Source organism: Bradyrhizobium sp. B120, from assembly GCF_049075665.1.
Classification (GTDB): Bacteria; Pseudomonadota; Alphaproteobacteria; order Rhizobiales; family Xanthobacteraceae; genus Bradyrhizobium.
In genome coordinates, this window is sequence record NZ_CP185242.1 from 7,962,501 (window position 1) to 8,019,294 (window position 56,794).

The window sequence follows — 56,794 nt, forward strand, 5'->3', positions numbered from 1 at the left end:
ACCAGCTTGCTTCGTAAGATCGGCCCGATAGCGAGGCGGTCAAGCTTCGCTACAAAGATCGTTTTACAACTCGCTCATCTCACTCATCTTGCGATGAGCTGCGATGCGCGAGCGCCGAAAACGATCTGGAGATTAGGAATGGTACCCGCGAATTGCTTCGCAGATCCAAACTCGGATCGATCTCCTCTTTACGATGTCAGAAAACACGCACGTCACCGTCCATCCGGACCAATGAGTGCGAAGTGATGTTTCGCGGACGATTTGAACAAGGCTTCTCAAGCAAGGCGCATTGTCGAGCTTCAATTCCATCTGGTGGAGCCAGACGGGATCGAACCGACGACCTCATGCTTGCAAAGCACGCGCTCTCCCAGCTGAGCTATGGCCCCGTACCAGAAGACGAATGCTCCGCACTCGATCAAAATGGTGGGCCTGGGAAGACTTGAACTTCCGCCCTCACGCTTATCAAGCGCGCGCTCTAACCAACTGAGCTACAAGCCCCTAACACGAGAGGCATACCGGCGCGCTACCAACTTACGTCAGTGCGTCGCACAGCGCTCAGCCCCTGGCGCGTGTTCGTCCGCGAAGAAAGAGAAACGAAGACGGCGAAATCCCGCCAATGGAGCTCAACAATCCTGAAACTGTTGGCCCCTGAATGTTTCTAAAACGGTTCGATAGTGAGCGTGAGCTCGCTGAAGAACCATCCTTAGAAAGGAGGTGATCCAGCCGCAGGTTCCCCTACGGCTACCTTGTTACGACTTCACCCCAGTCGCTGACCCTACCGTGGCCGGCTGCCTCCCTTGCGGGTTAGCGCACCGTCTTCAGGTAAAACCAACTCCCATGGTGTGACGGGCGGTGTGTACAAGGCCCGGGAACGTATTCACCGTGGCGTGCTGATCCACGATTACTAGCGATTCCAACTTCATGGGCTCGAGTTGCAGAGCCCAATCCGAACTGAGACGGCTTTTTGAGATTTGCGAAGGGTCGCCCCTTAGCATCCCATTGTCACCGCCATTGTAGCACGTGTGTAGCCCAGCCCGTAAGGGCCATGAGGACTTGACGTCATCCCCACCTTCCTCGCGGCTTATCACCGGCAGTCTCCTTAGAGTGCTCAACTAAATGGTAGCAACTAAGGACGGGGGTTGCGCTCGTTGCGGGACTTAACCCAACATCTCACGACACGAGCTGACGACAGCCATGCAGCACCTGTCTCCGGTCCAGCCGAACTGAAGAACTCCGTCTCTGGAGTCCGCGACCGGGATGTCAAGGGCTGGTAAGGTTCTGCGCGTTGCGTCGAATTAAACCACATGCTCCACCGCTTGTGCGGGCCCCCGTCAATTCCTTTGAGTTTTAATCTTGCGACCGTACTCCCCAGGCGGAATGCTTAAAGCGTTAGCTGCGCCACTAGTGAGTAAACCCACTAACGGCTGGCATTCATCGTTTACGGCGTGGACTACCAGGGTATCTAATCCTGTTTGCTCCCCACGCTTTCGTGCCTCAGCGTCAGTGTCGGGCCAGTGAGCCGCCTTCGCCACTGGTGTTCTTGCGAATATCTACGAATTTCACCTCTACACTCGCAGTTCCACTCACCTCTCCCGAACTCAAGATCTTCAGTATCAAAGGCAGTTCTGGAGTTGAGCTCCAGGATTTCACCCCTGACTTAAAGACCCGCCTACGCACCCTTTACGCCCAGTGATTCCGAGCAACGCTAGCCCCCTTCGTATTACCGCGGCTGCTGGCACGAAGTTAGCCGGGGCTTATTCTTGCGGTACCGTCATTATCTTCCCGCACAAAAGAGCTTTACAACCCTAGGGCCTTCATCACTCACGCGGCATGGCTGGATCAGGCTTGCGCCCATTGTCCAATATTCCCCACTGCTGCCTCCCGTAGGAGTTTGGGCCGTGTCTCAGTCCCAATGTGGCTGATCATCCTCTCAGACCAGCTACTGATCGTCGCCTTGGTGAGCCATTACCTCACCAACTAGCTAATCAGACGCGGGCCGATCTTTCGGCGATAAATCTTTCCCCGTAAGGGCTTATCCGGTATTAGCACAAGTTTCCCTGTGTTGTTCCGAACCAAAAGGTACGTTCCCACGCGTTACTCACCCGTCTGCCGCTGACATATTGCTATGCCCGCTCGACTTGCATGTGTTAAGCCTGCCGCCAGCGTTCGCTCTGAGCCAGGATCAAACTCTCAAGTTGGACTTGAACTTTGAACCGGCTGATCACAACGTTTGACGAGGTCCCACCATTCTTCGCCGACCGAAGTCTGCGAGCTGCCTACGATTCACATCGCTGGCAACGATGGTGTAACCTTTAAACGTGTACCGCCGAAGTCTTTCGTCCACCCTCAGAAAGTCAAAAGCCGAAGCTTTCAAGTATTCCGAGAGACGCAAGGACTCCGCCGTCCACGTTTCTCTTTCTTCATCTTCACTTGTCAAACAGCCCGGGATCCGATGACCCCACACCCTTAGAGGGTGGTTCTACCCTTCAGCGACGAACAGTGAACCTCAACCGATTTATGTCGGCTGCTGTGTCACTCATCGAAGTGAGGAGCATCAGTGGCGCGTTCGCTCGCCTTGGTCAGTGACCCGGCGGCGCCGCGCTCAGTGGTTGGTTTATAGTCCCCACCCCTCGGGATTGTCAACGACCATTGTCAACAAATCGTCGCACGCCGAAATCGTGTGTGCAGTGCGAAAAAGTTCTCGTATTTTCCATGGCTTAGGTCGGAGGTAAAAATTCGCAACCCGGCGCGCGTCGCAAAAAACTTTAAAAAAAGTTTGTCGCCGACGGGCTCGTGAGGCCCTCCGGAACGGGTTCCCCAGCCCTCCGGAACGGGTCTCCCGGCGCTCCAGACCGGACGGCGGCATCGACCTGCTTCAGGAAACTTTTCCACCTTAAATGCCGCACTTGAGCCACAATCCTGCGACGTTCTGGCTATATGACATGCATTGGACCGCTCGAAACCTGTGGGGGCTCGGGTGGTTCTTCAGGGGGACCAGGCGATTTTCTCCAAGAACCCGTCGCCTCTTCCCTTCGCGGCCGAGCAACATCGAGAGATCTGCACACCATTGACGTTCGAGATCGCGGCTAGCTAATGGCCATCGGCTTCTCGATTTCGATGCGTGTGGCTCGCCACACTGCCGGGATTCCTCTTCAGGGGATCGAGGTGGGGACGAGGACGAGCAGAGGTCGATCGCAGTTGCTGGAATTTGGGGGGATATCGGGTTGAGCCAACGGGCGTCACGCGGAAGCGGCATTGGGCGCGAGACCGGGATGATCGATCTCGGTCACGAACCGCCGCTTTCAGTCGACGGCACCGAGGCTGCGGTGATCGATCGCCGCCGTGTCTCCGTACAATGGTTCAGCGGCACCATTCTGACTGGTCTATGTGGCGCGGCCCTGATCGGCGGCGCCGTTTTTGCGTCGCTCGATGGCGAGATGACGTTTGCCAAGGTGCCGGAGCGCGTCGAAGGCGCGCTGCGCGGCGCCTTCACCGGCAATGATCGCGTCGTCAGCCTGCACAAGGGCGACCGCCTGCCGCCGCCGAGCGAATCCTCCGCCTCCCGCAGCCTGGTGCGCGTGTCGACCGTGACCCGCGTCGGCAATCGCGACGTGATGCGGGTGCGGCCCTTCATCCGGATTTCCGGCAATCTCTCGATGACCACGAGCGATCTGTCGTCCAAGATACCGGCGTTCAACGCGCAGCGTCTGTTGACCGATGTCGGCTCCGACACACCCGCTGCGGCCGAGGATCCGAATGCGGCCGACGCCGCCGAGCCCGACGCCGAGGTCTCTTTCGTCACCAAGGATCTCGGATCCGTGCTGCCGAAAGCCAAGCTCGCCGCCGTTGTCGCACTCGACGACGTGCTGATGCGGGTCCGCGACGCCGCCAATTGGCGCGGCTCCGGCGGCTCGGTGCGCTACGCATCGCTCGCCAATGCCGCGGCCGATGCCACCGGCGCCGGCCCCGATATCAGGATGGCCTACGCCACCGAGGGCAACACCTCCGACCCCTATGCAGGCTTCGAGACCCGCGTGGTGCCGGAGAACGTCACCCTGCTGCCGAAGACCAAGGAGCAGGTCACCGGCGGCAATCCGGTCGGCGAACGGGTTCACCTCGTCAAGAAGGGCGACAGCATCACCTCGATCCTGCGCGATCAGGGCGCAACGCCCGACGAGGCGAAGGCGATCGCCGCAACGCTCGGCCCGCGCGGCCGCGACGGCGGGCTGAAGGAAGGCCAGAAGGTGCGAATCCTGATGGCGCCGTCGGCACCGGGCGCCCGGCTGCAACCCTATCGGGTGATCGTCGCCAACGACTCCGTCGTCGAAGCCGTCGCCGCACTGTCCGATATCGGCAAATACGTTGCCGTTGACGTGCAGAGCATGAACACCACGACCGATACCGCCGACAATTCCAGCGACGACGAAGAGGATGACGGCAGCGGCGTGCGGCTCTATCAGAGCATTTACGAGACCGCGCTGCGCAACAAGGTGCCGCCGACCGTCATCGACGATATGGTCAAGATCTACTCCTACGACGTCGATTTCCAGCGCAAGGTCCAGCCCGGCGACTCGTTCGACGTGTTCTATGCCGGCGAGGACGAGGGCGTCACCAGCACCGAAAAGACCGAAGTGCTGTACGCCGCGCTGACCGTCGGCGGCGAGACCAAGAAATACTACCGCTTCCAGAGCTCCGACGACGGCGTCGTCGACTACTACGACGAGACCGGCAAGAGCGCGAAGAAGTTCCTGGTCCGCAAGCCGGTCAACAACGCGATCATGCGTTCGGGCTTCGGCGGCCGCCGCCATCCGATCCTCGGCTATGTGAAGATGCACACCGGCGTCGACTGGGCCACCGCCTACGGCACGCCGATCTTTGCCTCCGGCAACGGCATGCTCGAGAAGGTCGGGTACGAGGGCGGTTACGGCAAATATATCCGCATCAAGCACTCCAACGGTTACGAGACGGCCTACGGCCATATGTCGGCCTTCGCCAAGGGCATGGAGATCGGCAAGAAGGTGCGGCAGGGCCAGGTGATCGGCTTCGTCGGCTCGACCGGCCAGTCGACCGGCCCGCACGTCCATTACGAAATCCTGGTCAACGGCCGATTCGTCGATCCGATGCGCGTGAAACTGCCGCGCGGCCGCTCACTCGAAGGCCCGATGCTGGCAGGCTTCGAGAAGGCGCGCGACGGGATCGAAGCCCAGATGTCCAGCCGCGGCAGCTCGCGCATCGTCTCGGATGCCACCGGCAGCGCGCCGATGACGCGGTCCATCAGCAACCGCTGATGATGCAAAAGGCCGGCCGGTCCGGCCGCGCAGATCCCATAAAACGCTGCAGGCGCAGATCAGATGCGATGGCGTTTGCAGGCGTCACGCCGCCAATTTCAATAAATTTCGCGCCCCAGGATGGGAACCCGAACGGCGATCATCCAGTTGATTCAGCAGTAAAACCTCCAATGGAGGGTGTCATGGAGAACTGGACGAACGCAAAACTGTGCGACGTCGCAAACCTGATCCTCGGCGCGATTCTCTTCCTGTCGCCGTGGCTGTTCAAGTTCGACGCCGGAACGGTTTCGACCAACGCCCACATCGTCGGCCTTGTGATGGCGGTCCTTGCGATCGCCGCGCTCGCGGCATTCGCGGTCTGGGAGGAGTGGCTGAACCTCATCGTCGGGCTTTGGGCAATGGTCTCGCCCTGGGTCCTCGGGTTCCAGGCAATGACCACCGCGACGACCGTGCACGTGGTGATCGGCATCGCCGTCGCGGCCCTTGCGGCGATCGAGCTCTGGGCGATGTCCCAGCATCCGCCCCGGCTCACAACGCACAGCTGAGGCCTTGAACTAAGGCATCCCTACCCGCTGGCGCGGATCGCCGGCGGGCGGGGATTTGGTCGTGCCCAACGAAGATATGCACAAGGATTTGCGCCATGACCCAGCTCACCCGCGACGATGTGCTGAAGGCCGTCGGCCACGCCGACGATGTCACCATCGCCAGGATCATCGCATCCGGCGCCACGATCACCGAGCTCGCCGAGGCCCAGGCCTGGCTTGCCAATGACGAGCCGCTGATGAACGCCGGCAGGCCGCTGGCCACAGGCCGCACCCGCGAGCTGGTCGATATTCTGTCCGAACTCGAACCCGCCGATGACGACGAGCCCGGTCAGCTCAGTCCACCGATCGTTCCGCAGGACTAGCCTGGACGACGAAGCCCTCCCCGCGACCGCGGGGAGGGCTTTTGCATGCGCGTGTCAGTTCAGCTTGCGCTTCGAGACCGGGGCATCGAACTGCACGATCTCGGCGGTGTTGGGCACCTGACCGTTGAAGGTCAGCACGTTGCCCTTCTCCGAGATCACCACGCGATCGCCGTCCTTGACCTCGCCGGCGAGGATCATCTCGGCCAGCGGGTCCTGCACGCTGCGCTGGATCACCCGCTTCAGCGGGCGGGCGCCGTACGCCGGATCCCAACCCTTCTCCGCGAGCCAATTCCGCGCCTTCGCGTCGAGCGTGAGCTCGATCTTGCGATCCTCGAGCAGCTTGGTCAGCCGCGCAAACTGGATCTCGACGATGCGGCCCATCTCGTTCCGCTGCAGCCGGTGGAACAGGATGATCTCGTCGATGCGGTTCAGGAATTCCGGCCTGAAATGCGCCCGCACGACGCCCATCACCTGATCGCGGACCGCCGCGGTGTCCTCGCCCTCCGGCTGATTCACCAGGAATTCCGAACCGAGGTTCGAGGTCATGATGATCAGCGTGTTGCGGAAGTCGACGGTGCGGCCCTGACCATCGGTCAGGCGGCCGTCATCGAGCACCTGCAGCAACACGTTGAAGACGTCGGGATGCGCCTTCTCGATCTCGTCGAACAGCACGACCTGGTAGGGCCGGCGCCGCACGGCTTCGGTCAGTGCACCACCCTCGTCGTAGCCGACATAGCCGGGCGGCGCGCCGATCAGCCGCGAGACCGAGTGCTTCTCCATGAACTCGGACATGTCGAGGCGAACCATCGCGGTCTCGTCGTTGAACAGGTCAGCGGCGAGCGCCTTGGTCAGCTCGGTCTTGCCGACGCCGGTGGGACCTAAGAACATGAACGAGCCGGTCGGCCGGTTCGGATCCTGCAGGCCCGCACGGGCGCGGCGCACGGCGGTTGCCACCGCACGCACGGCTTCGGCCTGGCCGACGACACGCTTGGCAAGTGCGTCCTCCATTTTCAGGAGCTTGTCCTTTTCGCCCTCGAGCATCTTGTCGACCGGCACGCCGGTCCAGCGCGAGACGACCTGCGCGATGTGGTTGGCGGTGACCGCCTCCTCCATCATCTCGCCGCCGTTTTGCTTGCTGCTTTCAGCTGCCTCGATGTCGGCGAGCTTCCTTTCCAGCTCGGGGATCCGGCCATAGGCCAGCTCGCCCGCCTTCTGGAATTCGCCGCGACGCTGCGCATTGGCAAGCTCGACACGGAGCGCATCGAGTTCGCTCTTCAGCTTCTGGGCGTTGGAGAGCTTGTTCTTCTCCGCGCTCCAGCGCGCCGTCAGCGCCGCCGATCTCTCCTCGAGCCCGGCGAGCTCCTTCTCCAGGGTCTGCAAGCGGCTCTTCGAGCCGGCGTCGTTCTCCTTCTTCAGCGCTTCCTGCTCGATCTTCAGCCGGATGATGTCGCGATCCAGCGAATCGAGCTCTTCAGGCTTGGAATCGACCTGCATCTTCAGCCGCGCCGCCGCCTCGTCCATCAGGTCGATGGCCTTGTCGGGCAGGAAGCGGTCGGTGATGTAGCGGTTCGACAGCGTGGTCGCGGCCACCAACGCGGAGTCGGTGATGCGCACGCCGTGGTGCTGCTCGTATTTGTCCTTCAGGCCGCGCAGAATCGAGATGGTGTCCTCGACCGTCGGCTCGCTGACATAGATCGGCTGGAACCGGCGGGCCAGCGCCGCATCCTTCTCGACATGCTTGCGGTACTCGTCGAGCGTGGTCGCACCGATACAGTGCAGCTCACCGCGCGCGAGCGCGGGCTTCAGAAGGTTGGACGCGTCCATCGCACCGTCGGTCTTGCCGGCGCCGATCAGGGTGTGCATCTCGTCGATGAAGAGGATGATGCCGCCCTCGGCGGACGAGACCTCCTGCAGGACGGACTTCAGCCGCTCCTCGAACTCGCCGCGATATTTCGCGCCGGCGATCAAGGCGCCCATGTCGAGCGACAGCAGCTTCTTGTCCTTCAGGCTCTCCGGCACGTCGCCGTTGAGGATGCGCAGCGCCAGGCCCTCGACGATCGCGGTCTTGCCGACGCCGGGCTCACCGATCAGGACGGGATTGTTCTTGGTTCGCCGCGACAGCACCTGGATGGTGCGGCGGATCTCCTCGTCGCGGCCGATCACCGGGTCGAGCTTGCCGTCGCGCGCAGCCTGGGTCAAGTCGCGGGCATATTTCTTCAGCGCGTCATAGGCGTTTTCGGCGGTCGCACTGTCAGCGGTGCGGCCCTTGCGCAGCGCTTCGATCGCGGCGTTCAGGTTCTGCGCCGTGACGCCGCCCTTGCTCAGGATGGAAGCCGCTTCGCTGCCCTTCTCGAGCGTGAGCCCGAGCAGCAGCCGCTCGACGGTGACGTAGCTGTCGCCGGTCTTGTCGGCGGCCTTTTCGGCCGCATCGAAGGCGCGCGCCAGCTCCGGCGACAGGTAGACCTGTCCGGCACCATTGCCCGAGACCTTCGGCAGCTTGTTCAGTGCCTCTTCGGTCGCTTTCAGGATTGCTCTGGAATTGCCGCCTGCACGGTCGATCAGACCGCCGGCGAGCCCCTCATTGTCGTCCAGCAGCACCTTCAACAGATGCAAGGGCGAGAACTGCTGGTGACCGTCGCGCATTGCGAGCGATTGGGCAGACTGGATGAATCCGCGCGAGCGCTCGGTGTACTTCTCAATGTTCATTCGTTTTCCCTCGGCCTGCCATCGTCACCCATTCAGGCATGACAACGGCATCTTCATTGGGTTTTCCGCGGGCCGCGTTGACGTTCCTCAACCAGCCTCTGGTCGTCGCCATCATTTTTCAGGCTTGCCGCAGATGTGGGCACTTGGTTCCGAAACGGAAGTGCCACGGTTTGCGATTTCACCCGATCGAGCTCAGCGCCGCACGATGGCGACAAGGTAGCGGCAGGGCTGAGCAGTTTCGTTACGGAAGACGATGTCCGACGGCGGCCCGAGCTCGACGCGGTCACCCGCGGCGAGCTCATGGCGCTCCGCCCCTTCCATCAAGGTGAGGCGGCCGCTGATGACCCAGACCACCTGGCGGACCAGGTGATAGGCGCTGGCGGGGAAGCCGGCTTCCTGGTTGGCAGGCAGCTCGACCTCGACCAGCTCCAGCGGATTGGCCGGATGCAGGAACACCTGCCGCCGCAGATAGGCCGCCTTGGGATCGCGCCACACCGGCTGATCCTTGGCCCGCTGCAGGCGGGAACTGTGTGAGGCAACCTCGAACAGCGCAGCCATGGTCAGGCCATAGGCCGTGGCAATCCGCGACAGCGTCGCCGCTGTCGGGCTGGCCTCCGCCCGCTCGATCTTGCTCAGCATGGCCTTGGACACACCTGCCCGCCCGGCGAGTTCCGCCAGCGACCAGCCGCGTCCCTCCCGTTCGGCGCGAACCCGCCGCCCGAGAGCCTCATCGGCATCGTCTTCTATAATTGACATGTTGTCTTATATAGTAGACGATGAGGTCCGTTCAAGAGGTTTATCGAGGAACGACCAATGATGATCCGCCCCGCCACCGAGCAGGACATTCCTGCGATTACCGCGATCTTCAACGAGGCGGTCGCCAACTCGAACGCGATCTGGACCGAGAAGCAGGATTCCGACGCCGAGCGGCTGACCTGGATGAAGGCCCGGCTGGCGCTGGGTTACCCGGTGCTGGTCGCGGCCGAAGGGCCGGTGGTGCTTGGGTACGGTACGTTCGGCGATTTCCGCGCCTTCCCGGGTTACCGATACAGCGTCGAGCACAGCGTCTATATCCACGCCGATCATCGCGGCCGCGGCCTTGGCCGCGTCATCGTCGACGCGCTGGTGGCCGCCGCGACGGCGCTCGGCAAGCACGTGATGATCGCCGGCATCGACGGCGGCAATCCCGCCTCGCTCCGGCTGCACGCACAGGCCGGCTTTGTCGAGGTCGCGCGGATGCCGGAGGTCGGGCGCAAGTTCGGCCGCTGGCTCGACCTCGTCTTCATGCAGCGCGTGCTGGATGCCGCCGGCGCGGCACGACCCGACTAGCTGCCTTCGCATCGGCGGCGGTTCTCCTTGCGCGCCAAACAGGCTAGAGCGGGAGCATGGACACCACGCACACCTCCTCCGCCCGGATCACCGGCATCTACCGCTATCCCGTCAAGGGTCTGACGCCCGAGCCGCTGCCCCGCGCCGAGCTCAAGGTCGGCGAGACGCTCCGCTCCGATCGCCGCTACGCGATCGAGAACGGCCCGAGCGGTTTCGATCCCTCGTCGCCGAAATGGCTGGCGAAGCCGCATTTCCTGATGCTGCAGCGGGACGAGTGGCTGGCGCCGCTGCGCGCCCATTTCGACGATGACAGCCACGTGCTGACCTTGCGCCGGGACGGCGCGATGGTGGCGCAGGGCGATCTCGAGACCGAAGCCGGGCGCGCGGCGATCGAGCGCTATTTCGCCGATCGTCATGCCGGCCAGATCAAGGGGCCGCCCAAGGTGCTGGTCAGCCCCGGGCACAGTTTTTCCGACGTGCCGCGCAAGGTGGTCTCGATCATCAACCTGGCCAGCCTGCGGGCGATCGAGGACATGGTGCAGGCGCCGGTCCATCCGCTGCGCTTCCGCGCCAATCTCTATGTCGAGGGCTGGCCGGCCTGGCATGAGGCCAGCCTGCTAGACCAGACCATTGCGATCGGCAGCGCACGGGCAAAAGTTGTGAAGCGGATCACACGTTGTGCTGCGGTCAATGTCGATCCCGACACCGGCGCGCGCGATCTCTCGGTCCCGAACACGCTGATGCAGCGCTTCGGCAACAACGAATGCGGCATCTACGCCGAGATCATCAGCGACGGCGGCGCGGCCGTGGGCGACACGATTGCGGCGGAACCGCACTAGGTCACGCCCCCAGGTTCCGTATTTCTTGAAGACGGCATGAACGTGCATCGCATTGCAATGTTCGGTTGCGTGCAATAGACTTCACTCGACATTTTGAATTGCAGCAAATTTGTCGAAATTGATTGCACGGGGTTGCCATGAGCATGATCATGGTTTCGTACCGGCGGGTCGATCAGGACACAGCGGGCCGCATCGCCGACCATTTGATCGAGAAGTACGGTGAGAAATCCGTCTTCTTCGACGTCAACAGCATTCGCACCGGCGCCAACTTCGTCGACCGGATCGCCAAGGCCATCGTCGCCTGCGACATCGTCATCGCGGTGATCGGTCCGCATTGGATCGGCAAGACCGACGATGGGAAACCTGCGCGTCTGGAGGATCCCGCAGATTCCGTGCGCTTCGAGATCGAAACGGCACTGAAGCACAACAAGACGCTGCTGCCGCTGCTGGTGAACGGCGCAACCATGCCGGAGGCCGCCGAGCTGCCGGAATCGCTTCGCTTCCTGCACTTCTGCAACGCCGCCCGGGTCGACTCGGGTCAGGATTTTCGCGTCCACATGACCCGCCTGATCGATACGATCAACGAGGTCCTGAGTGAGGCCGGGCGATCGCCGCTGCGTGAAGTTTCGCCGATCAAGCGCTACTGGAAGTACGGCGCAGGCCTCGCCGCCGCGGCATTGGCGCTGGCCGTCTGGACCGTCGGGCCCGCGTTCGAACATACCGTGGCGAAGTCAGGCGGACAGGACGATCAGACCACCGTCGGACGCACGACGCCGCCCGCCGTTCCGGCCTCCGTCACGCAGCGCGCCAAGGCGCATGACGGCTTTCTCTTTCCTGATTCCGATCGACGATTTCTGAGTGAGGCCGACCTCAAGGACATGTCGGCGATCGAGCTGCGCATCGCACGAAACGAGATTTTCGCGCGGCATGGCCGGTTCTTCAAGGATCAGGTGCTCGCGAACTACTTCTCACAATTCGCCTGGTATCAACCCGCTGCGGTCGAAGTCCCCCTGAGCAACCTCGAGACGACCAACGTCGACACGATCGAGGCGAAGGAGCACGAGAAGTGAGGCCAGCCAACAGTATCGGTTGATCTCGCACCGCGTATGACCACCTCCCCCATTCTCAGGGGAGAGGTGGCCAGTCCCTGATCAATTCGTCGGCATCACATAGGCGTAGATCCGGCCGCGCGAGACCGGTGTCTCGCGGACGCGGTGGCTGCTGTTGCCCGAGATCATGATCGGATTGCCCTTGGCATCGACGCCGGTGATGATGCCGACATGACCGCCGCCGCGGCGGCCCATCACGGCGATGGCGCCGACCTGCGGCCCCGAAACGCGCGTGCCGTATTTGGCGAACGAGCTCGCCATGTCGGAGCCGGTGCCGCGATGGCCGGTCTGCTGCAGCACCATGTTCATGAAGCGCGCGCACCACAGGCTGGAGCGGCCGGTCGGATTGCCGCCGAGATAGCGGCGCGCCGCGTCGACGATGCCGGATGAGCCGAACCCACCGGCCGCGTTCACGTCGGTGTTGGCCGCGGCCTCAGCGCTGGGCATCACGGCCGCATTGGCCTCGCCGAAGCCGCCCGCCTGCATCTGGGCGCGGCGCTCGGCGCGCGACAGCCGCGCTGTGTGCCGGTGGTGATGATGGGAATAATGCCGCGCGTGATGGCCGGCATGGGCCGAATGCGCGTGACGCGAATGATGCGGGCGGGCGGACGCCGGAGCGGCGGAGATCACGGCGAGCGTGAGCGAACACAGAGCCAGCGCCAAAACTCGAAGCGACCGGCGATACGCAAGCAACTGAACCATACTTCACGAGATCCTCTGAAACGCCCCCCAACTCCCCGTCGCGTTCCCAAGGGAATGCGGCGGTGGTTTTGAAGATCGGGATGTGGCGAGAGGAAGATTTCATGCGGCGTTGCGAAAACGATTTCGGGGTCATTCCGCGCAAATTCCGTGACGAAAATTGCCAGAACTGCCGCATTGCAGCCGCGGAAATTAATTGCAAATCTGGGGGCGGCCAACGAGAGGAGAATTTCAATGCCCCACGCCATCACGAAAGATAATGTCCGCCTGCATTTCGAAGAGGCAGGCAGTGGGACCCCGATCATCTTCCTGCACGAGTTCGCAGCGGATCACACCAACTGGGAACCGCAGCTGCGCTACTTCTCCCGCGGTCACCGCTGCATCGCCTATTCCGCGCGCGGCTACACCCCATCCGACGTGCCTGCGAATGCCGACGTCTACACCTACACGCATTTCTACACCGACGCGCTCGCGGTGCTCGACCATCTCGGCATCGCGAAGGCGCATTTCATCGGGCTCTCGATGGGCTCCTATTCGTCGCTGCAAGTCGCGCTCAACGCGCCGGAGCGCGCGCTGTCGATGACGCTGGCCGCGGTCGGCTCCGGCTCCAGCCTCGAGAATCTCGATGCCTTCCGCGCGCAGTGCCGCGCCAATGCCGAGCAATACGAGGCGATCGGCTCGGTGGAGGTCGCCAAGGTGACGCGCGAGGCGCCAAGCCGGATCCCATTCCTGGTCAAGGACCCGCGCGGCCATGCCGATTTCTACGCCGCGCTCGCCCGCCACGACGCCAAGGGCTCAGCCAACACGATGCGGAGCTTCCAGGGCGGCAGGCCCTCGATCTACACCATGACCGACGCGATCAAGCGCGCGGCGACGCCGGCGCTGATCCTGTGCGGCGACGAGGACGACAATTGCATCGCGCCGAGCATGTTCCTGAAGCAGCATCTGCCGGCCGCCGGCCTTTCCTTCTTCCCGAAGTCCGGCCACGTACTCAACCTAGAGGAGCCCGCGCTGTTCAACGAGATGGTCGAACGCTTCATCGCGCTGGTCGAGGCCGGCCGCTGGCCGGTGCGCGATCCGAGATCGCTGGTGGCGGCGCCGGTGTGAGCCGTCATTCCGGGGCTCGCGAAGCGAGAACCCGGAATCCATTTGGCCGCAGACTTCGTGGATAAATGGATTCCGGGTTCGATGCTGCGCATCGCCCCGGAATGACGAAAGTACATTATCGCGCAGCCGTCACTTCGCCTTCTCGCCCCGGCTGAGCAGGAACACGCCCTGCTCGCCGAACATGTTCCACACCCACCAGGGCAGGTTGAGCGGCACCGGGCGGCCGTAGAGATCGAGCGCCACCGCGCGCTCCATCTTGACGTTGATCTCCTCGCAGAGCTGCACGAAGTCCTTGATGGTGCAGAAATGGATGTTGGACGTGTCGTACCAGCTCGCCGGCAGATTCTCGGTGCGTGGCATGTGACCGCCGACCAGCAGCTGCAGCCGCATCTTCCAGAATCCGAAATTCGGGAACGAGACGATGGCGCGCTGGCCGATCCGCAGCAAATTCTCCAGCACCACCTTGGGCTGCCGCGTCGCCTGCAGGGTCTGCGACAGGATCACATAGTCGAACGCGTCATCGGGATAGTTGACGAGGTCGGTGTCGGCATCGCCCTGCACCACCGCGAGGCCCTTGGCGACGCAGCCATTGACGCCCTCGCGCGACAGCTCGATGCCGCGGCCGTCGATGCCGCGGCTCTCCAAGAGCTGCAGCAGTTCGCCGTCGCCGCAGCCGACGTCGAGCACGCGCGAGCCCGGCCGCACCATGTCGGCGACCAAGAGGTGATCGGTGCGATAGCCGCCGGTCCGCTCCGGCGCGACGCCCGGCAAGGGCAATGTCTGCTGCATGCTCATGACTGGCCGTTGTCCTTCAGTCCGCGCGCCTTGCCCGCGGCCTGCAGGAAGGCGCGGGAGATCTCCAGGAATTCCGGCACGTCGAGCAGGAACGCGTCATGGCCGCGATCGGTCTCGATTTCGGCGAACGACACCCGTGCGCTCGACGCGTTGAGCGCATGCACCAGCGCGCGCGATTCCGAGGTCGGAAACAGCCAGTCGCTGGTGAACGACACCACGCAGAACCGGGTCTTGATGCCGGCGAACGCATTCGCCAGCGCGCCGTTGTGATCGGCGGCGATGTCGAAATAGTCCATCGCGCGCGTGAGATACAGATAGCTGTTGGCGTCGAAGCGCTCGACAAAGGACGAGCCCTGATAGCGCAGATAGCTCTCGACCTGGAAATCCGCATCGAACGAGAAGGTCGGCAGCTCGCGATCCTGCATCCGCCGTCCGAACTTGCGGTGCAGCGCGGCGTCCGAGAGATAGGTGATGTGCGCGGCCATCCGCGCCACCGCCAGTCCGCGATGCGGATGGGTGTCCTCGTCGACATAGCGGCCGCCGCGCCAATCCGGATCGGCCATCACGGCCTGGCGGCCGAGCTCGTGGAACGCGATGTTCTGCGCCGAGTGCCGCGTCGAGCAGGCGATCGCGAGCGTCGAGAACACGCGCTCGGGATAGGCCGCGGTCCATTGCAGCACCTGCATGCCGCCCATCGAGCCGCCGACCACGCAGAACAGCGTCGCAATGCCGAGGCGATCGATCAGCATCGCCTGCGCGCGCACCATGTCGGGGATCGTGATGATCGGGAAATCGAGCCCCCACACCTTGCCGGTCGCAGGGTTCAGCGACGCGGGCCCGGTCGAGCCCATGCAGCCGCCGATCACGTTGGAGCAGATGATGAAGTATTGTTCGGGATCGATCGGCTTGCCGGCGCCGACCATGGTGTCCCACCAGCCAGACTTGCCGGTGACGGGATGGGTGTTGTTGACGTGCTGATCGCCGGTCAGCGCGTGGCAGATCAGGATCGCGTTGGACCTGTCGGCATTGAGCTCGCCATAAGTCTGGTACGCGATCTGGAACGGCGCGAGATCGACGCCGCAATCCAGCTTCAGCGGCTGATCCATGCCGAACTTCGCCACCAATGACGTCGGGTGATCGGCCTCATGGGCGCGATCATCGCTCGGGGCTTGCGGGCTCGGGATCGGACGCACGTTGCTCATCTAGGCGACCCTGCCCTCGCGCGGGAGGGCTCGAACAGAAAATCAGGCCATAAAAAACCCGGCCTGAACAAGGTTCGGCCGGGAGCTGATCTGTCCCCGGCCTGTTTAGCGAGTTGTTTAACGTGGCTGCAAGCCGGCCGGCTCAAATGACCACGGAGTGGAGCGAACCTAGTCCTCAGGCCCCCTGTCGTCAAGGCGGCCAGTGAACCTCCCCTTGCCGGGCGCCGATGGTTAACCGAATGCGCAAGGCACGCCTGCGACGTTTCTCTTTGCTTTCGCTGGCCGTCTTTCCTAATCAGAGACCCTGTCTGGCACGGCATCGGGCCGCCCGGACGACAAGGTTTGAGAGCATGTCCAACCCACCCCCGCCGCCCTCGCTGCAGGAGCTGCGCAAGGAGATCGATGCGATCGACGAGCAGGTTCACCGCCTGCTGATGGCGCGCGGCGACATCATCGACCGCCTGATCCAGGTCAAGAAGACCCAGGAGGTCGGCTCGGCGTTCCGCCCGGCGCGCGAGGCCAGCATGATGCGCGAGCTGGTGCGGCGCCATCGCGGCATCCTGCCGCTCGACACCATCGAGAGCATCTGGCGCGTCATCATCTCGACCTTCACTTACGTGCAGGCGCCGTTCGCGGTGCATGCCGATGTCTCGGTCGGCGAATCCGCGATGCGCGACTCGGCGCGGTTTCACTTCGGCTTCGTGGTGCCTTACGTGTCGCATTTCAGCGCCCAGGCCGCGGTCGAGGCGGCAGCGAAATCGAAGGGCGACCTCGCGCTGGTCTCCGCGATCGCCAGCCGCACGCCGTGGTGGAATGCGCTCGAGGCCGATGGCGCGCCGAAGATCATCGCGCGGCTGCCGTTCCTCGAACGCGCCGACCATCCCGCCGCGCTGCCGGTGTTCCTGATCTCGCGGGTCGCCGACGACGCCATGGTGACGGAGGTGCAGATCTGGAGCGTGCGCGTCTCCGGCTGGAACGCCGATGTCGCAAGGGCGCTGGCCCCGCTCGCCGAGATCGTCGCGGTCCCCGACACCGCCTTCGACGGCGCGGCCCTGCTGGTGTCGGTCACCGGGCACGATTTCGAGAAGATCAAGCTCGCCTTGATCGAGGCCGGCGCCTCGGTGCGCTCTTCGGCCCTCGTCGGCAGCCACGCAACGCGCTATACGGTGCCCTCTAACGGGTCGGCCAGAAGCTAGCCGCCTGTATATCCGGAGTTGATGATGTCCCGCCCCGTGCCGAACCCCGGCATCCTCGATATTGCGCCCTACACGCCCGGCAAGAGCCCGGTGCCGGAACCGGGCCGCAAGGTGTTCAAGCTGTCCGCCAACGAGACGCCGTTCGGCCCGTCTCCGAAGGCGATCGCGGCCTACAAGGGCGCGGCTGACCATCTCGAGGACTATCCGGAGGGCACCTCGCGCGTGCTGCGCGAGGCGATCGGCCGCGCCTATGGGCTCGATCCCGACCGCATCATCTGCGGCGCCGGCTCCGACGAGATCCTCAATCTGCTGGCGCACACCTATCTCGCGCCCGGCGACGAGGCGATCTCGACTACCCACGGCTTCCTGGTCTACCCGATCGCCACCATGGCGAACGGCGCCAGGAACGTGATCGCGGCCGAGACCAACTTCACCGCCGATGTCGACGCCATCCTCAAGGTGGTGACGCCGCGCACGAAACTGGTCTGGCTCGCCAACCCGAACAACCCGACCGGCACCTACATCCCGTTCGACGAGGTCAAGCGGCTGCGCGCCGAACTCCCGTCGCATGTGCTGCTGGTGCTCGACGCCGCCTATGCCGACTACGTCTCGCGCAACGACTACGAGCTCGGCATCGAGCTGGTCGCGACCACGGACAACACGGTGGTGACGCACACCTTCTCGAAGATCCACGGCCTTGCCGCGCTGCGGGTCGGCTGGATGTTCGGTCCAGCGCATATCGTCGATGCCTGCAACCGCATCCGCGGTCCGTTCAACGTCACGACGCCGGCGATGCTGGCGGCGGTGGCGGCGATCGAGGACTCTGCGCATGTGCAGATGTCGCGGACGCATACCGAACAGTGGCGCAACTGGCTGACCGAGGAGATCGGCAAGCTCGGGCTCAAGGTGACGCCGAGCGTCGCCAATTTCGTGCTGATCCACTTCCCGGCCGACACGGGCAAGACCGCGGCGGAAGCCGACGCCTATCTCACGCGGCGCGGCCTCGTGCTGCGCGCGCTCAACAATTACAAGCTGCCGCATGCGCTGCGCATGACCATTGGCACCGAGGAAGCCAACCGCCTCGTGGTCGAGGGCCTGCGCGACTTCCTGGCCGGAAAGTGAACACCGACGTGACCACGGCTCCGCTCTTCAACCGCATCGCCCTGATCGGCTTCGGCCTGATCGGCGGCTCGATCGCGCGCGGCGCGCGCGCGCAGGGCCTGGTCGGCGAGATCGTGACCACCGCGCGCTCGGAGAAGACGCGCGCCCGCGTCGCCGAGCTCGGCATCGTCGATCGCGTCGTCGAGACCAATATCGAGGCGGTGAAGGATGCCGATCTCGTCATCCTCTGCATCCCGGTCGGCGCCTGCGGTCCGGTCGCGGCCGAGATCGCCGGCCATCTCAAGCCCGGCGCCGTTATCTCCGACGTCGGCTCGGTGAAGGGCGCCGTCGTCAAGGACATGGCGCCACATCTACCTGCCGGCGTGCACTTCGTCCCGGCGCATCCGGTGGCCGGCACCGAGCATTCGGGCCCGGATTCCGGCTTCGCCGAGCTCTTCATCAACCGTTGGTGCATCCTGACCCCCCCCGAAGGCACCGATCCCGCCGCGACCGACCGGCTGCGCGCGTTCTGGGCCGCGCTCGGCGCCAAGGTCGAGATCATGACGCCGGATCATCATGACCTCGTGCTCGCGATCACGAGCCATCTGCCGCATCTGATCGCCTACACCATCGTCGGCACCGCCGACGAGCTGGCGCAGGTGACGGAATCCGAGGTCATCAAATTCTCCGCCGGCGGCTTCCGCGACTTCACCCGGATCGCAGCGTCCGACCCGACGATGTGGCGCGACGTGTTCCTTGCCAACAAGGACGCCGTGCTCGAGATGCTCGGCACCTTCACCGAGGATCTGTCGAAGCTGACCCGCGCGATCCGGCGCGGCGACGGCGAGGCGCTGTTCGACCACTTCACCCGCACCCGCGCCATCCGCCGCGGCATCGTCGAGATCGGCCAGGATTCGGCTGCGCCCGACTTCGGCCGGCCGCATGCGAATTTGAAGAAGTAGGCAAGGGCTCGGTCCGCATACTCTCCGTCGTCCCTGCGAGAGCAGGGACCCATACTCCGCGGCAGATGTTGTTGGAGGGACTCGTCAACCCAGTATCGCAATGACAACTGGCATTCGTGGTTATGGGTCCCTGCTTTCGCAGGGACGACGATGAGGGTGGATCGCGATTCAAGTCGTCACACCACGCCGTGTCATCGCCGGCTCGACCGGGCGATCCGGTACGCCGCGGCCTCTCGGTTCAAGCACGGACGTCTCTGGAATACTGGATCGCGCCCGGTCGAGCCGGGCGATGACAGTGTGACTGGGGACGCAGCTTTCATCGCGTCTGGTCAAGGTAGCGACCGAAGCAACACGCCATCGATCTTTCCGTCGGATGCCAGAATGATCCGCCATTCCATGTCGACATTGGCGAAGTTGACGTCATAGACATCCCAACCGTCTCGCCCGACGCCCTTGAAGCTGATCGTTTGCATGCCCCCGGCCAGATCCAGCGCGGCGACGATCGCCGGAGCCTGCTCGCGGGCCACTGCCGCCATGATGTCGCTCATGCCGGCGTAGTCGACGGCACCTTGCTGGTGCTGGATGACCAGGCGGCGGATCGCTTCCTCGGTTCCCGGCGACGGCGTCTTGTTATCGATCTTCTTTGCCAGCGCGGTCGCCTCATCCTGGGCCTGCCGGTCGTCGATCCGGGTCGCGTTGTGCGTCAACCCGCCCTGATGAAGCGTCAGGGCGTTCGCGATTCCATCCGGCTCGACGGCGAAGGTAATCTGCGCCGCCGTGGTCCTGAGAAAAAACGTGTGCTCGCTTTCGGGATATATTTCCGAGGCGAACTGTCCGAGCGGCTTCGCGAACAGATGACCGCCATCGCGTGTGATCGTCACCACCTGCCCGCCGGTCTGAAACCGAAAATGACCGACGTAGCGCTCCATCACGCCGGGATCGATCTGAATCGCAGCACGGGGCCTGGCCTGTTCGTAGCGCCGTTGCGCGACGGCATCGAAGGATGCTTCGGCCATGTTGGTCTCTTTGGCCAGCGCAATGAGGTCGGCGATCGAGAGTGACCCGCCGGCGGAAAGCTTCAAACGCGCCACATTCACCAGCGCAAGGCCTTCATCGGCGCGGTTGCGCAGTTGAAGGATCGACGATTGTTGCATGGCCAGGATTCGGTCGAGATCGATCGCGCCGCCTTCGAGAAGCCTGGCGATTTGCGCCAGGCTGAGCTCCATTCGCTTTAGCGCGAGGATCTCGTGCAGCCGGCTGATCTCCGCAGCCCCATAGAGCCGCCAACTCTTCGCCGTGCGGCGCGGCGAAATCAGGCCGCGGCTCTCATAGAGCCGAAGTCCGCGTACCGTGAGTCCGATGCGAGCCGCGCACTCTGCCGCGGTCAGCAAAACGTCATTGTCGGCTTTGTCTCTCGGCTCGTTCATCGACGGAGGCCCTTTCGCCGGTACTTTACGGTGTGACCTTAGGTCCGGCTCAAGGCCTTTTTCGGCGCGGCAGGAGATAAACCGCTTGAGCCGGTCCCAAGGTCATAGGTCAGAAGCGGGCCAGGAAGACCCTTCAATGCACAAGCAGCCACAAGACCCGAACGCATGAACGACGGTCCTCCAGCCTCGCCACACAACCACAACAACGGGAAACCAATCTCATGAAAAAGCTTCTGCTCGGTGCGGTCGCTGGTATCGCCTGCGCGGCTCCCGCGTTCGCGGCCGATCTTCCGGCGCGAACCTATCCGAAGGCGCCGGCCTATGCGGCGCCGGAGGCGGTCTATAACTGGACCGGCTTCTATATCGGCGGCCACGTCGGTGGCGCCTTCGCGGGCAACAACAGCCTCGGCGGGGACAAGGGCCGCTTCCTGGGCGGCTTGCAGGGTGGCTTCGACTACCAGTTCGCATCGAGCTGGGTGATCGGTGCCGAGGTTCAGTTCAGCGGGCTCACCGGCAACGGTGGCAAAGGCTCGGCTCTTCCGGCAGGCACCCTGGTAACAAGCAATCAGCTTGGCTCGATCAGCGGCCGGCTCGGCCACGCCTGGGGCCCGGCGCTTCTCTACGCCAAGGGCGGTTACGCCGTCCGCGACAACCTCAATATCGGCGCCGGCTCCGGCGGAATTCCGGTGGTCGTTGCGACCAATGGCAGTCACCGGAGCGGCTTTACCCTCGGCGGCGGTCTCGAATACATGTTCGCGCGGAACTGGTCCGCGAAGGCCGAGTATCAGTATTTCAACTTCGGCAACACCACCTTCGCCGGCGGCCCCGCCACGATCGTCGGCGTCCGGTTCAGGGACGACGAGCATACCGTCAAGGTGGGCTTCAACTACCGCTTCGGCTGGGGTGGCTAGAGCGTTTTCGATCACTCATGATGCGGGTCTCCGGACCTTCTGCGCTGGGCGACGGCGAAGCGCTGTTCGACCACTTCACCCACGCCATCCGCCGCGGCATCGTCGAGATCGGCCGGGATTCCGCCGCGCCCGACTTCGGCCGTCCGCATTCGAATTTGAAGAAGTAGGATCAGGCACGCGGAATTCTCCACTTCGTCGTCCTGGCTTTCGCGAGGACGACGCTGAGGATGGTTCTCGATTCAAGATGTCAAACAACGCGGTGTCATCACCCGATACTTCGGCGCCGCTATCATGTTGCGTTCCTCTAGACGTTGGGTGCCAGAGCTAATCCTAGATTGCCCACCGCACGGTCTCAAATAGCAGTACGATTGACCGCCGGATTATCGGCAAGGCAACCGGAGAGTCAGTCATGAAAGCTTTTGCAATGGCATTGCTCGCAGGTGTCACCATCGGAGCCATCGCAGTCCACGGACTCCACGCCCAAGGAGCCAAGCTGAAAGCTTACACTGTCAGCGAAGTTGAAGTGCTCGACCCTTCAGCCCAGGCCGCTTACCTCCCGGTCGCCCGGAAGGCGATAGAGGCAGCCCATGGTCGAGCCTTGCGCACCGCAGCCGGACGGGTTGTTCAAATCGAGGGGGGACCGCCTCCCAAGAGTGCGGCGATCGTCGAATGGGACAGCATGGATGACGCAGTAGCATTCTACAAGTCGAAGGCCTGGTCGGACCTTGCACCCCAGCGGGACAAGGCAACCAAGGTCATACGGCGGTACGTCGTCGAAACCGAAAAGTAGCCAAGCTTGAGGCTCAAATGACTTCGGTGACGGAGATCCAAACGGACGGGAAATTCGCCCGGGTCTGAGGTCTGGAGAAGGCGACGCTGCACTTGAAGGCTGGCGGCGACCCTCTCGATATCAAGGACTTCGTCACCAATCTTTTTGAAAGGAAGCTGACCGCTGGCTGATGATCCTTCATCATGCACAGGTCATCCCGAAATAGCCACTGAGCCAACATCCAGCAGTGCAGTTACCCGCGTGGCTCACCGCCGCAACCGTTGATCCCGGATCGGCCCCGCCGCCGACATCGGTGCAACCTTCTGGGTCATCCGCTGGCGGCCGACGAGGCCGGCGGTTGCCAGCATGACGTCGCCGCCGAACCACCACGAGCCGATCACGAACTCCCAGGCGCGCGGCGGAATCTCGTCGAATACGATGCCGTAGACCGACACCAGCGCAGCCAGCGCGGCGAGGAAGATGCCGCCCGCGCTCATCAGCTCGACGGCATCGATGCGCCCCGTGGCGCGCAAGGCCGGCCTTGGAATATCGACGCCGAGATAGAAGCCGACGGCACCGATCACGATCGTCGTCACGATGAACGCAAGCGTACCGAAGAAAGCAATGTGCCCCTTCGCGAGCTGGGCGGCGACGAAGGTGCCGCCCATGGCGCCGGCCATCGCCAGACCGGTTCGCTGCAACACATGCGCGGCGCGGCTGACCATCATCAGTTCGCGGGCGATCACGGCCCTCTCCTTTCTGCTCACGATCCTCATCTGCTGTCTCCCTTACCGGCGCTTGGGTCCGCGGAGGCTGTGAACTGATCTGTCTCGTCATTGCGAGCGGAGCGAAGCAATCCATCGCGCTCCAAGTACTCCGATGGATTGCTTCGTCGCTATCGCTCCTCGCAATGACGGGGTTGATAGGTTCACACCTTCTCGCGACCGAATTGCTACTCGACGCTTTAGAACGGGTAGTAGCGGACCTGGGTCATGACGATGTGGTCGTCGGTCTTCGGCGCGCCGCCGACGCCTTGGAAGGCGAAGCGCTGGTTATAGGAATACTGCACGCCGGCCTTGATCGCCCCGTAATCGCCCTTGAAGATCGTGTCGTAGAAACCGACCGTGTATTGCCTGACCTCCGAAGTGTTGCCGTTGCAGGTCGCCGCCGGCGAGTTCTCGATGTTGCAGCCGAGATTGTTGTAAAGCGGATTGCCGTAGCCGAACGGCACCGTGCCGACATTGGAGAACGTCGCCTTGGTCTTCTCGAGGCCGGCATAGGCATAGAGATCGAGCGACGGCGTGGTGTGCCAGACCGTGCCGAGCAGGAACGCCGTGATTGGCAGCGGCTGGATCGAGCCGTCCTGGCGCACCGTCGCATCCGGGAACGGCGTCGCCGTGAAGCGGCCGAGCGCGCCGTGCGACGCCGAGCCCTGCAGCTCCAAGAGCTGCGGCACGATCTCCGCCGAGAAATGCCCGCCGAAGCTCACAGTGTTGACGTCGTGATTGGCGAAGTTGAAGCGATCGTAGAAGTCGCGATACATCGCCCAGCCCTCGACATGCAGCTTGTAGGGTCCGAGCCGCGGATCCCACGCACCCTTCACGGTGAAATCAGGCACGTGATTGAGGCTGACATTGTTGGCGTTGTTGAAGAAGCTGCCGCCCGGCCCGGTGAGGTTGACCAGGAGGTTCGGGTTGAGCACGCCCTGCGGGCCGGCCGCGGGCGTACCGACCAGCGGCGTGTTGCCGCCGAAGAACGAGGTCTGCGGGTTTTCCGCCGAGACCGCGAGCTTGAATTCGGGCCCGATGTCCTGCCAGACGCGAATGCCGGGCTGCCGCGCCGCAAGGAAGCCGGGCACCGATTCGAAATCGATCACGCCGGGCGCATCGACCCCGCGCGGATCGATGCCGGACTTGCTCGGCGCATTCAGCGACCAGCTCTGACCGGCAAGCACATGCAGGCCGAGATCGGTGCGGCTGACCTCGACGCTGGCCTGACGCAGCCGCGGGTTGAACGAGTTGGTGGCGACCGAGTTCGCGGTCTGCGCCGCGCCTTCGAAATCCATTTCGCCGTAGCCGGCGACGCGGGTGTTGGCGAAGACTTCGGCTTCGGCAAGCACCGAGAAGCGGGTCTGCCGCGCCGAGAAGCGCGACTCGCCGGTGTTGAAGTTCTTGCTCTGCGGGAACGGAATGAAGGCGTAGACCGAGCCGGTGTCGGAGGCAAGATTGCGGGTGCGATAGATGCCGGTGAGATCGACCCAGCCGCCGAAGGTGAAGGTGACGCCCTTGTAGCAAAGCTTGCCCGATGCGCAGGGATCGAACGGCACCGGCGCCTTGGCCGCCATGTGCGTGTTCTGCATTGCGCTCTGTCTTGCCGCCAGCGCCTCCTCCTTGCGCGCCTGCACTTCCATTTTCTGTTCGAGCTGCTTGAGGCGTGCCTTCAACGCCTTCAGCTCCGACGCATCGTCGTCCGCCAACGCTGGACCTGCCGACAACAGCACGCTGCCGAGCAGAATCCCCCCGAGAATTCGCATCGCTTCCTCCACACGAGGTTGTTTCCTCAGGCGAGAGAGAGCGGTATTCGGGGACTGATATTCGCGGCGGCCCGCAATATTCCGGTCACGTTTTTCTCATCGCGGCCGCGGGAATGTTTTGCCGCGACGGACGATCTCGCGCGCGAGGGATTAAGGAGTCCGCGCAGTGCGGAGGGTGGATTTTGCGCAGCACAATTCGCCTCTCAGCCGGCGGCGCGCGATCGCGGACGTGTAACAACACCGGTCACGAGACCGAATTGTCGTTCGGCACCCGTTTCAGGCTGCCATGGACATGCGATGGACGAAGGACAGCAAGATGATCGGTGAAGTCATTGTGGTCGGTGACCTGAAGTTACGGGATGGCGCCTCGCTCGAGGAGTACAACCGGCTGGGCGAGCGCATGTACGAAATCGTCAGCCGCCTTCCGGGATTCCTGTCGGTGAAATCGTTCAAGGCGGCAGATGGCGAGGAGCTCACCCTGTTTCGCTTTGCCTCGGAAGAAGCGCTCGAAGCCTGGCGCCATCATCCGGACCACGTCGAAACCATGCAGCGCGGACATGCCGAATTCTACGCCAGCGGCTTCCTGCAGATCTGCAAGGTGATCCGCGAAGTCGGCCCGTTTGAGCATTCCTGACGATGCCCAGGTGCGTAGGCCGGATTAGCACAGCGCAATCCGCCATGTTTGGTTGGCTTGCTAGGGCGGGTTACGGCTTCGCCTAACCCGCCCTACTCGAGCTGCGCCGCTCAGAACAGCGGCGGAATCTGCGCGACTTTCAGCGGACCCAAAAACACCGCGCCGTCGGTGAAGCGCAGCGGGAAGCTGCGCGCCTTCTTGCCTTCGAGCGTCGCCTCGGTGCCGAGCGAATTGATGCCGGCGGAGATGCCGGCATTGGCGTTCTGCTTGATCACCTTGCCGAGGCCGGGGATCGCGCGGTCCAGCGCGCCGAACAGATTGCTGAGGTCCTGGCTCTTCACGCCCGGTGCGACGCGATCGAGCGTGGACTGCGGCACGCCCTCCTCGAGCATCTTGTCGATGCCGAGAGCAGGGATGACGCGCTCGAGGCCGGCGACCGTCATCTGCAACTCGCCCTCGATGCGGCCTTGCGCGTTGAGGCGGAGCGTGCCGGCCGCGACCGAAAGGACGTCGCCCTGCTCGATCCGCGACTGCTGGATCTCGACGCTGCCGCCGGCCGCCTGGATCTCGCGGAAGCGATCCGGCCACGGCTTCGGCGAGAAATCCTTCAGGCCATTCAGCCGCGCGTGGATGTCGGCGTTGAACGGCTGGGTGAGCAGCGGATGCACGTCCTGCAGGGTGCCGCCGGCGATCTGCAGCACGGTCTCGATCGCGGGGCTGTCCGGCGCCGAGCCTTCGACCTGCCTGCCGTGCAGCTCGATGTGGTTGACGCGCATCAGCGGCGTCGGCGCGGGACCGCCGGTGCGGTCGATGGCGAGATTGTCGAACACCAGCGAGGCGCGCTGCGGCACCGCCGGCAGGCCGACCACGCTGCTGCGGCCGAGACTCCAGTTCACCGACAGTGTCGGCTGCGCGTTGCGCTCGGCGATCGTGGCCGGGCCCTTGAACTCCGCGATCACAAGCTTGGGATCATAGATCTGCGCCACGACCAGGATCTCGACCAGCCGTGCCACGAACGACATTTGCGGCGAGGCGGTCTGCGACACCAGCATCACGCTGGGCTGCTCGCAGCGGATTTCGAGCCGGAACGGGTAACCCGCCACCGAGCGCTTGTCGCAATCATAGACCCGGCCGGCCTTGGCCTCCTGCGCGCGCCAGGCATCGGCCTGCACGCCGACCTGCGAGGCGGCGAAGAACCAGAAGCCGCTCCACAGCACCGCGGCGATCAGGACCACGACAGGGACGGCATAGAGGCCGAAGCGCGAGCGACGGCGGGGAGCTGAGTTCAAATCGGACATGCGGCGTCCTTTGGCGGGCGAATTTGTCAAAATCGAAGCGGCAGCAAGCCGCGGGCAACCCTTACACATCGCCTGCGCAATCCTCGCGCAACCTTTGCGTAACCCTCAGGTAACCCTTGGAAACATCACGGAATCTGCTTCGCTTCGACGGCGTGTTCTGCTAGCCCATCTGCGCGATGTCAGCAAATCCTCCCGATTCCGAAACCGACGGCGACCTCTGGGTGTTCGGCTACGGCTCGCTGATGTGGAAGCCGGGCTTCGAGTTCCTGGAGCAGGTGCCGGCACGGCTGATCGGCGAGCACCGCGCGCTCTGCGTCTATTCGTTCGACCACCGCGGCACGCCGGAGAAGCCGGGCCTGGTGCTCGGGCTCGACCGCGGCGGCGCTTGCCGCGGCATCGCGTTCCGCGTCGCCGCCCGCCTGCGCCACGACACCATCGCCTATTTGCGGGCGCGCGAGCAGACCACCAACGTCTATCGCGAGGTGATGCGCTCGGTGTGGCTGGAGAACGCGGCGCGCGAGCGCGTCAGTGCGCTGGCCTATGTGGTCGATCGCGGCCATGTGCAATATGCCGGACGGCTGTCGCTCTCCGAGCAACTGCGGCTGGTGCAGCAGGGCCATGGCCGCTCCGGCAACAACCGCGACTATGTGCTCTCGACCGTCGCGGCGGTCGAGAAGCAGGGCTTTCGCGACACCCAACTGCACCAGCTCGCGACGATGCTGCATGATTCCGGCCCGCTGCATCGCGATGCACGTGCGGCGGGCGGGCTCGACCAGGCCTGAGTGCGGCCGCGCTATTGGCGTCGATCTCGCGCATTGAGGAACCGGTTCGCGGAATTTTGCCACGGCGCGAACAACATTGTGGTTTCAATTTCCGGTCGCTGGAATGGAACGACTGGAATGCGCCCCTCATTGCCCAAGCTCGCCGCACTCGGCCTGCTGTTGCTGCTGAACTCACCGTCGTATGCGGGTCTGAGAGAGGATGGCGCGGCGTGCGACGCCAAGGATCCGCGCCCGGAGTTCGCGATCCCCGCCTGCACCCGCCTGATCGCGGCCAATCCCAGGGGACGCGACCTTTCGATCACCTATTACAACCGGGCGCTGGCCTGGCATAACAAGGGCGAGCTGGCAAAAGCCAAATCGGATTACGATCAGTCGATCGCGATCAATCCGTCGTTTGCGCCCTCCTACGGCCAGCGGGCCAAGATCTATCTACAGAACCAGGCCTATGATCGTGCACTGAGCGACTTCGATCAGGCGATCCGGCTCAAGCCGGCCGGTCCGTTCAGCGCCGGCTGGTTCAACAATCGCGCCGAGCTGTTCGTTGCCACCGGGGACTATGATCGCGCGCTGGCCGATTACGGCAAGTCCATCGAACTCGATCCCAACTCGTGGTACGCCTATGTCAATCGCGCGCTGGTCTATGATTTCAGCGGCAAGGACCGGCTCGCGGCGCTGCATTGCCAGGATGCGATCAAGCTCGCGCCGCGCGCAGCCGGCCCCTATTATTGCCGGGCCGTGGTCGAGATCAGCGCCGGCGATCTCGACAATGCGGCGCGCGATATCGAACGCGCGATCGGCATCCAGGATGGGCAAGCCGAGTTCTACTCGCTGCGCGGCCTGACGCTCGCCAGCAGAGGCGAGTCCGACCAGGCCATGCGCGACTACGACCACGCCACGCAACTCAATGCACAGGGCGCGCTGAATTACGCACGGCGCGGCCTCACCGACGAGAAGAAGGGCGATATCGACGCCGCGCGCGCCGACTTCCAGCATGCGCTCGATGTCATCGGCCTCGATCAGCTCGACCGCACCCAGGGCCAGCGCGTCGCCAGGGAAGGTTTGCGCCGGCTGGATCAGGTCGCCGCCACGGACAAGAGCGTCGTCGCCGATCACGCCGCGGCCAAACCTGACCCGGCCAATCCTGCCCCCGCGCTCGCCGCGGCCGTTCCAGTCGCGCCGATCGGCGCAGGCCCGAAGGCAACGACAACCGAACGGCGCATCGCTCTCGTCGTGGGCAACTCGAAATATCGCTCCGTCCCGGTGCTGCCAAACCCCGGCCAGGACGCTGCGGCGATTGCCGACACGCTGCGCGCGGTGGGCTTTCAGGATGTCCGCCTCGTCACCGATGCCACGCGCGACAGCCTGGTCGAAGCCCTCAAATCATTCGCCAACGCGGCCGACGGCGCCGACTGGGCCGTGATCTACTATGCCGGGCACGGCATGGAGATGGCGGGCGAGAACTATCTGGTGCCGGTCGACGCCAAACTCGCGACCGACCGCGACGTGTCGTTCGAGGCCGTCGCCCTGACCCAGGTGATGGGCGCCACCGAAGGGGCGCGCAAGCTGCACCTCGTCATCCTCGATGCCTGCCGCGACAATCCGTTCGCCAACCAGATCAAGCGCACTGTCGCATCACGCTCGATCGGCAGGGGATTGGCCCAGGTCGAGCCCGACAGCGGCACGCTCGTGGTCTACGCCGCCAAACACGGCCAGGTCGCGCTCGACGGCGACGGCGGTCACAGCCCGTTCGTGACCGCCCTGATCAAGCGCATGCAGACCCCTCGGATCGAGATCCGCAAGCTGTTCGACCTGGTGCGCGACGACGTCATGGCGGCGACGGATCGGCGCCAGCAGCCCTTCAGCTACGGTTCGGTCCCGGGAGCTGAGGATTTCTACTTTGTCAGCGCGAGCCAGAATGCGGCGAAGTAATCCGTGTCCGCGCGGTCGAGAGCGATGCGATCGGGAATATGGCCGCGGTCTGGCATTTGTTACGGCCAGACAAATCGCTGCGGCTGGATGGCGGCAGCCTGTGACATTTAGGCTTTTGCATCGCGGCGCCGACAGATAGAAGCTGATCCGCGAACATCGACATTGATGCAATGAACCTCTCCGCCCCCTTTATCCGCCGGCCGGTCGGCACCACGCTGCTGTCTCTTGGACTGGTGGTGGCGGGCATCATTGCGTTCTTCAAGCTGCCGGTGTCGCCGCTGCCCGACGTCGACATCCCGACCATCATGGTGCAGGCGACCCTGCCCGGCGCCAGCCCGGCCGACGTCGCTTCCACTGTGGCGAGCCCCTTGGAACGTCATCTCGGCCAGATCGCCAGCGTCACCGAAATGACGTCGACGTCCTCGCTCGGATCCGCCCGCATCACGCTGCAATTCGACATCGACCGCGACATCAACGGCGCCGCGCGCGACGTGCAGGCGGCGATCAACGCCGCGCGCGCCGACCTGCCGACCAACCTCCGCGCCAACCCCACCTACCGCAAGTTCAACCCGGCCTCGGCGCCGATCCTGATCTACACCCTGACCTCGGACACGCTGACGCCGGCCGAGCTCTATGACGCCGCCTCGACCGTGCTGGCCCAGAAGCTGTCGCAGGTCGAGGGCGTCGGCGAAGTCTCGGTCGGCGGCGGCTCGCTGCCCGCGGTGCGCGTCGAGCTGATCCCGCCGGCGCTCTTCAAATACGGCATCGGGCTCGAGGACGTCCGCGCCGCGCTGTCGAGCGCCAATGCGCACAGCCCGAAGGGCGGCATCGACGTCGGCGACCAGCGCTACCAGATCTACGCCAACGACCAGGCCCGGAAGGCGGCCGACTACAAGCCGCTCGTCGTCGCCTACCGCAATGGCGCGGCGGTGCGCCTGACCGATGTCGGCGACGTCATCGATTCCGTGGAGAATGTGCGCACGCTCGGCCTGTCCAACGGCAAGCCGGCCGTCGTGATGATCGTGTACCGGCAATCGGGCGCCAACATCATCAAGATGGTCGACAGCGTGAAAGGGCTGATACCGCAGCTCAAGGCCTCGGTTTCGCCCGCGATCGACATCACGCTGGCGATGGACCGCTCGAAGACGATCCGGGCCTCGCTGCACGACGTCGAGATCACACTCCTCATCGCCGTCGCCCTGGTGATTCTGGTCGTGTTCGCCTTCCTGCGCAACGCCCGCGCCACGCTGGTGCCTGTGGTGGCGGTCGGCGTGTCGCTGATTGCGACCTTCGCCGTGATGTATTTGCTGGGCTACACGCTCGACATCTTCTCGCTGATGGCGCTGACGGTGGCGACCGGTTTCGTGGTCGACGACGCCATCGTGGTGCTGGAGAACATCGCCCGTCACCTGGATGCCGGGATGTCGCGGCTGGAGGCGACGCTGGTCGGCACCCGCGAGGTCGGCTTCACCGTGCTGTCGATGAGCGTGTCGCTGATCGCGGTGTTCGTGCCGATCCTGCTGATGGGCGGCCTGGTCGGCCGCCTGTTCCGCGAATTCGCCATGACCATCACCATCGCGATCGTGATCTCACTGGTGGTCTCGCTGACGACGACGCCGATGATGTGCGCGGTGCTGCTGCGCAGGGAGGAAGGCCAGCCGCATGGCTGGATCTACCGGATCAACGAGCGCGCCTTCGAGCTGATGCTGAGCGGCTACCGCGCGACACTCGGCCTCGCGCTGCGGCATCCGCTGCTGGTGATGCTGATCCTGGGCTGCACGCTCTATCTGAACGTCCATCTCTACACGGTGGTGCCCAAGGGCTTCGTTCCGCAACAGGATACCGGGCTTTTGATCGGCTCGATCCAGGCCGACCAGAGCACCTCGTTCCAGCTGATGCAGCAGAAGCTGACCCAGTTCATCGACATCGTGAAGTCAGATCCGGCGGTCGATACCGCGGTCGGCTTCACCGGTGGCGGCGGCGTCGGCCCGGGCGGCACCAACACCGGCACCGTGTTCGCCTCGCTGAAGCCAATGGACGAACGCAAGCTGCGCGCCGACAAGGTGATCGAGCGGCTGCGCGATCCCTTGGCGAAGGTGGCGGGCGCCACCCTGTTCCTGCAATCGATCGGCGATCTCGGCGCCGGCGGGCGCTCGGGCAACGCGGCCTATCAATACACGCTGAAGGGCTCGACCTTCGAGGAGCTGAACGAGTGGACGCCGAAACTAGTCGCGGCGCTGCAGAAGGAGCCGACGCTCGCCGACGTCAACACCGACCAGCAGAACAAGGCGCTGCAAGCCAATCTGGTGATCGATCGCGACGCCGCCTCGCGGCTCGGGATCACGGTCAGCCAGCTCGACAACACGCTCTATGACGCGTTCGGACAGCGCCAGGTCTCGACCATCTTCGTCGCGCGCAACCAGTATCATGTGATCATGGAGGTCGCGCCGCGCTTCTCGCAGGACCCGCAGACCCTGAAGGAGGTCTACATCTCGACCTCGGGCGGATCGGCGACCGGCACGCAGAGCACCAATGCGGTGGCCGGCACGGTTGCCTCGTCGTCGCAGAAGAGCTCGATCAGCTCGGTCGCCGCCAATGTGGTGCGCAATCAGGCGACCAACTCGATCGGCGCCACCGGCAAGGGCGTCGCCTCGACCGGAACCGCGGTCTCGACCAGCGCGGAGACGATGATCCCGCTGTCGAGCGTCGCGCGCTTCGAGCACGGCGAGACGCCGCTTGCGGTCAACCACCAGGATTTGCTGGTCGCCAGCACCATCTCGTTCAATTTGCCGCCGGGCGTCTCGCTCAGCACCGCGACCACCACGATCGAAAACGCGATGCACACGCTCGGCATGCCGGCGGGCATTTCCGGCGGGTTCGCGGGCTCCGCAAAAATCTTCCAGCAGGCGCTGGCGAACGAGCTGTTTTTGATTCTCGCGGCACTTGCGACGATCTACATCTCGCTCGGCATGCTCTACGAGAGCTACGTCCACCCGCTGACCATCCTCTCGACTTTGCCCTCGGCCGGCGTCGGCGCGGTGGCGGCGCTGATGCTGTCGCACACCGATTTCGACATCATCGGCATGATCGGGGTGATCCTCCTGGTCGGCATCGTGAAGAAGAACGCCATCATGATGATCGACTTCGCGCTCGACGCCGAGCGCCAGCGCGGGCTGTCGTCACGCGATGCGATCTACGAGGCCTGCCTGATGCGCTTCCGCCCGATCATGATGACGACGCTCGCCGCGTTGTTCGGCGCGGTGCCGCTGATGATCGGCCTCGGCGAAGGTAGCGAGCTGCGCCAGCCGCTCGGCATCGCGATCTTCGGCGGCCTGATCCTGAGCCAGATCCTGACGCTCTACACCACGCCGGTGGTCTATCTCTATCTCGACCGCGCGAGGCTGTGGGTCCAGCGCCGCCGCGCCGCGCGCCGTGCACGGCGGGCCGCGGCACGCGCGTCCTGACCAGGCCGTATACTCACAAATCCGAAGCGTGTGTGCGGGGTAGCGAGGTCCGCGTTACCCCGAACAGCAGACGTCGGCGATGCCTTCGAATCATGCTTTGCGGCCGTTGGCATCGATCGACAGCGCCTGGGCAATGAATTTGTGCGTCGGGGTCGGTACGCCGAGCTTCTCACCCATGCGCACCAAGGTGCCCGAGAAATAGTCGATCTCGAGCGGCCTGCCGGCTCGCCGGTCGACCAGCATGGACGTGATCATTTCGCGGGGATTGGCGTCGGCGGCCTTCATGATCGTCTCGAAATCGGTGGGCTTGAACGGCACGCCGGCTGCGAGGCCGACGGCGATCACCTCGCGCACGGCATCCTCGAACAGAGCGCGGGTGCCGGGCGTCTCGCGCATCGGTCCGTAAGAGGCATTCGTCAACGTCATCATGCCCGAACTCGGAGCCAGTGATGCGAACTTCATCCAGACATTGTAGCGGATCTCTGGTGTGAGCACGGCATCGAGGCCGGCCTCCTTGCACATGTGCTGGAAGGCCTCGAGGTGCGGATTCGCTCGCCCATCCGGCTCGCCGAACTCGATGCGGCCGGGTTGCGCCTTGTGCTCGATCACGCCAGGCCGCGCGATGTGGCTCGAGATGCGCACCACGCCCGGCACCACGTGCGCACGCGGCAGGTACGCCCTGATCAGGTCCGGCCCCTCGATGCCGTTCTGCAGCGAGATGATCGTGGTGCCGTCCCGAACCGCGGCCTGCAACGCTTTCGCCGCGCGCTCGGTATCGCCGAGCTTGGTTGCAAAAAGCACCATCTCCGGCGGCTCGGCATCAGCGGGATCGCCGACGGCCTTCGCCGGCTTCACAGTGTGATTGCCGCTGATACCAATGATCTGCAGTCCATCACGGCGCATTGCGTCGAGATGCGCTCCGCGCGCGACGAACGTGACGTCCTGCCCCGCGGCCGCTAAACGCCCACCGTAATAGCCGCCAATGCCGCCGGTACCCATGACCAGAACTTTCATGGTCTCTCCTCGCCAAGCCGCGAACGGCAGAGAGTGCCGATCGGCAACATTCCTGCCACTCGCCTCTGGCTTGAACGCTTGAACATCATGTCACGCGACCACGGCATCGCCTCGCCTTGTTGAGGCGATGCGATGCCGTGTTTGCGGACCATCAGGGTCACTCATGTGGCCTAGGCGACGACCAGATCGGGCACCAAGAGCTTGCCTTTGGTCTCGGGTCCGTAGAAAGCCGCCGCGGTCCAGGCGAGGCAACCGATCCACGTGCCGACAATCATCGGCAAAGCCAATCCTGTGCCGTAACGTTCAGCGACGAAGGTCAGCACCAGTGGCACGAAGCCGCCGAAGATGGCCCCCTGGTGGTAGCAGAACGCAGCTGCGGTCGCCCGAATCTCGGTCGGGAAACGCTTGTTCAAGTAGGGCACCATCTGCCCATGCATCCCGCCGCCGGCGCACATTCCCTGCGCGATGAAACCCAACGCGATCCATAGAAAATCGGAGGAGAGCAGGTAAAGCGGTGCGAGCGGCAGAGCGATCAGCGCTGGAATAATGATCGCCGCGCGCCGGCCAAAGCGGTCGGACCACCAACCCCAGCCGCACGTCGAGAGGAACAAGCCGAGATTGGCGAAGAAGATCGGGGTCGCGACCTGCCCTGGGGAGAGGTGCAGCTCCTTCTGCAGATACGTCGCGAACAGCGCGTTGACGGAGTAATAGGCGACAAAGCCGCCGGCGAGCCAAACGCAGGCTGTCAACGTGTTGGCCAGAACACCAGGTTTGAAGATGGAGATAAGGGGGGCACGAACCTCGCGTTGCTCGACGCGCTGGAGGCGCCGGTTCTCGAGCCAAACGGGCGGCTCCTTGACGTACTTGCGGACGTAGAAAACCGAAAGCGCCGGGAGGACCCCGACCCACAGCATGCCGCGCCAGCCGATATAGCTGTAGAACAGGCCATAGATCGCGCTCGACAGCATGAAGCCGAGGCCCCATGAGCCTTGCAGGACGCCGCCCATCAAGCCGCGCGAGCGTACCGGCCAGGTCTCCATCGCCAATGCCGCGCCGGCCGGCCATTCGCCGCCCATGCCGATGCCAAGCAGCGCGCGGAAAATGAAGAGATAGGTGAAGGTTGGCGAAAAGCCGGCGGCGAAATTGCTCAGCGAATACCACAGGATCGAGATCATCAACGGGATCTTGCGACCGACACGGTCAGCGAGCCAACCCGATCCCACCGCGCCGACCAGCCTGAGCCACAATGTCACGGACAACACGAACGCGACTTCAGTCAACGGAACGTGGAATTCCTGCGAGATGGGCACCATGATCAGCAGAAACATCGTGAAGTCGAACGCGTCGAGGGTCCAGCCGAGCCAGGCCGCGACCCACGCCAGCCATTGATCCTTGGTAGGCTCTTTCCACCAGGGGATTTGCGAAGAGGAATTGATTTCCAAAGAGGAATTAAGGGTGCCAGCCATGGGATGCTCCGTTTGTTGGCTTCCCGGTTGCTCGAAAAGGAATTGCTGCCGCTGGGAACGCGGCATACGAACGAAGAAGGATGAAAATCTGAGTGGAGAGCCAAAAGAGACGGCAATCTCCCGAGAGATCATGCCTGCCGACAGCAGCAACCCTGCGCAGCGAATGAACGGGGAATTCGGCACGTCCCCGCTATGAGCGTCAGACAAGCGGGCAGCTTACCTCTCACCGACGGGTGCGGCAAAGAGTAAGGAATACTGTCACCTTTCCAATGCCGCAGATCCTTCGCTTCGGTGCGCCATTTCTGACGGGTCCGTGCGCCTTCCAACTGCTGCCAGACCATGCGCCGCAAGCTGGCGAAATGTACCATGGCGCTCGGCGCCATCATCGCAGCCGAGCTTGCCGCGCCGCACGGCTGATGCCGGCCCACACTGCCTGCAACCCATTCCCGCTGCTGCGTTATGACGGCGTCGCGCAATGCGTGATAGCGTTTCGCCCAACCAGCCCCATCGCCTTGCGGGAGGATCTCATGAAGACCTATCAGCTCTACATCAACGGCCAGTATGTCGACCCCGCCAATGGCGAGTGGTTCGACAGCATCGATCCCTATCGCGGCGAGGCCTGGGCCAGGATCCCGCGCGGCTCGGCGGCCGATGCCGACAAGGCGGTGAAATCAGCCAATGAGGCGATGTGGCGCGGCCCGTGGGCGAAGATGACGGCGTCCGCGCGCGGCAAGGTGATGCGCAAGCTCGGCGACCTCGTCGCGGCCAATGCCGAGCGCCTCGCCGAGATCGAGGTGCGCGACAACGGCAAGCTGATGGCCGAGATGCTGGGCCAGCTGCGCTACCATCCGGAGTGGTGGTGGTATTTCGGCGGCCTCGTCGACAAGCTCGAGGGCGGCCTGGTGCCGATCGACAAGGCTGACACCTTCGCCTACACGACGCATGAGCCGGTCGGCGTCGTCGCGGCGCTGACCGCCTGGAATTCGCCGCTGCTGTTCGTCGCCTGGAAATGCGCCGCCGCGCTCGCCGCCGGCTGCGCCGTGGTCGTCAAGCCCTCGGAGTTCACCTCGGCCAGCACGCTGGAATTCGCAGCGCTGACCAAGGAGGCCGGAATTCCCGACGGCATCTTCAACGTGGTCACCGGCTTCGGGCCCGAGGCAGGCGCCGCACTGATCTCGCATCCCGGCGTCGCCAAGATCACCTTCACCGGATCGGACACGACAGGTGCAAAGGTCTATGAGACCGCGGCCAAGAGCCTGAAGCGGGTCTCGCTCGAGCTCGGCGGCAAGTCGCCGAACATCGTGTTCGAGGATGCCGACCTGACGGCGGCGGCGGCCGGCGCGATCTCCGGCATCTTCGCCGCCACCGGCCAGACCTGCATCGCCGGTTCGCGCCTTTTGGTGCAGAGCTCGATCAAGGAGAAGTTCGTCGCGCGCGTGCTGGAGCTGGCGAAATCCGCCAAGATCGGCGATCCCATGCAAGCCGACACCAATGTCGGCCCGATCACGACGCCGGCGCAGTACAAGAAGGTGCTCGACTACATCGATATCGCGAAAGCCGAAGGCGCGCGCTGCCTGCTCGGCGGCAAGCCGGCCACAGGCGACGGCATCAAGGGCGGCCAGTTCGTCGAGCCGACCATCTTCACCGATGTCGACAACAGCATGCGGATCGCCCGCGAGGAGGTGTTCGGCCCGGTGTTGTCGATCATCTCCTTCGACACCGAGGACGACGCCATCCGGATCGCCAACGACACCATCTACGGCCTTGCCGCCGGCATCTGGACCAAGGATCTGGCGCGCGCCATCCGCGTGCCGAAGCAGCTGCGCGCCGGCACCGTGTGGGTGAACACCTACCGCGCGATCAGCTACATGATGCCGTTCGGCGGCATGAAGTTCTCCGGCGTCGGCCGCGAAAGCGGCATCGACGCGGTGCGCGAATATCAGGAGACCAAGAGCGTCTGGATCTCGACCGCGACGGACGTGCCGGCGAATCCGTTCGTGATGCGGTGACTTCTCCGCCTACCCTTTCGGGCTAGGCACACCGCCGAACAATTTCGCCTGCTCGGCGCGGCCGGCGTCGACGATGCGGGTGGTGGCGGTTTCGATCGCCTCGCGCAGGCGGGTCATGAACTCGTCGCGCGGCAGGCCCGGCGGCAATGGATCGAGGAATTCGACCACCAGCGTGCCGGGATAGCGCATGAAGGTGCGGCGCGGCCAGAACAGGCCGGAATTGAGCGCGATCGGCAGGCACGGCACGCCGCTCTCGGCATAGATCTGCGCGACGCCGGCCTTGTAGTTCGGCGCAGCGCCGGGCGCGGTGCGGGTGCCCTCCGGAAAGATCACAAGCTGCCGGCCGAGCTTCACTTCGGCTGCCGCACGCTTCAGCGTCTTGATCAGCGAGCGCGGGCCGCCGCCGCGCTCGACCGAGATCATGCCGACCTTCTTCAGGTACCAGCCGAACACCGGGATCATCATCAGCTCGCGCTTGAGGATGAACAGCGGATGCTCGAAGAAGCGCACCAGCGCGAACGTCTCCCAGAACGACTGGTGCTTGGAGGCGACGATCAGCGGCCCCGTCGGAATCTTCTCGACGCCGCGGAACTCGATCCGGATGTTGCAGATCACGCGCATCAGGAACAGGCTGGCGTTGGCCCACGCGGCCTCGATCGCCATCATCGCGGCGCGCGGCAGCAGCAGCGCCGGCAGCGCGACGATGCAGAGCAGCACCAGCACCAGGTAGAACAGTACGTTGAAGATCAGCGAGCGCAGGAAAATCATTTCAGTCCTTGTTTGAGCATGATCTCCGCGCAAACGCGTTCCGCGCTTGTCGCGAAGGAAAACCGCTCCGCACCTTTCCGGATCATGCCTAGTCCCTGTCCGCCTGCGCCGTTGCCGGGCGGCGTGGCGCGACTGCCGGCTCGGCAAGATCGGAGGTCAGGTCGAGGCCGATATCGGCCAGCCGCACCCGCATCTCCGCAGCGACATATTTGGCGTATTCCGATAGCAAGAGACGGAACGTTCCGCCACTCGTCCACCACGGCTCGTCGCGCCATTTGTCGCCGACCACCGCGAACGGGATCAGCGTGACATCCGGCATCGCATGTGACAGTTCCACGATCGCGCGGGGCATGTGGTAATTCGAGGTCACCACGATCAGCGACTTGAAGCCGCGCTCGTGCGCCCAGCGCCGCGTCTCCGCCGCATTGCTGCGGGTGTTCACCGCCGAGCGGTCGAGATCGACGCAGCACCGCATCAGCCCCTGGCTGTCCGGAACCGAGCGCGAAATGTCATTGGCGTCGTTGGTCGGATGCACGCCGGAGATCAAGAGGCGCTTGCCGTAGCCCGCCGCCAACAGCTCCATGGCGTCGGACACCCGCGACGAGCCGCCGGTCAGCACCACGATGCCGTCGGCATTGTGTGGCGGGTCGGTCTCGACGCCGCGCAATTGCGACAGGAAGCCGATGAAGCCGACCGCAGCGGCAACGAAGGCAAGCGCCAGCGGCACGACGATGACGACGCGCAGCCAGCCGCGCGCCTGCGCGGCATGGCCTTTCGGCGACGTATCGTCGGGCTGCAAACTCATGTGATGCTGATATCCTTCCCCCCGGGGATTTTAGAGCATGATCCGGAAAAGTGGAAACCGGTTTTGCCCGGCCAGGGCCGTGCCGATCCGCGCGAAATCACACCCGGGCGACGAAACGCGATCACGAAACCGGCCCCATGATTGCGACGCCGCGGGCCGTCAGTCGATGTCGTCGAGCGTGGCGAACAGGGTGCGCCGCGACGCCCATGCGGTGATCGCTGCGATCAGCACCGCCTGCAACGCCAGGACGAGGTAACCCGACGGACGCAGCGAGAACGTGCCGAGCAGGGCCGCGAACTGGTCGCCCACCGGCGTGCCCGAGAACCAGTTGGCGATCGACTCGGAGAAGCCGAACGCCAGCATCGCCGCGCCGCCGCCGATCAGCCCGCCCTCGAGACCGAGCCGGAGGAAATGCCGCAGGAAGCGGTTGGCGATGAAGCTGTCGCCGGCGCCGACGAAATGCAGCACCTCGACGATCGGACGGTTGGACGCCATCGCGCCGCGGGTCGCGAACGATACCGAGATGATGGTGGCGATGATCACGAGGATCAGGATGCCGACGCCGGCAAACACCGTGGCGCCGGTCATCGAGCGCATGCGCTCGATCCAGGCGCGGTGATCGTCGACGCTGGCGGTCGGCGCTGCCTGCGTCACCCGCGCACGCAGCGCGGCGAGATCGAGCGTGGTGCCGGGCTGCACCCGCGCCACGATCACGCGCGGCACCGGCAGTTCGTCGATCGAAAGCCCGCTGCCGAGCCAGGGCTCCAGCAGCTTGGCGGATTCCTCCTTGCTGAACGGACGGACCTCGAGAATGCCGGGCTGCGCCCGCATCGCCTCTACCGCTGCCTGCGCGTCGCGGTCGAGGTCGCGGCCCGGCGCGGGGCGCACCTGGATGGTGATCTCGCTAGACACTTCGGACTGCCATTCGGCCGCCGATGCGCTGACCAGCAGCACGGTGCCGGTCGTCAGCGAGGCGAGGAAGGTCATGATCGCGACCACCGCGACCAGTGCGCGGCCGGAGATCGAGGCGCGCGGCACGATCGGCGACATGTTGCGCGCGGTGGCCGGGACCTGCGGGCGCTCGCGCCCGAGATCGACCAACGACACTTTCTCGTCGCCGCTCCTACTCATAGATGTGCAGCCGTCCCTGATGCAGCACCAGCCGCCGCGCCTCGTATTGATCCATCAATGTAATGTCGTGGGTCGCGATGATAACCGCGGTGCCGGATTTGTTGAGCTCGATGAACAGCCGCAACAGGCGGCGCCCGAGCGTCGGATCGACGCTGCCGGTCGGCTCGTCCGCCAGCAGCAATTGCGGCCGCGAGATCACCGCGCGCGCGATCGCCGCACGCTGCTTCTCGCCGCCCGACAGGATCGGCGGCAGCGCGTCCATGCGCTCGCCGAGGCCGACCCATTTCAAGAGGTCGATCACCTCGCGGCGATAGGTCGATTCCTCGCGGCCCATCACCCGGAACGGCAGCGCGACGTTCTCATAGGTCGTCATGTGGTCGAGCAGGCGGAAATCCTGCAGCACGATGCCGATGCGCTTGCGCAGGTCGGCGACCTGGTCCTTGCTCAGCAGGGAGACGTCCTTGCCGAACAAATTGACCAGCCCGCGGGTCGGCCGCAACGACAGGAACAATAGCCGCAGCAGCGAGGTCTTGCCGGCGCCGGACGGCCCGGTGAGGAACTGGAACGAATGCGCCGGGATCATAAAGGAAAGGTCGCGCAAAATCTCCGGGCCGAGCCCGTAGCGCAGACCGACATTTTCGAACCGAACCAATGCGCTAGCTCCGTTCGAGAGGGCCTGTGGCCCAATACCCAATACCGGCGGCCCGCCGAGCGGCCGCGAACCGCACAGAAACCTTGTGCGTCGGTTATGGTTTCCGATTCGTTAACGGTCGCTCGGTAGCATCCGGGCATACCACACGGTGGAGATTCGGCTCCATATGCATATCGTTTGCCCGCATTGTACAACATCTTACGCCATCAATCCGGCCACCCTGGGCGAGGCCGGACGCACGGTCCGTTGTTCCCGCTGCCGCGAGGTCTGGCTGGCCCGGCCGGAGGACGCGATCGGGGCGTCCGCACCCAGTTTGGCCTATGAGGCCGCGGGCTCCAATCTCGCCGCCGAATGGGAGGCGATGGGCCGCGAGGAGGCTGACACGACCCCGATGGTCGACAGCCCCTCGATTTCGGCCGATTTACCGGCCGACGAGGACGCTGCCACGGAGTGGCCGGCGGTGGCCGAGGCGGATGCCGCCGCCCATGCCGGCACCCAGGACGCCGCCGGAAGGCGCCGCTTCCGCCTGCCGCGGTTTCCCCGCCTGTTCCGCCTGCCCTCGCTGCCCCGGATACCCTTTATGCCGGTGATCGGCGCCCTGCCGACCACCTGCGCCGCGATGGGCGCGCTGATCATTGCGCTGTTCGTCTGGCGCAACGACGTCGTGCGGCTGCTGCCGCAGACCGCGCTGTTCTACAAGATGGTCGGGCTCGACGTGAACCTGCGCGGCCTCGCCTTCAAGGACCTCAAGATCACCAACGAGACCGTGGACGGCAAGCCGGTGCTGGTGATCGAGGGCATGATCGTCGGCCAGACCAGAAAGCCGGTCGAACTGCCGCGGCTGCGCTTCTCGGTCCGCGACGCGCAGGGCGCCGAGATCTATGCCTGGAACGCGGTGCTGGAGCAGCCGGTGCTCAATCCCGGCGAGCGTGCCTTCTTCAAGTCGCGCCTCGCCTCGCCGCCGCCCGAAGGCCGCAATATCGACGTACGCTTCTTCAACAAGCATGATCTCACCGGCGGCCGCGCCTGAGGCTGACGGCCACCACTTTCGGAAACCGACCATCACCATGACGCGTGTTCTGATCGCCGACGACGAAGACTCGATGCGCTCGCTGGTCGCGCGCGCCATCGCCATGGACGGCCACGAGACCGTGACCGCGCAGGACGGCGCCGAGGCGCTGGAGATGCTTACGCGCGATGAAGGCGCGTTCGACCTGCTGCTCACCGACATCCAGATGCCCGTCATGGACGGCATCGCGCTGGCCCTGACCGCGGCGCGCGATTTCCCCGCATTGAAGATCCTGCTGATGACCGGCTTCGCCCACCAGCGCGAGCGCGCCTCCGGCCTCGAGGCGATCGTGCACGACGTGGTGACCAAGCCGTTCTCGGTCGCCGATATCCGCACCGCGGTTGCGGATGCGCTGGCGGCACGGAAGGCGCAATAGCTCGTCATTGCCGGGCTTGACCCGGCAATCCATCCCCGAAGAACAATTCTCGCGAAGCTCGATGGATGCGCGGGTCAAGCCCGCGCATGACGAGGGTGGTGCGCGGTGCTTTCCGCGTCGTCATTGCAAGCGAAGCAACTCGCCTCACATTCTGTGTCATGCTCCGCCACCGGGTCGCGCGAACGCGCGCCCGATGACAGGCTCCAGCGGGGCATCCAGTACGCCGCGGCCTCTCTGGCGTCTCTGGAATACTGGATCGCCCCGGTCGAGCCGGGCGATGACAGTGGAATGTGTGGCGAGCTCAATAATCCTTCAGCAGCCGCTCGATGTAGTCGAGCTCGAGCTGCGGCCTTGACGGATCGGCGAGGCGGCGGCGCAGCTCTTCGAGGATGCGGCGGACGCGCTGGACGTCGATCTCGCCGGGGATCTTCACCGTGTAGTCGTCACCGAACTCGCGGCCGTGCAGCGGCCGGCCGAGCGGATCGGTCTGGTTGCCGCCGCTCTGCTGGCGGCCGGCTCGGTTGCCGGGGCCATCGCCCGGCTGGTCGCCGTCACCCTGCTGCATCGCGTCGGCAAGGCTCTGCGCGCCCTTGCGCAGCGCATCCAGCGCACGTCCCTGCGAATCCACCGCACCGTCGGCATTGCCCTCGCCGAGCCGCCCGGAGGCATCGCCCATCGCCGAATCGGCCTGGTCGAGCCCGTCGCCGTCGTCATCACCCTGATCGCCGCCCTGATCGCCCTGCTGCGCCTGGTCGCCCTTCTGGCCTTGCCCCTTCTGGCCCTTCTGGCCGCGCTGCTCCGGTCCCATGCCGCGCTTGGCGAGCTCTTCCTGCAGCTTCTTCAGGCGGTCGCGCAGCGCCTGCTGATCCTGCTGCAGGTCGCCCATCGACTGGTCGCCCTGCTTGCCGCGCATCCGGTCGCGGCGAGAATCCTGGCCCTGCTTGAAGGTCTTGTCGCGCAGCTGCTGCTGCTTGCGGATCATGTCGCCGAGCTCGTTGAGCGACTGCTGCATGTCGTCGTCGCCCTGATTGGGCTGCGCCATCTGCAGGTTTTCCAGCATCTGCTGCATCTGTTCCAGCAGCTGCCGCGCCGCATCCTTGTCGCCGGAGCGCGACAGCCGCTCCATGCGATCGAGCATGTTCTTCAGATCCTGCTGGCTCAGCACCTTGGCATTGGGATCGAGCGGGCGGGCGAGCTGCTGCGGATTGTTGCGGAACTGCTCGACCATCTGGCGCAGGAAATTGTCCAGCGCCGCGCGCAGATTGTCGGTGAGCTTCTTGATCTCCTCGTCGCTCGCGCCGCGCTCCAGCGCCTGCTTGAGCGCGTCCTGCGCCGCGCGCAACGCCTTGTCGACGTCACTGATGTTGCCGTCCTCGATGGTGACGGCGAGCGCCCACAGGCTGGCGACGACCTCGCGCAGCTGGTCGTCGGTGCGCGCCGCCTCGAGCTGGCGGCTCACGGTGTGGAGGCCGAGATAATAGCCGGTTTCCGGCATGAACATTTCCGGCGCGATCATCAGCGCGTCGAGCGCGGCGTAGACCTGGCCGTTCTGGTTTGCATCGAGCGCCAGGATGCGGCGCTGCTCGATCAGCGCGCGCGCCAGGGGCTTGGTGAACAGCCGCTCGGGCAGCCGCATATTGAACGGCTCGCTCTTGCCCTCATTGCCGGCCTCGTCCTTGGCGGTCAGCGTCAGCGTCACGTCGGCGCCGGCGTAAGGGTCCTCGCTGAGGTCCTTGACGGTCTGGCCGATGCCGTTGCGGGTGCGCGCATTGGGCAGCACCAGCGGAAATTGCGGCGGCTCGAACAATGGACGCGGCTGCGCGGCCTTGCCGTCGGCATCCTTTGACGCTTCCTTGGGCGCATCAGCCGGCCGCGCCGCGAACTGCGCGCGGGCTTCGGTGACGCCGTAATCGTCCTCGAGCCTGTAGGACATCTGCAGGGCGCCACGCGCCTGCCGCTCCGGATCCTTGGCGAGCGCAATCGACGGCGGCCGGTCCGGCGTCGCGGTGAACTTCCACTGCGGCTGCCCGGCCGGGGCGCGGACATGCGCGGTGCCGTCGCTGGTGATCTTGAAATGCCGCTCATTGGTGCCCTTGGGGGCCTGCCCCTCCGGCGCGACCTCGGCGACGCCGCCACCGACCACGACGTCGATGGTGCCGCCGCTGGAGCGCACCAAGAGCGTGCTGCCGGCCGGAACCGCGAGCGGGGTGCTGTCGGCCGCGTTGGCGTCCTTGTTGGCGTTGGACAGGATGATCGGCGGCTTGCCGGTGTAGTTCGGCGGCGTCACCCAGGCGTCGACCCGGACGTTGGCCGGCGCCATGATCCCGTTCCAGTCGAACGCGGAGGCGACCCGCAGGCCGCGCTCGTCACCGGCGGCGACATAGGTCGCGACCAGCATCACGATGACCAGCGCGCGCAGCGCCCAGGGGTCGTGCAGCGAGACGCGCGGCCGCGGCAGGCCGGCGCGGATGCGCTTGATCGAGGCCAGCGTGCGCTCGCGCTGCGCCTGCCACAGCGCCAGCGCGAACGGATCCTTGTTGGTGAGCGTGTCGGAGAGCGTGGTCGCGGGGCGATGGCGGACACCGGCGCCGCGGTCGAGCCGGCTCAGGCCATCCTCGCGGCTCGGCCAGCGGAAACGCAGCAGCGGCAAGAGCACCGCGAGCGCGGCAATCCCGAACAGGCCGGCGCCGGCCACGCGTGCGGCAAACGGCAACACCAGCCACAGTCCGGCCCAGGACGCGACCAGGAACAGACCGGCGACCGTCAGGAACCGCGCCAGATGCGGCCACGCCCGCTCCCACGCAATCGCGAATTTCGCCCGCTGCAGAGCCTCGGTCAGCTTCAATTGCGTCAGCTTCAGCCGCGCGTCCGCATCGCTGTCGCGGGCGGCGCGTGACGGGTTCTCGGACGGGTCGATGTTGGCTCCGCTCAATAAGATCTCCGGGGTAGCCGGCAGGTCACCCTAGCACAGCGGCGGCTTTGGGGCACCCGTTCCGGGACGTAACCCACACCGGGAAATACGCATAACACGAAGGCGTGACTGCGGCGGTTCGACCCCGTAACGTCCCGGCCGAACCAACGCCTTACGCATGAGGAAACGACATGGACCAAAAAACACACGACAAGGGGCTCGAAATCCGCAAGGCGGTGCTCGGCGAGGCCTATGTCAACAATGCGCTGAAGAACTCGGACAGCTTCAACAAGCCGTTCCAGGAACTGGTCACGGAATATTGCTGGGGCGCGGTCTGGGGCCGCGAGGAATTGCCGCGCAAGACGCGCAGCATGCTCAACCTCGCCATGATCTCGATCCTGAACCGCCCGCACGAGCTGAAGGCGCACATCAAGGGCGCGCTGACCAACGGCGTGTCGCGCGACGAGATCCGCGAGATCTTCATGCAGGTCTCGATCTATGCCGGCATTCCCGCCGGCGTCGACAGCTTCCGCATCGCGCGCGAAGTGTTCGCCGAGCTCGACAACAAGGCGTGAGCGAACTCCACTCGCTGTCGTCCCGGCCAAGCGAAGCGCGAGCCGGGACCCATAACCACAGCTCGTTGTCGTTACGACGGCTGTGGCCCCAGCTAAACCAAACAACTCAGTCCTGGGGTTATGGGTCCCTGCTTTCGCAGGGACGACATCGAATGCGGGGCGCGCGGCGCGACACATAACGACATAGAGGAAACGAGAAATGGAAATCGGATTCATCGGCCTCGGGAAGATGGGCTTCCCGATGGCGCGCCGGCTGATCGAGGCCGGCCACAAGCTCACCGTATTCGACACGAGCAAGGACGCGCTCGATCGCCTGGTTGCGCTCGGCGCCGCAACGGCAACGTCGCCGAAGGACATCGCCGACCGCGTCGAGACCGTGATGGCGAGCCTGCCCTCGCTGCAGGCCTCGCTCGAGGTCGCGACCGGCGCCGGCGGCGTGATCGAGGGCACGCGCGTCAAGCGCTTCATCGATCTCTCCACCGTCGGCTCGCAGATGGCGGTGAAGATCCACGACCTGCTGGCGAAGAAGAACATCGTGCAGATCGACAGCCCGGTCTCCGGCGGCGTCTCCGGCGCCGAGAAGGGCACGCTGGCGGTGATGGTGTCGGGCCCGCGGGCCGATTTCGACCTGGTGAAGGCCGCGCTCGACGTCATCGGCAAGGTGTTCTTCATCGGCATCAAGCCGGGTTCCGGCCAGACCATGAAGCTCGCCAACAACTTCCTGTCGGCGACCGCGATGGTCGCAACCTCGGAAGCGGTCGTGATGGGCGTGAAGTCGGGGCTCGATCCGGCCGTGATGATCGACGTCATCAATGCAGGCTCGGGGCTGAACACCGCGAGCCGCGACAAGTTTCCGCGCTCGGTGCTGCCGCGCAGCTTCGACTTCGGCTTCGCCACCGGCCTGATGGTGAAGGACGTGCGCCTCGCCGTCGAGGAGATGCGTTCGCTCGGGCTGTCGATGGAAGTTGCCGAAGCGGTCGGTCGGCTCTGGGAAGTCATCATCCGCGACGAGGGACCGGAGTCGGATTTCACCGCGGCGATCAAGCCGATCGAGAAGGCCGCGGGCGTGATCGTCGGCGGCGGTGGTAAGGGCGGCGCGCACGCGGCGAAATAACGCTCTCGCCGAAATAAACGCCGTCGTCCCGGGCAAGCCAACGGGTCGGCGCGAAGCGCCGCCCGATGACAGGCTCCGCGCGACCCGGGACCCATAACCACAGGTTTCGTGGCTTGGCTGAGCTGGAGCCCCAGCTCAGTACGACAACCAAGAGCGGTGGTTATGGGTCCCTGCTTTCGCAGGGACGACACCGTTGATGCGGCACGCTCAGTGCCTCACAGCTACGGCGCGGGCTTGTGCATTGCGACAAGAGGCGCGGACGCCACCGCCCCGCTTTCATCCTCAAGTTGTCATCTCGGCCAGCTATCCTGTCTCCCCTACAAAACTGCAAAAAATCGGGGAGGATAGAATGAGGCGTCATCGACCCTATCGTGTCGGCGCGAGCATGGCCCTGTTTGCCGGCATCCTGATCGCCAGCTCGCCAGCCATGGCGACGCCGTGCAGCAATCTGCAATCCTTGCAACTGCAGCACACCGTCATCAATTCGGCGACCGACAACAGTACCGGAACGTTCGTCGTTCCCGGCAACCCACCGACCACGATCACCGGTCTCCCACCGTTCTGCCGGGTGACCGCAACCCTTACGCCGAGTTCGGATTCCAGCATCAAGATCGAGATCTGGCTGCCTGAGGGCACGTGGAACGGCAGGTTCCTCGGCACCGGCGGCGGCGGGTTCCAGGGCGACATCACCTACAGCGAGCTTGCGAGCGGCATCAAGGCCGGCTTTGCCGCGACCAACAGCGACCTCGGCACCGGATCCTCGGGATGCAATCCGCTGTTCTGCGGCTCGAACGGCAACATGGGCAATCCGCTCGCGACCGAGTTCGGCGATCCGGCCGCGCCGTCGACCGGCCTGTTCGGACATCCCGAGCGGATCAAGGATTTCGGCTTCCGGGCCATTCACCTGATGACCGTGCGCGGCAAGGAGATCGCGGGCGCGTTCTATGGGCAGCGCGCGAAGACGGCCTACTTCGCCGGCTGCTCCACCGGCGGCCAGAATGCCTTGATGGAGGCGCAGCGCTTCCCCGACGACTATGACGGCATCCTGGCGGGCGCAGCGGCGTTCAACCGCACCCACCTGCATATGGCGGGGCTTTTCGGCTGGCAGAACACGCATGCGAGCCCCGGCCGGTTCATCCAGCCGGGCCAGATGACACTGATCAACCAGGCTGTCCTCAAGCAGTGCGTCGGCCACGACGGCGGCGCCGGCACCGACCAGTTCCTGACCGATCCGCGCGATTGCGGTTTCGATCCGAAGTCGTTGCTGTGCACCGGCGGCAAGCAGCCACCCGCATGCCTGACGGCCGATCAGGTCACGACCATGCAGAAATATTACGCGGGCACGATCGACCCGGTGAACGGGCAGCTCATCAATCCGGGCTCCGAGCGCGGCAACGAGACCGACGACGTGCTGGCGCTCGGCCTTGCGTTCCAGGAGCAACTTCCCGAGCCGGCGTTCGACGGCCTGTTCTACTGGGTGTTCGGCCCGAGCTTCGGCTACCCGTCAAGCAAGGTCAATTTTGCGAATTTCGACTTCCACCGCGCGGTCGACAAGGTCGACGATCAGCTCGCCGAGATGCTGAACGCAACCAGCACCGATCTCGGCGAATTCCGCGAGCATGGCGGCAAGCTCATCATGTATCACGGCTGGGCCGACCCGCTGATCCCGTCGCAGAGCAGCATCAACTACTTCAATGCCCTGGTCGGCAACGACGGCCACGGCTTCCAGCCCGCCGGCTTTGTCCCGGGCGGCAACCCGGCGCTGCGGCGGACCCAGAGCTATGCGCGGCTGTTCATGGTGCCGGGGATGTACCACTGCTCCGGAGGGCCCGGTCCCAACACGTTCGACGCGCTCACCCCGCTGGTCAACTGGGTCGAGAACGGCACGGCGCCGGAGACCATCCTCGCCACCAAGTTCGTTGCCGATACGCCGCCCGCCGTCCAGTTCACGCGGCCGCTCTGCGTCTTCCCGAAAGTCGCGCAGTACAACGGCAGCGGCAGCAGCAGCATTGCGGCGAACTTCACCTGCGTCGCGCACGACCACGAGTTCAACCAGACGCCGGCGCCGAAATACGGGCCGTGAGGACCACGACGTCGGCGAGCTTCCGGGCTCGCCGGCGGCTTTTGATATCTCCTGTCGACAAAGCAAACGGTGTCGTCCCGGGCAAGCGAAGCGCGACCCGGGACCCATAACCACAGGCGGTTGTGGTTTGAGGGGCTGGGGCCCCAGCTAACTGCAAACACAACGAGCGGTGGTTATGGGTCCCTGCTTTCGCAGGGACGACACCATTGATGCGGCAGGCTCAGTGCATCACAACCACGGCGCGGGCTTGTCCATCGCGATCAGCGCGTCGACGTCGATGCGCGGGCGGACCACGGCGTACTGGTCGTCCTTGACCAGCACTTCCGGCACCAAGGGCCGCGTGTTGTAGGTGCCGGCCTGCACCGCGCCATAGGCGCCGGCGGTCATGACGGCCAGCAGATCGCCGGCCTTCGGCTGCGGCAGCGAACGATCGAGCGCGAGATAGTCGCCGGTCTCGCAGACCGGGCCGACCACGTCGGCGACCATGGTCGGGGTATCAGGCGCAGGCTGGCGCACCGGCAGAATGTCGTGATGCGCCTCATACAGCGTCGGCCGGATCAGGTCGTTCATCGCGGCGTCGATGATCACGAAGTTCTTGGCATCGCCCGGCTTCACATGGATCACGCGGGTGACCAGGATGCCGGCATTGCCGACGATCAGGCGGCCCGGCTCGAACATCAGCGTGCAGCCGAGATTATGCGTGACGCGCTTGACCATCGCGGCGTAGGCGGCCGGTGCCGGCGGCGCGGCGCGGTCCATGTAGTAGGGAATGCCGAGGCCGCCGCCGAAATCGACATGCGAGATGTCGTGGCCGTCGGCGCGCAGCGTCTGCACGAATTCGGCGAGCAGCCGAAACGCGGCCTCCAGCGGACCGAGATCGGTGATCTGGCTGCCGATATGCACATCGGTGCCGGTGACCTTGATGCCCGGCAACTTCGCCGCGCGGGCATAGACCTCGCGGGCGCGCGCGATCGGAATGCCGAACTTGTTTTCCGACTTGCCGGTCGAGATCTTGGCGTGGGTGCCGGCATCGACGTCGGGATTGACCCGCACCGAGATGCGCGCGGTCGTCTTCATTTCGACCGCCAGGCGCGACAGCATCTCGAGCTCGGGTTCGGACTCGATATTGATGCAGAGGATGTCGGCGGCGAGCGCGGCACGCAGCTCGCTTTCGGTCTTGCCGACGCCCGAGAACAGGATCTTCGACGGCGGGATGCCGGCTGCGAGCGCCCGCTTCAACTCACCACCGGACACCACGTCGGCGCCGGCGCCGAGCTTGGCCAGCGTGCGCAGCACCGACTGGTTGGAGTTCGCCTTCATCGCGTAGCAGACCAGCGCCTTCTCACCGGCAAAGGCCTCGGTGAAGACGCGGTAGTGGCGCTCCAGCGTCGCGGTCGAATAGCAATAGAACGGCGTGCCGACGGCCTCCGCCAGCTCAATGAGATTGACCGCCTCGGCATGCAGCACGCCGTTGCGATAGTCGAAATGGTTCATGACGGGCTTGAATGTTTGAGCATGATCTTTTCGGAAAACCGGTTTCCACTTTTCCGGATCATGCTCCAGATACTAGTTGCCGAGCAGCGGATCGAGCACGAACGACCGTTTATTGCCTTTCGACGCCGCCGGCGCGGCATCCGAGCCATAGGTCGGATTGAACACGCTGGGCTGTTCCGCGCGCTCGCGCTCGGTGTCGCCCGGTGCTACGGCCGGCGCGGCGTTCGCGGTCGGCGGCAGGTCGAGCGGTCCCTTGCGGCCGCAGCCGCCGAGCGCAAGCGTTGCAGCGCTCAGCACAATGATGGCCCATCCCGAAGGGGTCAGGCGGTTCTTGCTAATCACGACGAATTCCCCAATTCGGGCGGCACCATACAAACATTGGCATGCTCTGGCGAGAGGCGGAGGCCTGAGAAATCACGACCAAATTTTCCGGATCAGCCCAATTTTCGCTCTTTTTCCAGCCGCTTGGCCCAGGCCTTGGCCTGCGCCATCACATTCTTCGGCGCTGTGCCGCCAAACGAGGTGCGGCTCTTGACCGAGGATTCGACGCTGAGCACCTTCAGTGCCTCGGCCGTAATCTTCGGCTCGACCTCCTGCATGGCCTTGAGCGGCAGCTCGTGCAGCGCGACGCCCTGTGCCGAGGCCAGGCCGACGATGCGCCCGGTAACATGGTGGGCGTCGCGGAACGGCATTTTCAGGGTGCGCACCAGCCAGTCGGCCAGGTCGGTCGCGGTCGCATAGCCCTCGCCGGCCGCGGCCTTCATCTTCGCCTCGTCCGGCACCAGATCCTCGACCATACCGGTCATGGCGCGGATCGCGAGGGACAGCGCCTCGAACGCCTCCATCGCGCCCTGCTTGTCCTCCTGCATGTCCTTTTGATAGGCGAGCGGCAGGCCCTTCATCACGATCAGGAGCGCGGTCAGCGCACCGATCACGCGGCCGGTCTTGGCGCGCACCAGCTCGGCGGCGTCCGGATTCCGCTTCTGCGGCATGATCGACGAGCCGGTGGTGAACTTGTCGCTGAGCTTGACGAGACCGACCAAGGGCGAGGTCCAGATCACGATCTCCTCGGCGAAACGTGACATGTGCACCGCGCAGATCGCGGCCGCCGACAGCGTTTCCAGCACGAAATCGCGGTCGGACACCGCATCGAGCGAATTGGCCATCGGCCGGTCGAAGCCGAGCGCCCTGGCGGTCGCCGTGCGATCGATCGGGAACGAGGTGCCGGCCAGCGCGGCGGCACCGAGCGGCGATTCGTTCAGCCGCTTGCGCGCGTCGGCAAAGCGGCCGCGGTCGCGGCCGGCCATCTCGACATAGGCCAGCAGATGATGACCGAAGGTCACGGGCTGCGCGGTCTGAAGATGGGTGAAGCCCGGCATCACGGTTCCGGCATGCTCCAGCGCGCGGGTAACCAGCGCCTGCTGGAACGCGGCCAGCGCGGCATTTGTCTCGTCGATGGTGTCGCGGACATAGAGCCGAAAATCGGTCGCGACCTGGTCGTTGCGCGACCGCGCGGTGTGCAGCCGGCCCGCCGCGGGCCCGATCAGTTCGGACAGCCGCGACTCGACATTCATATGGATGTCCTCGAGCGCGCGCTTGAAATCGAAATCGCCCTTACCGATTTCTGACAAAATCGTGTCTAGACCTTTGCCGATATTTTTCGCATCAGCTGACGTGATGATGCCTTGCGCGGCGAGCATCGCGGCGTGGGCCTTGGACGCGGCAATGTCCTGGGCATAAAGGTGACGGTCGACGTCGATGGAGACGTTGATTTCCTCCATGATGGCGTCGGGACGCTCCGAGAACCGGCCGCCCCACATCTTGTTGCTCATGACATCTCGCTCACGAATTCGTATTTCAGGCTGTGCTGTTCTTTGGCCGTAGTGGCGAAACAGCATGGCGGTTCCGGACGTATTCCCGGCACTGCTTAGCCACATCTGACCCAGGATGACAAACGATATGCCCGAGACGACCCCAACCGAACCGACCGCCAAGCCGACTGCCAAATGGCGCATCCCGCTGGTGATCGGCGCCGTGCTGGCCGGGGCCGTGATCGGCTATGTCGGCGTCTCCGGGCTCAGGCATCCCCCCGGCGGCGACGTCGCCTGCAACAGCGCGGTGGATCTGGCCAAGAAGATCGCCCCGCTCGCCCACGGCGAGGTCGCGGCGCTGACCATGGCAACCACGCCCTTGAGGCTGCCCGACCTGACCTTCGAGGACGCCAACGGCCAGCCGAAGAAACTCTCGGACTGGCGCGGCAAGACCGTGCTGGTCAATCTGTGGGCGACCTGGTGCGTGCCCTGCCGCAAGGAAATGCCGGCGCTCGACAGCCTGCAGACCAAGCTCGGCGGCAAGGATTTCGAGGTGGTCGCGATCAACATCGACACCCGCGATCCGGACAAGCCGAAGAACTTCCTCAAAGAGGCCAATCTGACCAATCTCGGCTATTTCAGCGACCAGAAAGCCAAGGTCTTTCAGGATCTTAAGAACATAGGCAAGGCGCTGGGCATGCCGACTTCGGTGCTGGTCGACGGCAAGGGCTGCGAAATCGCCAATATCGCCGGTCCCGCCGAATGGGCGAGCGACGATGCGATCAAGCTGGTGAAGGCGGCGCTAGCCCCGGCCGCGGCGGGGTTCTGATCAGGCGACGGCGTTGAGGTTGCCACCGACGCCGGGACCGAGATTGGCGGTCGACGGTGTGCCGAGCAGGGTCTGAACCGCGAACTTTTCCGCATCGAGGTTCTGCTTGGTCACGCGGGTCGCGATCTGACCCTGCAGATTGCCCTGCTGCATCGACAGGATGCTCGACACCATGCTCATCATGTCCATACGCGGCACTCCAAAGCTTGCTTTTGCGTAGCGCGCGAAAGTTAATGTTTGGGTAACGGGTGGCCGCGTCAGGCTGACGCATCGTTTGGATGAAGCGCCGCTCAGGCCGCGTTCGCGGCAAAGGCCGCACCGAGGGTGCGCAGCGCCTGCCGTGTCCGCGCGTCCGACAGCTTTGAGTGAAGCATGACGTCGCGCGACGGCAATGGCGGCAGGCCAAGCCGCGGCCCGAGGTCGACGGTATCCGCCGGCGCCACCCGGCGCGCCAGTGCGGCAACGGCGAGGCCTGCGGATATCGCAGCGCCGATCGTCGAAAGCCCGCCACCGACGAACGCCTCGGTCCAGGCGATGCCGGCGGCGTCGAGAGTCTCGACCGCCATGGCGCGCACGCTGCACGGCTCGGCTTGCGTCGCCAGGCGCAGCGGCTCGCCCGGCCGATGGTGAAAATCGGGCGCGGCCATCCAGCCGAAAGGTTCTTCGAACAGCACATCGCCATCGCGGCGCTTGGCGTCGTGGCGCAGCACGATCGCCGCATCGAGCCTGCCGTCGTCGAATGCGCTGAGCACCGAACGTGACGTATCGACATGCAACTGGATCACCAGTCCTGGATCAGTGGCGTTCATCCGCTTCAACAGCGAGGCCAATTCCGATCCGACGATGTGGTGACTGATGCCGACGACAAGCCGGCGGTGCTCGACCGCAAACGACCCAAGCGCCGATTGATGCGCGGCCACCAGATTGCGCGCCGCGCCGAGGAAGGCAGTGCCCTCCGCGGACAGCCGAACCAGCCGCGGCGTCCGCTCCAGCAGCCGCCGGCCGAGCCCGTCTTCCAGCCGCCTGATCTTCAGGCTGACCGCGGACTGCGTGGTCTCCATGACCTGCGCCGCGCGCGTGAAGCTGCTGAGGTCGGCCACCAGGACAAAGGCCTGCACCGCCTCGACATCGAGCGCTCTCATGACCATCCATTTAAAAATGAAATCATTGAAATACGCTATCATACCGTTTTTCAATGATCAACGAACTCCTAGGATCAGCGCAGTCAACGATTGCCACCAGGAGACAACATCATGCCGCTGACCCGCGTCTCACTGCGACGGGGCAAGCCCGCCGCCTACCGCAAGGCCATTCTCGAGAGCCTCTATCGCGCGATGCGCGAGACCTTCGATGTGCCGGAAGGCGATCGCTTCATGACGATCTCCGAGCACGATGACGACGACTTCGCCTATGGCGCGGACTATCTCGGCATCAGGCGCAGCGACGATCTGGTCATCGTCCAGATCACGGTCAGCAACACCCGCCCGGTGGCGCAGAAGCAGAAGCTCTATCGACGCATCGCCGAACTGCTGACGGAGAGTCCCGGCCTGCGCACTGAAGACATCTTCATCAACCTGGTCGAGGTGCTGCCGGAAAACTGGTCGTTCGGCAACGGTGAGGCGCAGTACGTCCGATGACCGCGACACCGATCCTCTCGCCGCGCATGAGCGGCATCAAGGCATCGCCCGCGTCGGTGCTGCGGCGCCGCGCCCGCGAATTGCGTGCCGCGGGACGCGACATCATCGAGCTGTCGTCGGGCAATCTGGACTTCCCGACGCCGGATCATGTGATCGCGGCGGCGCATGACGCGGCCTTGCGCGGCGAAACCCGCTACACCGATGTCGATGGCACGCCGGAACTGAAGCGCGCGGTGCAGGCCGCGCTGCTGCGCGACCATCGTCTCGACTATCGTCTGGATGAGATCGTCATCACCAACGGCTCGACCCAGGCGCTGTTCAACGCGCTGCTGACGACGCTTGCGCCCGGCGACGAGGTGATCGTCCCCGCACCCTATTGGGCGCCCTATCTCGATCAGGTGCGGCTCGCGGGCGGCACGCCGGTGGTCGTACCCTGCGCGCAGAACAACGGCTTCAAGCTGCGTGCCGAGGATTTGCAGGCGGCGATCTCGGCGCGGACGCGCTGGATCGTGCTCAACAATCCGGTCAATCCCTCAGGTGCGTTGTGTTCGCGCGAGGACCTGTCCAGGATCGCCGCGATCCTGCTGCAGCATCCGGACATCTGGGTGCTTGCCGACGGGCTCTACGAGCACATCACGTTCGACGGCGCGCCGGCGCCGACGCTTGCGGAGGTCGAGCCGCGCCTGAAGCCGCGGACGCTCACCGTCAGCGGCCTCGCCAAGAGCTACGCGATGATGGGATGGCGGATCGGCTATGCCGCCGGTCCTTCGGCGCTGATCCGCGCGATGATCACGATCCAGTCGCAGACCACGTCCGGCGCCTCGTCGATCAGCCAAGCCGCCGCGGTTGCTGCGCTCGACGGCGCGCAGGATGTGCTGGCCGAGCGTGCCGCCATCCTTCGCGCGAGGCGTGACCGTTTTGCCGAACTCGTGAACGGATGCCGCGGGCTTTCCTGCACGCCGCCCGAAGGTACATTCTATCTCCTGGTCAGTTGCGCCGGCGTGATCGGCAAGCGCGCGCCCGACGGCAAGCTGATTGCGACCGACCGCGATTTTGCGACCTACCTGCTTGAACAAGCCGATCTGGTGGTGTTCCCCGGCGAGGATCTCGGGCTGTCGCCCTATGTCCGCGTCAGCTTCGCCAACCCGTCACCTGTGATCGAGGAGGCCGGCAGGCGGCTGAAGCATGCCTGCGAGGCACTGCAATGACGGCACACGGGCAAAGCCAGCGCCTCGCGCTGACAGCGCATCTGCTCGGGCTTGGAACGGGTGTGGCGATGATTGCAGGTCTCGTGCCCGCGACGCTTGCGCTGCTGCGGGCACTGACCTGAAACGAGAGCGCGAATTACCGCGTCGGGACCGGCTTGTCGCCGCGATAGTCGTAGAAGCCGCGCTGGGATTTGCGTCCGAGCCAGCCGGCCTCGACGTATTTCACCAGCAACGGACACGGCCGGTACTTGGAGTCGGCGAGCCCCTCGTGCAGCACCTGCATGATCGACAGGCAGGTGTCGAGGCCGATGAAATCGGCGAGCTCGAGCGGGCCCATCGGGTGGTGCGCGCCGAGCTTCATCGCGGCATCGATCGCCTCGACGTTCCCGACGCCTTCATACAGCGTGTAGATCGCCTCGTTGATCATCGGCAGCAGAATGCGGTTGACGATGAAGGCGGGGAAATCTTCCGACACCGCGACCTGCTTGCCGAGCTTGGCGACGAACGCCTTGGCGGTGTCGAAGGTCGTGTCGTCGGTGGCGATGCCGCGGATCAGCTCGACCAGCTCCATCGCCGGCACCGGATTCATGAAATGAATGCCGATGAATTTCTCCGGGCGGTCGGTCGAGGCGGCGAGCCGCGTGATCGAGATCGAGGACGAATTGGTCGCGACGATCGCTTCCGGCTTCAGCACCGCACAGACGTCGTGGAAGATCTTGCGCTTGGTCTCTTCCTTCTCGACCGCGGTCTCGATCACGAGATCGCAATCGGCCAGCGCATCGATCGTCTCGGCGGAGGCGATGCGGTCGAGCGCCTGCTTGCGTTCGCCCTCGCTGATCCCCTTCTTGGCGACCT

48 protein-coding genes, 2 tRNA genes, 1 rRNA gene, 1 pseudogene and 1 riboswitch (1 of these 53 running past the window's edge) are annotated in these 56,794 nt (G+C 64.7%); of the genes and pseudogenes, 27 read left to right on the forward strand and 25 right to left on the reverse strand.

Features of this window, described 5'->3' with window-relative positions; genetic code table 11:
* Positions 1–310: 310 nt before the first annotated feature.
* The 3 genes from ACOIX3_RS37035 to ACOIX3_RS37045 all read right to left on the reverse strand — a co-directional run bounded on the left by ACOIX3_RS37035 (position 311) and on the right by ACOIX3_RS37045 (position 2,198).
* A tRNA-Ala gene (locus tag ACOIX3_RS37035) sits at positions 311–386 on the reverse strand.
* 35 nt (positions 387–421) lie between these two features.
* Positions 422–498, reverse strand: a tRNA-Ile gene (locus ACOIX3_RS37040).
* Between the two features lie 209 nt (positions 499–707).
* Positions 708–2,198 (reverse strand): 16S ribosomal RNA (locus ACOIX3_RS37045).
* Between the two features lie 1,026 nt (positions 2,199–3,224).
* On the opposite strand from ACOIX3_RS37045, the gene ACOIX3_RS37050 reads away from it, so the two are divergent.
* The 3 genes from ACOIX3_RS37050 (at position 3,225) to ACOIX3_RS37060 (ending at position 6,195) form a co-directional block, all read left to right on the forward strand.
* On the forward strand, positions 3,225–5,288 hold the full coding sequence (locus ACOIX3_RS37050; protein WP_420966927.1) for a M23 family metallopeptidase: 2,064 nt from the start codon (positions 3,225–3,227) through the stop codon (positions 5,286–5,288).
* Between the two features lie 182 nt (positions 5,289–5,470).
* On the forward strand, positions 5,471–5,833 hold the full coding sequence (locus tag ACOIX3_RS37055) for an SPW repeat protein (RefSeq protein ID WP_342729054.1): 363 nt from the start codon (positions 5,471–5,473) through the stop codon (positions 5,831–5,833).
* 95 nt (positions 5,834–5,928) lie between these two features.
* Positions 5,929–6,195 (forward strand): hypothetical protein, encoded by a 267-nt coding sequence (locus ACOIX3_RS37060; RefSeq protein WP_420966928.1) that lies wholly within the window; start codon positions 5,929–5,931, stop codon positions 6,193–6,195.
* A gap of 54 nt (positions 6,196–6,249) precedes the next feature.
* On the opposite strand, the gene clpB is transcribed toward ACOIX3_RS37060, so the two are convergent.
* Positions 6,250–8,901 carry an ATP-dependent chaperone ClpB gene (clpB, locus tag ACOIX3_RS37065; protein WP_420966929.1) on the reverse strand — a complete coding sequence of 884 codons (2,652 nt, stop codon included), beginning with the start codon at positions 8,899–8,901 and terminating at the stop codon, positions 6,250–6,252.
* Positions 8,902–9,093: 192 nt separating this feature from the next.
* Positions 9,094–9,657, reverse strand: a complete 564-nt coding sequence (locus ACOIX3_RS37070; RefSeq protein ID WP_420966930.1) for a helix-turn-helix domain-containing protein — start codon at positions 9,655–9,657, stop codon at positions 9,094–9,096.
* Positions 9,658–9,714: 57 nt separating this feature from the next.
* Between ACOIX3_RS37070 and ACOIX3_RS37075 the strand changes: the two genes are divergently transcribed.
* From ACOIX3_RS37075 to ACOIX3_RS37085, 3 genes are all read left to right on the forward strand, one after another.
* Positions 9,715–10,230, forward strand: coding sequence for a GNAT family N-acetyltransferase (locus ACOIX3_RS37075; protein ID WP_420966931.1), 516 nt, complete (start codon positions 9,715–9,717; stop codon positions 10,228–10,230).
* 56 nt (positions 10,231–10,286) lie between these two features.
* Positions 10,287–11,069: an MOSC domain-containing protein gene (locus tag ACOIX3_RS37080; RefSeq protein WP_420966932.1), complete on the forward strand. Its 783-nt coding sequence runs from the start codon at positions 10,287–10,289 to the stop codon at positions 11,067–11,069.
* Positions 11,070–11,206: 137 nt separating this feature from the next.
* The gene (locus ACOIX3_RS37085) at positions 11,207–12,139 is read left to right on the forward strand and encodes a YARHG domain-containing protein (protein WP_420966933.1); all 933 of its coding nucleotides are present in this window, start codon (positions 11,207–11,209) and stop codon (positions 12,137–12,139) included.
* A gap of 81 nt (positions 12,140–12,220) precedes the next feature.
* Here the strand turns inward: ACOIX3_RS37085 and ACOIX3_RS37090 are convergent, their stop codons facing one another.
* On the reverse strand, positions 12,221–12,880 hold the full coding sequence (locus ACOIX3_RS37090) for a TIGR02594 family protein (RefSeq protein ID WP_420966934.1): 660 nt from the start codon (positions 12,878–12,880) through the stop codon (positions 12,221–12,223).
* A 231-nt stretch (positions 12,881–13,111) separates the two neighbouring features.
* Here ACOIX3_RS37090 and ACOIX3_RS37095 point away from each other — a divergent pair, with 231 nt between their 5' ends.
* The gene (locus tag ACOIX3_RS37095) at positions 13,112–13,984 is read left to right on the forward strand and encodes an alpha/beta fold hydrolase (RefSeq protein ID WP_420966935.1); all 873 of its coding nucleotides are present in this window, start codon (positions 13,112–13,114) and stop codon (positions 13,982–13,984) included.
* 129 nt (positions 13,985–14,113) lie between these two features.
* Here the strand turns inward: ACOIX3_RS37095 and metW are convergent, their stop codons facing one another.
* A complete protein-coding gene (metW, locus tag ACOIX3_RS37100) occupies positions 14,114–14,779 on the reverse strand; it encodes a methionine biosynthesis protein MetW (protein ID WP_342726267.1) in 666 nt (221 codons plus the stop codon).
* The gene (metX, locus tag ACOIX3_RS37105) at positions 14,776–15,981 is read right to left on the reverse strand and encodes a homoserine O-acetyltransferase MetX (protein WP_420966936.1); all 1,206 of its coding nucleotides are present in this window, start codon (positions 15,979–15,981) and stop codon (positions 14,776–14,778) included. The genes metW and metX overlap by 4 nt, the downstream gene beginning before the upstream one ends.
* Positions 15,982–16,065: 84 nt before the next feature.
* A riboswitch (SAM riboswitch) is annotated at positions 16,066–16,145 on the reverse strand.
* 186 nt (positions 16,146–16,331) lie between these two features.
* Between metX and ACOIX3_RS37110 the strand changes: the two genes are divergently transcribed.
* The 3 genes from ACOIX3_RS37110 to ACOIX3_RS37120 are packed head-to-tail and all read left to right on the forward strand — an operon-like array spanning position 16,332 to position 19,240.
* The gene (locus ACOIX3_RS37110; RefSeq protein ID WP_420966937.1) at positions 16,332–17,177 is read left to right on the forward strand and encodes a chorismate mutase; all 846 of its coding nucleotides are present in this window, start codon (positions 16,332–16,334) and stop codon (positions 17,175–17,177) included.
* 24 nt (positions 17,178–17,201) lie between these two features.
* A complete protein-coding gene (hisC, locus tag ACOIX3_RS37115) occupies positions 17,202–18,299 on the forward strand; it encodes a histidinol-phosphate transaminase (RefSeq protein WP_420966938.1) in 1,098 nt (365 codons plus the stop codon).
* A gap of 8 nt (positions 18,300–18,307) precedes the next feature.
* Positions 18,308–19,240 carry a prephenate/arogenate dehydrogenase family protein gene (locus ACOIX3_RS37120; protein WP_420966939.1) on the forward strand — a complete coding sequence of 311 codons (933 nt, stop codon included), beginning with the start codon at positions 18,308–18,310 and terminating at the stop codon, positions 19,238–19,240.
* A gap of 329 nt (positions 19,241–19,569) precedes the next feature.
* On the opposite strand, the gene ACOIX3_RS37125 is transcribed toward ACOIX3_RS37120, so the two are convergent.
* Positions 19,570–20,631, reverse strand: coding sequence for a MerR family transcriptional regulator (locus ACOIX3_RS37125; protein ID WP_420966940.1), 1,062 nt, complete (start codon positions 20,629–20,631; stop codon positions 19,570–19,572).
* A 257-nt stretch (positions 20,632–20,888) separates the two neighbouring features.
* Between ACOIX3_RS37125 and ACOIX3_RS37130 the strand changes: the two genes are divergently transcribed.
* The 3 genes and pseudogenes from ACOIX3_RS37130 to ACOIX3_RS37140 all read left to right on the forward strand — a co-directional run bounded on the left by ACOIX3_RS37130 (position 20,889) and on the right by ACOIX3_RS37140 (position 22,368).
* Positions 20,889–21,578 (forward strand): outer membrane protein, encoded by a 690-nt coding sequence (locus tag ACOIX3_RS37130; RefSeq protein ID WP_420966941.1) that lies wholly within the window; start codon positions 20,889–20,891, stop codon positions 21,576–21,578.
* Between the two features lie 47 nt (positions 21,579–21,625).
* Positions 21,626–21,745, forward strand: a pseudogene (locus ACOIX3_RS37135) (prephenate/arogenate dehydrogenase family protein); the annotation flags it as partial.
* Positions 21,746–21,987: 242 nt separating this feature from the next.
* Positions 21,988–22,368, forward strand: a complete 381-nt coding sequence (locus ACOIX3_RS37140; protein ID WP_420966942.1) for a DUF1330 domain-containing protein — start codon at positions 21,988–21,990, stop codon at positions 22,366–22,368.
* A gap of 245 nt (positions 22,369–22,613) precedes the next feature.
* Here ACOIX3_RS37140 and ACOIX3_RS37145 read toward each other — a convergent pair whose 3' ends face one another.
* Both ACOIX3_RS37145 and ACOIX3_RS37150 read right to left on the reverse strand, forming a co-directional pair.
* Complete coding sequence (locus ACOIX3_RS37145; RefSeq protein WP_420966943.1) at positions 22,614–23,093, reverse strand: hypothetical protein; 480 nt, start codon at positions 23,091–23,093, stop codon at positions 22,614–22,616.
* A gap of 218 nt (positions 23,094–23,311) precedes the next feature.
* Entirely contained in the window at positions 23,312–24,880 is a 1,569-nt protein-coding gene (locus tag ACOIX3_RS37150; protein ID WP_420966944.1) for a hypothetical protein, read from the reverse strand.
* 316 nt (positions 24,881–25,196) lie between these two features.
* Here ACOIX3_RS37150 and ACOIX3_RS37155 point away from each other — a divergent pair, with 316 nt between their 5' ends.
* Positions 25,197–25,514, forward strand: a complete 318-nt coding sequence (locus ACOIX3_RS37155; protein WP_420966945.1) for an antibiotic biosynthesis monooxygenase family protein — start codon at positions 25,197–25,199, stop codon at positions 25,512–25,514.
* A 110-nt stretch (positions 25,515–25,624) separates the two neighbouring features.
* Here ACOIX3_RS37155 and ACOIX3_RS37160 read toward each other — a convergent pair whose 3' ends face one another.
* Entirely contained in the window at positions 25,625–26,812 is a 1,188-nt protein-coding gene (locus tag ACOIX3_RS37160; protein WP_420966946.1) for a DUF2125 domain-containing protein, read from the reverse strand.
* 176 nt (positions 26,813–26,988) lie between these two features.
* On the opposite strand from ACOIX3_RS37160, the gene ACOIX3_RS37165 reads away from it, so the two are divergent.
* From ACOIX3_RS37165 to ACOIX3_RS37175, 3 genes are all read left to right on the forward strand, one after another.
* Positions 26,989–27,594 carry a gamma-glutamylcyclotransferase gene (locus ACOIX3_RS37165; RefSeq protein WP_420966947.1) on the forward strand — a complete coding sequence of 202 codons (606 nt, stop codon included), beginning with the start codon at positions 26,989–26,991 and terminating at the stop codon, positions 27,592–27,594.
* A gap of 117 nt (positions 27,595–27,711) precedes the next feature.
* Positions 27,712–29,523 carry a caspase family protein gene (locus tag ACOIX3_RS37170; protein WP_420966948.1) on the forward strand — a complete coding sequence of 604 codons (1,812 nt, stop codon included), beginning with the start codon at positions 27,712–27,714 and terminating at the stop codon, positions 29,521–29,523.
* Positions 29,524–29,693: 170 nt separating this feature from the next.
* Positions 29,694–32,987: an efflux RND transporter permease subunit gene (locus ACOIX3_RS37175; RefSeq protein ID WP_420966949.1), complete on the forward strand. Its 3,294-nt coding sequence runs from the start codon at positions 29,694–29,696 to the stop codon at positions 32,985–32,987.
* Between the two features lie 90 nt (positions 32,988–33,077).
* Here ACOIX3_RS37175 and ACOIX3_RS37180 read toward each other — a convergent pair whose 3' ends face one another.
* A complete protein-coding gene (locus tag ACOIX3_RS37180; protein WP_420966950.1) occupies positions 33,078–34,001 on the reverse strand; it encodes a 2-dehydropantoate 2-reductase in 924 nt (307 codons plus the stop codon).
* Between the two features lie 170 nt (positions 34,002–34,171).
* Positions 34,172–35,467: an MFS transporter gene (locus ACOIX3_RS37185; protein ID WP_420966951.1), complete on the reverse strand. Its 1,296-nt coding sequence runs from the start codon at positions 35,465–35,467 to the stop codon at positions 34,172–34,174.
* A gap of 527 nt (positions 35,468–35,994) precedes the next feature.
* Here ACOIX3_RS37185 and ACOIX3_RS37190 point away from each other — a divergent pair.
* A complete protein-coding gene (locus ACOIX3_RS37190; RefSeq protein WP_420966952.1) occupies positions 35,995–37,476 on the forward strand; it encodes an aldehyde dehydrogenase in 1,482 nt (493 codons plus the stop codon).
* 9 nt (positions 37,477–37,485) lie between these two features.
* On the opposite strand, the gene ACOIX3_RS37195 is transcribed toward ACOIX3_RS37190, so the two are convergent.
* From ACOIX3_RS37195 to ftsE, 4 genes are all read right to left on the reverse strand, one after another.
* Positions 37,486–38,244 (reverse strand): lysophospholipid acyltransferase family protein, encoded by a 759-nt coding sequence (locus tag ACOIX3_RS37195; RefSeq protein WP_420966953.1) that lies wholly within the window; start codon positions 38,242–38,244, stop codon positions 37,486–37,488.
* Positions 38,245–38,332: 88 nt separating this feature from the next.
* Positions 38,333–39,049, reverse strand: coding sequence for a YdcF family protein (locus tag ACOIX3_RS37200; protein WP_420966954.1), 717 nt, complete (start codon positions 39,047–39,049; stop codon positions 38,333–38,335).
* A 159-nt stretch (positions 39,050–39,208) separates the two neighbouring features.
* Positions 39,209–40,180, reverse strand: a complete 972-nt coding sequence (locus ACOIX3_RS37205) for a cell division protein FtsX (protein WP_420966955.1) — start codon at positions 40,178–40,180, stop codon at positions 39,209–39,211.
* Complete coding sequence (gene ftsE / locus ACOIX3_RS37210) at positions 40,173–40,832, reverse strand: cell division ATP-binding protein FtsE (RefSeq protein WP_021079468.1); 660 nt, start codon at positions 40,830–40,832, stop codon at positions 40,173–40,175. The genes ACOIX3_RS37205 and ftsE overlap by 8 nt, the downstream gene beginning before the upstream one ends.
* 166 nt (positions 40,833–40,998) lie before the next feature.
* Between ftsE and ACOIX3_RS37215 the strand changes: the two genes are divergently transcribed.
* Complete coding sequence (locus tag ACOIX3_RS37215; protein ID WP_420966956.1) at positions 40,999–41,862, forward strand: MJ0042-type zinc finger domain-containing protein; 864 nt, start codon at positions 40,999–41,001, stop codon at positions 41,860–41,862.
* 37 nt (positions 41,863–41,899) lie between these two features.
* Positions 41,900–42,277 carry a response regulator gene (locus ACOIX3_RS37220; RefSeq protein ID WP_298378063.1) on the forward strand — a complete coding sequence of 126 codons (378 nt, stop codon included), beginning with the start codon at positions 41,900–41,902 and terminating at the stop codon, positions 42,275–42,277.
* A 301-nt stretch (positions 42,278–42,578) separates the two neighbouring features.
* Here the strand turns inward: ACOIX3_RS37220 and ACOIX3_RS37225 are convergent, their stop codons facing one another.
* Complete coding sequence (locus ACOIX3_RS37225; RefSeq protein WP_420966957.1) at positions 42,579–45,209, reverse strand: TIGR02302 family protein; 2,631 nt, start codon at positions 45,207–45,209, stop codon at positions 42,579–42,581.
* A gap of 170 nt (positions 45,210–45,379) precedes the next feature.
* On the opposite strand from ACOIX3_RS37225, the gene ACOIX3_RS37230 reads away from it, so the two are divergent.
* The 3 genes from ACOIX3_RS37230 to ACOIX3_RS37240 all read left to right on the forward strand — a co-directional run bounded on the left by ACOIX3_RS37230 (position 45,380) and on the right by ACOIX3_RS37240 (position 48,960).
* The gene (locus ACOIX3_RS37230; RefSeq protein WP_018268955.1) at positions 45,380–45,763 is read left to right on the forward strand and encodes a carboxymuconolactone decarboxylase family protein; all 384 of its coding nucleotides are present in this window, start codon (positions 45,380–45,382) and stop codon (positions 45,761–45,763) included.
* A 199-nt stretch (positions 45,764–45,962) separates the two neighbouring features.
* Positions 45,963–46,877: an NAD(P)-dependent oxidoreductase gene (locus tag ACOIX3_RS37235; RefSeq protein WP_420966958.1), complete on the forward strand. Its 915-nt coding sequence runs from the start codon at positions 45,963–45,965 to the stop codon at positions 46,875–46,877.
* A gap of 349 nt (positions 46,878–47,226) precedes the next feature.
* A complete protein-coding gene (locus ACOIX3_RS37240; RefSeq protein WP_420966959.1) occupies positions 47,227–48,960 on the forward strand; it encodes a tannase/feruloyl esterase family alpha/beta hydrolase in 1,734 nt (577 codons plus the stop codon).
* Between the two features lie 228 nt (positions 48,961–49,188).
* Here ACOIX3_RS37240 and lysA read toward each other — a convergent pair whose 3' ends face one another.
* The 3 genes from lysA to argH form a co-directional block, all read right to left on the reverse strand.
* Positions 49,189–50,454 (reverse strand): diaminopimelate decarboxylase, encoded by a 1,266-nt coding sequence (gene lysA, locus ACOIX3_RS37245; RefSeq protein WP_420966960.1) that lies wholly within the window; start codon positions 50,452–50,454, stop codon positions 49,189–49,191.
* Positions 50,455–50,526: 72 nt separating this feature from the next.
* Positions 50,527–50,796, reverse strand: a complete 270-nt coding sequence (gene lptM / locus ACOIX3_RS37250) for an LPS translocon maturation chaperone LptM (protein WP_420966961.1) — start codon at positions 50,794–50,796, stop codon at positions 50,527–50,529.
* A gap of 92 nt (positions 50,797–50,888) precedes the next feature.
* Entirely contained in the window at positions 50,889–52,286 is a 1,398-nt protein-coding gene (gene argH / locus ACOIX3_RS37255) for an argininosuccinate lyase (RefSeq protein ID WP_420966962.1), read from the reverse strand.
* 127 nt (positions 52,287–52,413) lie between these two features.
* On the opposite strand from argH, the gene tlpA reads away from it, so the two are divergent.
* A complete protein-coding gene (gene tlpA / locus ACOIX3_RS37260) occupies positions 52,414–53,094 on the forward strand; it encodes a thiol:disulfide interchange protein TlpA (protein ID WP_420966963.1) in 681 nt (226 codons plus the stop codon).
* Here tlpA and ACOIX3_RS37265 read toward each other — a convergent pair whose 3' ends face one another.
* Together ACOIX3_RS37265 and ACOIX3_RS37270 are read right to left on the reverse strand one after the other, a co-directional pair.
* The gene (locus ACOIX3_RS37265) at positions 53,095–53,283 is read right to left on the reverse strand and encodes a putative motility protein (protein WP_092123268.1); all 189 of its coding nucleotides are present in this window, start codon (positions 53,281–53,283) and stop codon (positions 53,095–53,097) included. It lies immediately after the preceding gene.
* 101 nt (positions 53,284–53,384) lie between these two features.
* Positions 53,385–54,242, reverse strand: a complete 858-nt coding sequence (locus tag ACOIX3_RS37270) for a LysR substrate-binding domain-containing protein (RefSeq protein WP_420971886.1) — start codon at positions 54,240–54,242, stop codon at positions 53,385–53,387.
* Between the two features lie 105 nt (positions 54,243–54,347).
* Here ACOIX3_RS37270 and ACOIX3_RS37275 point away from each other — a divergent pair, with 105 nt between their 5' ends.
* The 3 genes from ACOIX3_RS37275 to ACOIX3_RS37285 are packed head-to-tail and all read left to right on the forward strand — an operon-like array spanning position 54,348 to position 56,061.
* Positions 54,348–54,731, forward strand: coding sequence for a tautomerase family protein (locus ACOIX3_RS37275; RefSeq protein ID WP_420966964.1), 384 nt, complete (start codon positions 54,348–54,350; stop codon positions 54,729–54,731).
* Positions 54,728–55,939 (forward strand): pyridoxal phosphate-dependent aminotransferase, encoded by a 1,212-nt coding sequence (locus tag ACOIX3_RS37280; protein WP_420966965.1) that lies wholly within the window; start codon positions 54,728–54,730, stop codon positions 55,937–55,939. The genes ACOIX3_RS37275 and ACOIX3_RS37280 overlap by 4 nt, the downstream gene beginning before the upstream one ends.
* Positions 55,936–56,061, forward strand: a complete 126-nt coding sequence (locus ACOIX3_RS37285) for a hypothetical protein (RefSeq protein WP_420966966.1) — start codon at positions 55,936–55,938, stop codon at positions 56,059–56,061. Before ACOIX3_RS37280 ends, ACOIX3_RS37285 begins: the two co-directional genes overlap by 4 nt.
* 14 nt (positions 56,062–56,075) lie before the next feature.
* Here ACOIX3_RS37285 and ACOIX3_RS37290 read toward each other — a convergent pair whose 3' ends face one another.
* Positions 56,076–56,794: the 3' portion of a 3-hydroxybutyryl-CoA dehydrogenase gene (locus ACOIX3_RS37290; RefSeq protein ID WP_420966967.1), read on the reverse strand. It continues 163 nt past the right edge of the window; the window shows 719 of its 882 coding nt (coding positions 164–882); its start codon lies off the right edge, out of view; its stop codon occupies positions 56,076–56,078.

Excerpts from the sequence above, each read along its gene's own strand:
- metX (WP_420966936.1), bottom strand. The coding sequence starts at position 15,981 with ATGAGCAACGTGCGTCCGATCCCGAGCCCGCAAGCCCCGAGCGATGAT.
- ACOIX3_RS37165 (WP_420966947.1), top strand. The coding sequence starts at position 26,989 with ATGTCAGCAAATCCTCCCGATTCCGAAACCGACGGCGACCTCTGGGTG.
- ACOIX3_RS37285 (WP_420966966.1), top strand. The coding sequence starts at position 55,936 with ATGACGGCACACGGGCAAAGCCAGCGCCTCGCGCTGACAGCGCATCTG.
- ACOIX3_RS37180 (WP_420966950.1), bottom strand. The coding sequence starts at position 34,001 with ATGAAAGTTCTGGTCATGGGTACCGGCGGCATTGGCGGCTATTACGGT.
- ACOIX3_RS37235 (WP_420966958.1), top strand. The coding sequence starts at position 45,963 with ATGGAAATCGGATTCATCGGCCTCGGGAAGATGGGCTTCCCGATGGCG.
- ACOIX3_RS37185 (WP_420966951.1), bottom strand. The coding sequence starts at position 35,467 with ATGGCTGGCACCCTTAATTCCTCTTTGGAAATCAATTCCTCTTCGCAA.
- hisC (WP_420966938.1), top strand. The coding sequence starts at position 17,202 with ATGTCCCGCCCCGTGCCGAACCCCGGCATCCTCGATATTGCGCCCTAC.
- tlpA (WP_420966963.1), top strand. The coding sequence starts at position 52,414 with ATGCCCGAGACGACCCCAACCGAACCGACCGCCAAGCCGACTGCCAAA.
- ACOIX3_RS37070 (WP_420966930.1), bottom strand. The coding sequence starts at position 9,657 with ATGTCAATTATAGAAGACGATGCCGATGAGGCTCTCGGGCGGCGGGTT.
- ACOIX3_RS37150 (WP_420966944.1), bottom strand. The coding sequence starts at position 24,880 with ATGCGAATTCTCGGGGGGATTCTGCTCGGCAGCGTGCTGTTGTCGGCA.
- ACOIX3_RS37080 (WP_420966932.1), top strand. The coding sequence starts at position 10,287 with ATGGACACCACGCACACCTCCTCCGCCCGGATCACCGGCATCTACCGC.
- ACOIX3_RS37280 (WP_420966965.1), top strand. The coding sequence starts at position 54,728 with ATGACCGCGACACCGATCCTCTCGCCGCGCATGAGCGGCATCAAGGCA.
- ACOIX3_RS37075 (WP_420966931.1), top strand. The coding sequence starts at position 9,715 with ATGATGATCCGCCCCGCCACCGAGCAGGACATTCCTGCGATTACCGCG.
- ACOIX3_RS37060 (WP_420966928.1), top strand. The coding sequence starts at position 5,929 with ATGACCCAGCTCACCCGCGACGATGTGCTGAAGGCCGTCGGCCACGCC.
- ACOIX3_RS37175 (WP_420966949.1), top strand. The coding sequence starts at position 29,694 with ATGAACCTCTCCGCCCCCTTTATCCGCCGGCCGGTCGGCACCACGCTG.
- ACOIX3_RS37055 (WP_342729054.1), top strand. The coding sequence starts at position 5,471 with ATGGAGAACTGGACGAACGCAAAACTGTGCGACGTCGCAAACCTGATC.
- ACOIX3_RS37110 (WP_420966937.1), top strand. The coding sequence starts at position 16,332 with ATGTCCAACCCACCCCCGCCGCCCTCGCTGCAGGAGCTGCGCAAGGAG.
- ACOIX3_RS37240 (WP_420966959.1), top strand. The coding sequence starts at position 47,227 with ATGAGGCGTCATCGACCCTATCGTGTCGGCGCGAGCATGGCCCTGTTT.
- ACOIX3_RS37200 (WP_420966954.1), bottom strand. The coding sequence starts at position 39,049 with ATGAGTTTGCAGCCCGACGATACGTCGCCGAAAGGCCATGCCGCGCAG.
- metW (WP_342726267.1), bottom strand. The coding sequence starts at position 14,779 with ATGAGCATGCAGCAGACATTGCCCTTGCCGGGCGTCGCGCCGGAGCGG.
- ACOIX3_RS37220 (WP_298378063.1), top strand. The coding sequence starts at position 41,900 with ATGACGCGTGTTCTGATCGCCGACGACGAAGACTCGATGCGCTCGCTG.
- ACOIX3_RS37085 (WP_420966933.1), top strand. The coding sequence starts at position 11,207 with ATGAGCATGATCATGGTTTCGTACCGGCGGGTCGATCAGGACACAGCG.
- ACOIX3_RS37265 (WP_092123268.1), bottom strand. The coding sequence starts at position 53,283 with ATGGACATGATGAGCATGGTGTCGAGCATCCTGTCGATGCAGCAGGGC.
- lysA (WP_420966960.1), bottom strand. The coding sequence starts at position 50,454 with ATGAACCATTTCGACTATCGCAACGGCGTGCTGCATGCCGAGGCGGTC.
- ACOIX3_RS37130 (WP_420966941.1), top strand. The coding sequence starts at position 20,889 with ATGAAAAAGCTTCTGCTCGGTGCGGTCGCTGGTATCGCCTGCGCGGCT.
- ACOIX3_RS37275 (WP_420966964.1), top strand. The coding sequence starts at position 54,348 with ATGCCGCTGACCCGCGTCTCACTGCGACGGGGCAAGCCCGCCGCCTAC.
- ACOIX3_RS37270 (WP_420971886.1), bottom strand. The coding sequence starts at position 54,242 with ATGGTCATGAGAGCGCTCGATGTCGAGGCGGTGCAGGCCTTTGTCCTG.
- ACOIX3_RS37195 (WP_420966953.1), bottom strand. The coding sequence starts at position 38,244 with ATGATTTTCCTGCGCTCGCTGATCTTCAACGTACTGTTCTACCTGGTG.
- ACOIX3_RS37095 (WP_420966935.1), top strand. The coding sequence starts at position 13,112 with ATGCCCCACGCCATCACGAAAGATAATGTCCGCCTGCATTTCGAAGAG.
- ACOIX3_RS37090 (WP_420966934.1), bottom strand. The coding sequence starts at position 12,880 with ATGGTTCAGTTGCTTGCGTATCGCCGGTCGCTTCGAGTTTTGGCGCTG.
- clpB (WP_420966929.1), bottom strand. The coding sequence starts at position 8,901 with ATGAACATTGAGAAGTACACCGAGCGCTCGCGCGGATTCATCCAGTCT.
- ACOIX3_RS37170 (WP_420966948.1), top strand. The coding sequence starts at position 27,712 with ATGCGCCCCTCATTGCCCAAGCTCGCCGCACTCGGCCTGCTGTTGCTG.
- ACOIX3_RS37160 (WP_420966946.1), bottom strand. The coding sequence starts at position 26,812 with ATGTCCGATTTGAACTCAGCTCCCCGCCGTCGCTCGCGCTTCGGCCTC.
- argH (WP_420966962.1), bottom strand. The coding sequence starts at position 52,286 with ATGAGCAACAAGATGTGGGGCGGCCGGTTCTCGGAGCGTCCCGACGCC.
- ACOIX3_RS37215 (WP_420966956.1), top strand. The coding sequence starts at position 40,999 with ATGCATATCGTTTGCCCGCATTGTACAACATCTTACGCCATCAATCCG.
- ACOIX3_RS37140 (WP_420966942.1), top strand. The coding sequence starts at position 21,988 with ATGAAAGCTTTTGCAATGGCATTGCTCGCAGGTGTCACCATCGGAGCC.
- ACOIX3_RS37190 (WP_420966952.1), top strand. The coding sequence starts at position 35,995 with ATGAAGACCTATCAGCTCTACATCAACGGCCAGTATGTCGACCCCGCC.
- ACOIX3_RS37205 (WP_420966955.1), bottom strand. The coding sequence starts at position 40,180 with ATGAGTAGGAGCGGCGACGAGAAAGTGTCGTTGGTCGATCTCGGGCGC.
- ACOIX3_RS37230 (WP_018268955.1), top strand. The coding sequence starts at position 45,380 with ATGGACCAAAAAACACACGACAAGGGGCTCGAAATCCGCAAGGCGGTG.
- ACOIX3_RS37155 (WP_420966945.1), top strand. The coding sequence starts at position 25,197 with ATGATCGGTGAAGTCATTGTGGTCGGTGACCTGAAGTTACGGGATGGC.